At 50.1% G+C, this 57,671-nt stretch carries 50 protein-coding genes (1 of these 50 running past the window's edge); 20 read left to right on the forward strand and 30 right to left on the reverse strand.

What is annotated here, in order from left to right; genetic code table 11:
* The 6 genes from ACO0LK_RS18980 to ACO0LK_RS19005 form a co-directional block, all read left to right on the forward strand.
* On the forward strand, nt 1-191 hold a 191-nt coding region (locus ACO0LK_RS18980; protein WP_422977778.1), incomplete at its 5' end, for an integrase core domain-containing protein.
* Between the two features lie 45 nt (nt 192-236).
* A complete protein-coding gene (locus tag ACO0LK_RS18985) occupies nt 237-752 on the forward strand; it encodes a hypothetical protein (protein ID WP_422977780.1) in 516 nt (171 codons plus the stop codon).
* Between the two features lie 388 nt (nt 753-1,140).
* Nucleotides 1,141-1,584, forward strand: coding sequence for an SMI1/KNR4 family protein (locus tag ACO0LK_RS18990; RefSeq protein WP_422977782.1), 444 nt, complete (start codon nt 1,141-1,143; stop codon nt 1,582-1,584).
* A 72-nt stretch (nt 1,585-1,656) separates the two neighbouring features.
* Nucleotides 1,657-2,679 carry a Fic family protein gene (locus ACO0LK_RS18995; RefSeq protein WP_422977784.1) on the forward strand — a complete coding sequence of 341 codons (1,023 nt, stop codon included), beginning with the start codon at nt 1,657-1,659 and terminating at the stop codon, nt 2,677-2,679.
* Nucleotides 2,680-3,290: 611 nt separating this feature from the next.
* Complete coding sequence (gene fdxA, locus ACO0LK_RS19000) at nt 3,291-3,614, forward strand: ferredoxin FdxA (RefSeq protein ID WP_162041671.1); 324 nt, start codon at nt 3,291-3,293, stop codon at nt 3,612-3,614.
* 75 nt (nt 3,615-3,689) lie between these two features.
* A complete protein-coding gene (locus ACO0LK_RS19005; protein ID WP_422977786.1) occupies nt 3,690-4,760 on the forward strand; it encodes an NAD(P)/FAD-dependent oxidoreductase in 1,071 nt (356 codons plus the stop codon).
* Nucleotides 4,761-4,867: 107 nt separating this feature from the next.
* Here the strand turns inward: ACO0LK_RS19005 and ACO0LK_RS19010 are convergent, their stop codons facing one another.
* Both ACO0LK_RS19010 and ACO0LK_RS19015 read right to left on the reverse strand, forming a co-directional pair.
* Complete coding sequence (locus ACO0LK_RS19010) at nt 4,868-5,992, reverse strand: response regulator (protein ID WP_422977788.1); 1,125 nt, start codon at nt 5,990-5,992, stop codon at nt 4,868-4,870.
* A 63-nt stretch (nt 5,993-6,055) separates the two neighbouring features.
* Nucleotides 6,056-10,348 carry a response regulator gene (locus ACO0LK_RS19015; RefSeq protein ID WP_422977790.1) on the reverse strand — a complete coding sequence of 1,431 codons (4,293 nt, stop codon included), beginning with the start codon at nt 10,346-10,348 and terminating at the stop codon, nt 6,056-6,058.
* Between the two features lie 568 nt (nt 10,349-10,916).
* Here ACO0LK_RS19015 and ACO0LK_RS19020 point away from each other — a divergent pair.
* The 3 genes from ACO0LK_RS19020 (at nt 10,917) to nth (ending at nt 13,612) form a co-directional block, all read left to right on the forward strand.
* A complete protein-coding gene (locus ACO0LK_RS19020; protein WP_422977792.1) occupies nt 10,917-12,152 on the forward strand; it encodes a polyhydroxyalkanoate depolymerase in 1,236 nt (411 codons plus the stop codon).
* Between the two features lie 96 nt (nt 12,153-12,248).
* Nucleotides 12,249-12,968, forward strand: a complete 720-nt coding sequence (gene rsxB / locus ACO0LK_RS19025; RefSeq protein WP_422978038.1) for an electron transport complex subunit RsxB — start codon at nt 12,249-12,251, stop codon at nt 12,966-12,968.
* Nucleotides 12,965-13,612: an endonuclease III gene (gene nth, locus ACO0LK_RS19030; RefSeq protein ID WP_422977794.1), complete on the forward strand. Its 648-nt coding sequence runs from the start codon at nt 12,965-12,967 to the stop codon at nt 13,610-13,612. The genes rsxB and nth overlap by 4 nt, the downstream gene beginning before the upstream one ends.
* A gap of 131 nt (nt 13,613-13,743) precedes the next feature.
* Here the strand turns inward: nth and ACO0LK_RS19035 are convergent, their stop codons facing one another.
* The gene (locus ACO0LK_RS19035; protein WP_422977796.1) at nt 13,744-14,325 is read right to left on the reverse strand and encodes a malonic semialdehyde reductase; all 582 of its coding nucleotides are present in this window, start codon (nt 14,323-14,325) and stop codon (nt 13,744-13,746) included.
* Between the two features lie 112 nt (nt 14,326-14,437).
* Here ACO0LK_RS19035 and ACO0LK_RS19040 point away from each other — a divergent pair, with 112 nt between their 5' ends.
* Nucleotides 14,438-14,866, forward strand: coding sequence for a DUF1841 family protein (locus ACO0LK_RS19040; protein ID WP_422977798.1), 429 nt, complete (start codon nt 14,438-14,440; stop codon nt 14,864-14,866).
* Between the two features lie 106 nt (nt 14,867-14,972).
* Here the strand turns inward: ACO0LK_RS19040 and bamC are convergent, their stop codons facing one another.
* The 19 genes from bamC to ACO0LK_RS19135 all read right to left on the reverse strand — a co-directional run bounded on the left by bamC (nt 14,973) and on the right by ACO0LK_RS19135 (nt 36,105).
* The gene (gene bamC / locus ACO0LK_RS19045) at nt 14,973-16,148 is read right to left on the reverse strand and encodes an outer membrane protein assembly factor BamC (protein WP_422977800.1); all 1,176 of its coding nucleotides are present in this window, start codon (nt 16,146-16,148) and stop codon (nt 14,973-14,975) included.
* A gap of 77 nt (nt 16,149-16,225) precedes the next feature.
* Entirely contained in the window at nt 16,226-17,110 is an 885-nt protein-coding gene (dapA, locus tag ACO0LK_RS19050; RefSeq protein WP_422977802.1) for a 4-hydroxy-tetrahydrodipicolinate synthase, read from the reverse strand.
* 99 nt (nt 17,111-17,209) lie between these two features.
* Nucleotides 17,210-17,761, reverse strand: a complete 552-nt coding sequence (locus ACO0LK_RS19055; RefSeq protein ID WP_422977803.1) for a methyltransferase domain-containing protein — start codon at nt 17,759-17,761, stop codon at nt 17,210-17,212.
* Nucleotides 17,762-17,779: 18 nt separating this feature from the next.
* A complete protein-coding gene (locus ACO0LK_RS19060; protein ID WP_422977805.1) occupies nt 17,780-18,439 on the reverse strand; it encodes a site-2 protease family protein in 660 nt (219 codons plus the stop codon).
* A gap of 52 nt (nt 18,440-18,491) precedes the next feature.
* Nucleotides 18,492-19,115: an L-threonylcarbamoyladenylate synthase gene (locus tag ACO0LK_RS19065; RefSeq protein ID WP_422977807.1), complete on the reverse strand. Its 624-nt coding sequence runs from the start codon at nt 19,113-19,115 to the stop codon at nt 18,492-18,494.
* Between the two features lie 53 nt (nt 19,116-19,168).
* Nucleotides 19,169-20,044 carry a protease HtpX gene (gene htpX, locus ACO0LK_RS19070; RefSeq protein ID WP_422977809.1) on the reverse strand — a complete coding sequence of 292 codons (876 nt, stop codon included), beginning with the start codon at nt 20,042-20,044 and terminating at the stop codon, nt 19,169-19,171.
* 68 nt (nt 20,045-20,112) lie between these two features.
* Nucleotides 20,113-20,961: a 3',5'-nucleoside bisphosphate phosphatase gene (locus ACO0LK_RS19075; protein ID WP_422977811.1), complete on the reverse strand. Its 849-nt coding sequence runs from the start codon at nt 20,959-20,961 to the stop codon at nt 20,113-20,115.
* Between the two features lie 137 nt (nt 20,962-21,098).
* Nucleotides 21,099-23,417, reverse strand: a complete 2,319-nt coding sequence (locus tag ACO0LK_RS19080; RefSeq protein ID WP_422977813.1) for a TonB-dependent receptor plug domain-containing protein — start codon at nt 23,415-23,417, stop codon at nt 21,099-21,101.
* Between the two features lie 312 nt (nt 23,418-23,729).
* A complete protein-coding gene (locus ACO0LK_RS19085) occupies nt 23,730-25,049 on the reverse strand; it encodes an ABC transporter permease (protein ID WP_422977815.1) in 1,320 nt (439 codons plus the stop codon).
* A gap of 67 nt (nt 25,050-25,116) precedes the next feature.
* Entirely contained in the window at nt 25,117-26,064 is a 948-nt protein-coding gene (locus tag ACO0LK_RS19090) for an ABC transporter ATP-binding protein (RefSeq protein WP_422977817.1), read from the reverse strand.
* A 182-nt stretch (nt 26,065-26,246) separates the two neighbouring features.
* The gene (purF, locus tag ACO0LK_RS19095; protein WP_422977819.1) at nt 26,247-27,764 is read right to left on the reverse strand and encodes an amidophosphoribosyltransferase; all 1,518 of its coding nucleotides are present in this window, start codon (nt 27,762-27,764) and stop codon (nt 26,247-26,249) included.
* A gap of 22 nt (nt 27,765-27,786) precedes the next feature.
* Nucleotides 27,787-28,275 (reverse strand): CvpA family protein, encoded by a 489-nt coding sequence (locus ACO0LK_RS19100; RefSeq protein WP_186945588.1) that lies wholly within the window; start codon nt 28,273-28,275, stop codon nt 27,787-27,789.
* 12 nt (nt 28,276-28,287) lie between these two features.
* Entirely contained in the window at nt 28,288-29,310 is a 1,023-nt protein-coding gene (locus ACO0LK_RS19105; protein ID WP_422977821.1) for an SPOR domain-containing protein, read from the reverse strand.
* Between the two features lie 61 nt (nt 29,311-29,371).
* Nucleotides 29,372-30,661: a bifunctional tetrahydrofolate synthase/dihydrofolate synthase gene (gene folC, locus ACO0LK_RS19110; RefSeq protein WP_422977823.1), complete on the reverse strand. Its 1,290-nt coding sequence runs from the start codon at nt 30,659-30,661 to the stop codon at nt 29,372-29,374.
* A gap of 57 nt (nt 30,662-30,718) precedes the next feature.
* Nucleotides 30,719-31,594, reverse strand: a complete 876-nt coding sequence (accD, locus tag ACO0LK_RS19115) for an acetyl-CoA carboxylase, carboxyltransferase subunit beta (protein WP_186945591.1) — start codon at nt 31,592-31,594, stop codon at nt 30,719-30,721.
* Nucleotides 31,595-31,679: 85 nt separating this feature from the next.
* A complete protein-coding gene (gene trpA / locus ACO0LK_RS19120; protein WP_422977825.1) occupies nt 31,680-32,477 on the reverse strand; it encodes a tryptophan synthase subunit alpha in 798 nt (265 codons plus the stop codon).
* A 130-nt stretch (nt 32,478-32,607) separates the two neighbouring features.
* Entirely contained in the window at nt 32,608-33,876 is a 1,269-nt protein-coding gene (gene trpB / locus ACO0LK_RS19125; RefSeq protein WP_422977827.1) for a tryptophan synthase subunit beta, read from the reverse strand.
* A 59-nt stretch (nt 33,877-33,935) separates the two neighbouring features.
* Nucleotides 33,936-34,601 (reverse strand): phosphoribosylanthranilate isomerase, encoded by a 666-nt coding sequence (locus ACO0LK_RS19130; protein WP_422977829.1) that lies wholly within the window; start codon nt 34,599-34,601, stop codon nt 33,936-33,938.
* A gap of 196 nt (nt 34,602-34,797) precedes the next feature.
* Nucleotides 34,798-36,105, reverse strand: coding sequence for an MFS transporter (locus tag ACO0LK_RS19135; protein WP_422978039.1), 1,308 nt, complete (start codon nt 36,103-36,105; stop codon nt 34,798-34,800).
* 208 nt (nt 36,106-36,313) lie between these two features.
* Here ACO0LK_RS19135 and cyoA point away from each other — a divergent pair, with 208 nt between their 5' ends.
* The 7 genes from cyoA to ACO0LK_RS19170 all read left to right on the forward strand — a co-directional run bounded on the left by cyoA (nt 36,314) and on the right by ACO0LK_RS19170 (nt 43,565).
* Nucleotides 36,314-37,363 (forward strand): ubiquinol oxidase subunit II, encoded by a 1,050-nt coding sequence (gene cyoA / locus ACO0LK_RS19140; RefSeq protein ID WP_422977831.1) that lies wholly within the window; start codon nt 36,314-36,316, stop codon nt 37,361-37,363.
* Nucleotides 37,363-39,369 carry a cytochrome o ubiquinol oxidase subunit I gene (cyoB, locus tag ACO0LK_RS19145; RefSeq protein WP_422977833.1) on the forward strand — a complete coding sequence of 669 codons (2,007 nt, stop codon included), beginning with the start codon at nt 37,363-37,365 and terminating at the stop codon, nt 39,367-39,369. Before cyoA ends, cyoB begins: the two co-directional genes overlap by 1 nt.
* Nucleotides 39,362-40,027 carry a cytochrome o ubiquinol oxidase subunit III gene (cyoC, locus tag ACO0LK_RS19150; protein ID WP_422977835.1) on the forward strand — a complete coding sequence of 222 codons (666 nt, stop codon included), beginning with the start codon at nt 39,362-39,364 and terminating at the stop codon, nt 40,025-40,027. Before cyoB ends, cyoC begins: the two co-directional genes overlap by 8 nt.
* On the forward strand, nt 40,024-40,527 hold the full coding sequence (gene cyoD / locus ACO0LK_RS19155) for a cytochrome o ubiquinol oxidase subunit IV (RefSeq protein WP_422977837.1): 504 nt from the start codon (nt 40,024-40,026) through the stop codon (nt 40,525-40,527). The genes cyoC and cyoD overlap by 4 nt, the downstream gene beginning before the upstream one ends.
* A gap of 26 nt (nt 40,528-40,553) precedes the next feature.
* The gene (locus ACO0LK_RS19160; protein WP_422977839.1) at nt 40,554-41,402 is read left to right on the forward strand and encodes an SURF1 family protein; all 849 of its coding nucleotides are present in this window, start codon (nt 40,554-40,556) and stop codon (nt 41,400-41,402) included.
* 121 nt (nt 41,403-41,523) lie between these two features.
* Nucleotides 41,524-42,837, forward strand: coding sequence for an ATP-binding protein (locus tag ACO0LK_RS19165; RefSeq protein WP_422978041.1), 1,314 nt, complete (start codon nt 41,524-41,526; stop codon nt 42,835-42,837).
* Between the two features lie 191 nt (nt 42,838-43,028).
* Nucleotides 43,029-43,565, forward strand: coding sequence for a response regulator transcription factor (locus ACO0LK_RS19170; protein WP_422977841.1), 537 nt, complete (start codon nt 43,029-43,031; stop codon nt 43,563-43,565).
* Nucleotides 43,566-43,685: 120 nt separating this feature from the next.
* On the opposite strand, the gene ACO0LK_RS19175 is transcribed toward ACO0LK_RS19170, so the two are convergent.
* The 4 genes from ACO0LK_RS19175 to ACO0LK_RS19190 form a co-directional block, all read right to left on the reverse strand.
* Complete coding sequence (locus tag ACO0LK_RS19175; protein WP_422977843.1) at nt 43,686-44,807, reverse strand: lipocalin-like domain-containing protein; 1,122 nt, start codon at nt 44,805-44,807, stop codon at nt 43,686-43,688.
* A complete protein-coding gene (locus tag ACO0LK_RS19180) occupies nt 44,807-47,362 on the reverse strand; it encodes an ABC transporter permease (RefSeq protein ID WP_422977845.1) in 2,556 nt (851 codons plus the stop codon). The genes ACO0LK_RS19175 and ACO0LK_RS19180 overlap by 1 nt, the downstream gene beginning before the upstream one ends.
* Nucleotides 47,352-48,056, reverse strand: a complete 705-nt coding sequence (locus ACO0LK_RS19185; protein ID WP_422977847.1) for an ABC transporter ATP-binding protein — start codon at nt 48,054-48,056, stop codon at nt 47,352-47,354. Before ACO0LK_RS19185 ends, ACO0LK_RS19180 begins: the two co-directional genes overlap by 11 nt.
* 115 nt (nt 48,057-48,171) lie before the next feature.
* A complete protein-coding gene (locus tag ACO0LK_RS19190) occupies nt 48,172-48,582 on the reverse strand; it encodes a hypothetical protein (RefSeq protein WP_422977849.1) in 411 nt (136 codons plus the stop codon).
* A 330-nt stretch (nt 48,583-48,912) separates the two neighbouring features.
* Between ACO0LK_RS19190 and ACO0LK_RS19195 the strand changes: the two genes are divergently transcribed.
* Entirely contained in the window at nt 48,913-49,950 is a 1,038-nt protein-coding gene (locus ACO0LK_RS19195; RefSeq protein WP_422977851.1) for an acyltransferase family protein, read from the forward strand.
* A 12-nt stretch (nt 49,951-49,962) separates the two neighbouring features.
* Nucleotides 49,963-50,754, forward strand: a complete 792-nt coding sequence (locus ACO0LK_RS19200) for a WecB/TagA/CpsF family glycosyltransferase (RefSeq protein WP_422977853.1) — start codon at nt 49,963-49,965, stop codon at nt 50,752-50,754.
* Between the two features lie 174 nt (nt 50,755-50,928).
* Here the strand turns inward: ACO0LK_RS19200 and aceA are convergent, their stop codons facing one another.
* The gene (aceA, locus tag ACO0LK_RS19205; protein WP_186949398.1) at nt 50,929-52,227 is read right to left on the reverse strand and encodes an isocitrate lyase; all 1,299 of its coding nucleotides are present in this window, start codon (nt 52,225-52,227) and stop codon (nt 50,929-50,931) included.
* Nucleotides 52,228-52,565: 338 nt separating this feature from the next.
* Nucleotides 52,566-54,998, reverse strand: a complete 2,433-nt coding sequence (locus tag ACO0LK_RS19210) for a hypothetical protein (protein WP_422977855.1) — start codon at nt 54,996-54,998, stop codon at nt 52,566-52,568.
* Nucleotides 54,999-55,170: 172 nt separating this feature from the next.
* On the opposite strand from ACO0LK_RS19210, the gene ACO0LK_RS19215 reads away from it, so the two are divergent.
* On the forward strand, nt 55,171-56,481 hold the full coding sequence (locus ACO0LK_RS19215; RefSeq protein WP_422977857.1) for an O-antigen ligase family protein: 1,311 nt from the start codon (nt 55,171-55,173) through the stop codon (nt 56,479-56,481).
* On the opposite strand, the gene ACO0LK_RS19220 is transcribed toward ACO0LK_RS19215, so the two are convergent.
* Together ACO0LK_RS19220 and ACO0LK_RS19225 are read right to left on the reverse strand one after the other, a co-directional pair.
* Nucleotides 56,473-57,522, reverse strand: coding sequence for an acyltransferase family protein (locus ACO0LK_RS19220; protein WP_422977859.1), 1,050 nt, complete (start codon nt 57,520-57,522; stop codon nt 56,473-56,475). The two genes, ACO0LK_RS19215 and ACO0LK_RS19220, sit on opposite strands and share 9 nt — an antisense overlap.
* Nucleotides 57,519-57,671, reverse strand: the 3' end of a protein-coding gene (locus ACO0LK_RS19225; RefSeq protein ID WP_422977861.1) for a glycosyltransferase family 2 protein. The gene runs 804 nt beyond the window's last position; only the last 153 of its 957 coding nucleotides appear in the window; the start codon falls outside the window, past its right edge; it ends in the stop codon at nt 57,519-57,521. The genes ACO0LK_RS19220 and ACO0LK_RS19225 overlap by 4 nt, the downstream gene beginning before the upstream one ends.

Here is a 57,671-nt window from a genome sequence, read left to right on the forward strand (position 1 = left end):
CACAGCAAAACGCCTACGTCGAACGCTACAACCGGACCGTGCGTTACGATTGGTTAGCCCATCATCTGTTTGATACTGTGAATGAAGTGCAGGATTTCGCCACACGATGGCTTTGGACGTACAATCACGAACGGCCTAACATGGCCTTGGGAGGGGCTACTCCCAAACAAAAACTCGCCATTGCAGCATAGTGCTACTTTTAGCTGTGGTTAAAAATGGGGGGATTACCAATTGAAATGAAGACAATTGCTTTATTCGGCGGGGGTTCGCTATGTGAACTTGATTCAGTGGCGGACGTACAGCTTTTTTTCGATTGCATGAAAGAGTTCGTGGCTCATAAATTTCCTAAGCAGGATTGGAACATTCTGACAGACCGGCTCTATCGCAGGTATCTCCGTATGGAGGAATTAACCAGTGCAGAAACCATGATGGAGCAGGTCAAGGAAGTATTTGCGAATGTACCGAATTCCGCAATTGATTTGAGTGGGATAACTACACCTTCAGCAAAAACACAGTTAGATCCAAATAAAATAACGCTTGCAGAAATATTCTCGAAATATTTTGAGCACTTTGTGCATTGTAAAGAATCGGCAGAAATAAATTACAAGGCGTTTAAGTCGTATCCTGGATACGAATACGAGCCGGTAAAAATGGTAATTGCGGATATGCCAGAGTTCATGACGGACAAAAAGCGCCCTTTGGAAGAATATGATGCCTTGAACGGGGAGCCTTTTTGGATGCGGGGCAAATAATTGCTTGCCCTTGTTGCGCACCTCTTCCATTTTTGAACGGTATTTCTGTATCTAGTTATACACTGTCCCCAATGTTGCGCACGCCGCTTCCATCGTACTCCCTCCCGAATTGCCATCGCCCTATTTTTGCAAGATTGAGCCGGGACTATCCCATTGCCCTGTTCAACGTTGTGCGACACGAAGTCGCCAATAAAAGCTGTTCCGCTGCAGTACAAGGAACCACCCATGTCACTGGACGGCCACAGCATGATTAACGCCTAGTTTTGAAGGAGTGATGCACCTCTCCAATATGTGTTTCATGTGATAGCATAATTCAGCAATTTCAGCAAAAATTACCAAGCATTGGAATGAAAGTGATTGCAAGAAAATAAACAGTAAAGTTAAAGATGTGCTTGACGCTATCGTCACACAGGGAAAAATCAAACAAGAAAGTTTGATTGCATGTAGTCTTCAAGAAATTAAAGCTATTGAAAAGCATTTTTCTTCTCAGCTACCTCAAACCTACAAAGACTTTTTGGTTATTGCAGGCAAAGGTGCTGGCAAGCTATTTCGAGGAACAGACATTTTTTACCCACGAATTTTGCAACTACAAAGTGAAGCCAGAAATTTACTAGCGGAGCTTGATCTGACAAATCTATTGCCAACGGAGGCAAAGGTATTCTGTATGCATCAAGGATATGAAATAAATTATTTTTTACCCTTCTCTGCAGACCCACCTGTTTTTCAATTTTTTGAGGGAGGAAATGCGGTGACAATGCCATGGCAATCATTTTCGGAGTTTGTCGTTGACACTATAAATAGCCATTTGAAGCAATGGCCTGATTTGGACTAATACGCGCGTCCAGCGTCTCACCTTTATCTAGCCGACTCTTTTACGACTTTGCTCATACCTTGATTTGCAGCCATGCGCTATGAAGTAATTACAAAGCCTGAATACTGTAAGCTTTTCGGTAAAATCGAATGCCGAGAAACCGAAACCAGCCTTCTGTCGTGCCTTGCAGTTCTCCTGAACTCTTGGGGTGTCAAGGTAAGACTCACGCATTTGCTGAGCCTGGCTCCATTGGCTCATGGACAGGTATCAGGAAAATTATTGCTGGTACTAACCCGGCGGTTGGGCATGCAGACCATGCGAGTCGTCAAAGAAGATTTGGCGACAGCGCTGGCGTCCTGGCCTGTACTTGTATTATGTGAATCCGGTTTTTGTTTTCTGCTGCTTAAAATCGAGCATGATCATTTTGTGGCTGCCCTGCCTGGTTATGCAGAGCAGGTTTGTAAAGTTTTTTTTGATGCAGAACTGTTGCAGCAACCTTCTGTTGCCTATGCAGTACGTATGCCTCATTTGGGGCCGGCTATCCCCAAACAGGAACGACATCCCAAATTGTATCTACTGCCTTGGCAGGACAGCTATCGTAGTGCCTATGATAGAAGTGCATTTTCAGCTTTTGAAGCTCAGGCTGCAAAATTGCCCAGAGTATTTTTCTTCCCACCGCAACCGCTGACAGCACTGACTACATCTGCCTTAATGGCATCACACGCGAGTATTTGTCCGACACGTCCACAATATTATGGTTGCTATCGTGATTTCAATTTAAAGCGTGGCGATACCGTGTTTGTGCAACATACGGAGTTGTCAGCCTCTGTGGAGGCATTGCTTGCCGTCGCACGTGAACATCATCCAGATGACGCACAGACAGCAGTGCAGTTTGCTGCCAGATTGTTTTCTGACTTTTTAGCGATTCACCCGTTTGTCAACGCAAATCAAAGAATGGCGATGCTGATCGTCACGAACTATCTGTCCAAATGGAACCTGTCTATGCAATGGAAGCACATCACCAGTACACAATACTATTACTGGATGCGTCTAGCTACGCGGGGGCATATCTGTTTTCTGGAAAATGGATTGAAGGCGAACGTTGGCCAGTGTTAGGAGTTAACCGCTACCAGATATCAGACGTGTTACCGGGATAAATGGTCTGTTGTTATTCTTGGGCTCGCCTGCCCTAGTCTTCAGGATTGGGATTCAAGCTGAGTAACAAACCATGCTTGTTCTGGGCTGTATTACCGTTTTATATGATTTTAAATCAACAACGACATAGTGGCTTAAACAACCAACATGCGGATGAGTAAGCGTTTTTGTGTTTTCATTTTTATAAAAATAACCAAATTTCGACCTCGTAGGCAAAGACCAGTCGAGTTAGATGCACTTACCGCCCCCGGCTCTTCACCCGTTTAAACGCATTTGCACTACCCGTTTGATGACTAACAGACCATAAAAGACCTGAATATGCGCAGAAGAAACATGACGCACATCAAGGCAAATTATTCTGCTGTCTGGCAACATGGCACATCTGCCATGCCTGCTTGAGACCAGTACCGCCTGGAAAACCGCCACAGCAAGCCTGTATTTGCTTATGCGCAAACTATATAAGCCTGATTTGTGGGAACTGCTAAATTGCCTTAAAATACAAGGCTTTGCAGCCCTGTGCCTATTTTTGCGCTGTGGCTGTGCCTAAATATCGAATTTTAGATTGGACTGTTATGACCCACGTTGTGACCGAATCCTGCATCCGCTGCCGTTATACTGATTGTGTGGATGTGTGCCCGGTGGACTGCTTCCGTGCTGGCCCGAATTTCCTGATCATTGATCCGGATGAATGCATAGATTGCGCCGTTTGCGTCGCAGAATGTCCTGCCAACGCCATTTTTGCAGAAGAAGACGTGCCGGCAGATCAACAGCAATTCATCAAGATCAATGCCGATCTGACACGCAAATGGCCGTCAATTACCAAGACCGTTGCTCCATTGCCCGATGCTGACGACTGGAAAGATGTCAAAGACAAATTGCAATATCTGGAAAAATAAGTATCTGGAAAAGCAATACAGGGCTTTTGCTAATTGGCTCACACAAATCCGCAATATCAGGAATCATCTCGTCGTATGGAAAACAAACAAACTACCGCGGCCAGCGCCGCCATTGAAGCAGATGCAGTTATCATCGGTGCGGGCCCGGTTGGCCTGTTCCAGGTGTTCGAATTGGGCTTGCTCGAAATAAAAGCACACGTTATTGATTCGCTGGCAGTCGTCGGCGGTCAGTGCGTTGAGCTGTATCCAGACAAACCAATTTATGACATTCCTGCCGTACCAGTCTGTACCGGACAGGAATTGACCGACAATCTGTTAAAACAGATAGAACCGTTCGAACCGACCTTCCATCTGGGTCAGGAAGTAACGCTGGTCGAACGCCGTGAAGATGGTCGTTTTGATCTGGAAACATCGACAGGCACACGTTTCATCACCAAAACTATTTTCATTGCTGCCGGTGTTGGTTCCTTCCAGCCGCGCACCTTGAAAGTCGAAGGCATAGAAGCGTTTGAAAACAAACAGGTCTTCTACCGCGTCAAAGATCCTACCCAGTTCCATGGTAAAAACCTGGTGATCTGTGGTGGCGGTGACTCTGCCCTGGATTGGGCACTGAACCTGGTCGGCAAGGCTGAATCCGTGGTGGTATTGCACCGTCGCGAAGATTTCCGTGCTGCGCCAGCGTCTGTCGCCAAGATGAAAGAATTGTGCGACAACTATGAAATGCAATTGACCATAGGCCAGGTCACAGGTATCGAAACCAAGGACGATTTGCTGTCTGAAATCAAGGTCACTGGCGCCGATGGTGTCACCCGCCGCATGCCGCTGGACACTCTGCTGGTCTTCTTTGGTCTGTCACCAAAGCTCGGCCCTATCGCCGAATGGGGTCTGGACATAGAACGCAAGCAATTGAAGGTCGTGAACACTGAAAAGTTCGAGACTAATGTACCCGGCATTTTTGCTGTAGGTGACATCAATACTTACCCTGGCAAGAAAAAACTCATCCTGTCCGGCTTCCATGAAGCGGCCCTGGCTGCGTTTGGTGCTGCGCCGTATATTTTCCCTGACAAGAAAATCCACATGCAGTACACCACAACTTCACCTAAGCTGCACAAAATCCTGGGGGTGGAAACACCGGTTTTCGATTAATTCGACAATCATTACCCAAACAAAAAGCGCAAAGGATTTCTTTGCGCTTTTTTGTTTTTGATGACGGTGAATTGTTTAAAGATGCCCCATCGGGCTACCACATGCCATCAATTTATAGGCACATAGGATTCCGACTCCCTGAATTGATGGGCAATCTGGTTAAATTCATCGGTAATTTGCAGGAAGGCTTCCAGGATATCCGGGTCAAAATGACTGCCATTACCCTTGCGCATGATATCGATCGCTTCCTCATGGCTGAATGCCGGTTTATAGACGCGTTTGGAGATCAGGGCATCATACACATCTGCCACTGCCATTAAACGCGCAGACAGCGGTATGGCGTCGCCTGCCAGGTTTTCCGGATAACCTGATCCATCCCACTTTTCCTGATGCGAATAGGTAATCTCACGGGCAAACTGCAAGAATTCATTACTTTCACCCAGGTAGGTCTCTACCGATATGATGGTTTCGCGACCATAGACGGTATGCAATTTCATGACTTCAAACTCTTCAGACGTCAGCTTGTCGGGTTTCAACAAGATATTGTCTGGTATGCCGACCTTGCCGATATCATGCAAGGGCGCGGATTTATATAGCAGTTCTATATTTTCATCTGTCAATTCAGCTTGAAAACGTGGATGTTTCTGTAATTTTCGCGCCAGCGCAGCGACGTAATTCTGCGTGCGACGGATATGGTTACCGGTTTCATTGTCGCGGGTCTCTGCCAGCGAAGCCATGGCCATGATGATGGCGTCCTGCATCTTGCCTAGCTTGCGGGTGCGGTCTTGCACCAGGCTTTCCAAGTGCTTGTTCTGGTCTTGCAGCAAATGCCGGGCACGTACCAGATTGAGCTGGGTTGCCACGCGCGCCAGGACTATCGGCGGACTGATAGGTTTGCTGATGTAATCGACCGCTCCCAGCCGCAAGCCCATTTCTTCATCCTGCACCTGGCTTTTGGCGGTCAGGAAGATGATGGGTATATCCGCCGTAGTCGTATCGGCTTTAAGGCGGCGACAGGTTTCATAGCCATCCATTTCGGGCATCATGACATCCAGCAGTATCAGGTCTGGCCCTGGCAGGCTGGACGCAATCTGCAAGGCCTTAAGGCCATTGGTGGCAATCTTTATCTTGTACTGGTCTTTCAGCAAACCCGACAGCAGGGATATATTGTCCGGCGTATCGTCGACAATCAACACAACCTGCTTCGCATTATGGTCGAACATTTCACTCATGTTTTACCCCGATTGCTAGTATTGCTTCCTGTGAAGCCGATCACTCCGGATTGATTCAACAAATCAAAGAACTTCATAACCAAGATTTTTTGCACTGTTAGTCAATAAGTTCAGGGCTACGTCATAGTCAAACTGCCTGACAGCCCGCATGATCTGCTTGTGCACATCGACGCCAAATGCATTGGCGATCATCTCACCTGACTCTAGCAGCAAGTCCACCGCCTCGCCATCGTAATCTCGCAACAAATTGCAACATTTAACCAACAGTTGCTGCATGACGTCATGATCAACCGGGACCAATTCAGCGACTTTCACTTCCGCCTTGCTGAGCGATTTTTCTTGCGTCAAAAGCTGATCAATAGCTGCGATGGCAGCTTGCAAGCGGGCCTCGCAATCATCCAGCACTGGCCCCAGTACAGGCAGGTCGACCTTCTCATGCAACATCAGCTCTAGTTCGGCAGCCAGTGGCTGTATCTGCTTGGCACCGATCAGACCGGCGACACCCTTCAGCGTATGAGCCAGTCGCTCTGCAAGCAAATAGTCGCGACTGGCATAAGCTGAACGCATCTGCCCCACTACACTTCGCTGATCATCACAAAATCGTGACAGCAATTCCAGATAAAAAGCCCGGTTACCCAGCGTACGGCTCAAACCTTCTTCCGTGTCTATGCCATCGATATGCAGGGTATTGCCGGCATCCTGCGCAGGCACCTGAACGGTATCAAAATTACTGCCGAATACATGACCCTGGCACCAGTGCGATATGGCCTGGTACAACTCTTTGGGATTGATCGGCTTGGGCAGATGGGCATTCATGCCGGAGGCAAAACAAAGCTCGCGCTCTTCCACCATGGCGTGCGCCGTCATTGCGACGATGGGCAGCGCGTCAAAGCGTTGATCAGCACGGATTAATCTGGTCGCTTCATGCCCATCCATTTCAGGCATCTGCACATCCATGAAGACCACGCCGTAATAATCCGGCCCGGCCTCACGCAGAGTATTCACAGCGATCTTGCCATTGCTGGCGACATCGACGGCAATCCCGGCAGCCTCCATCAACTCGACAGCAATTTGCTGATTGATTTCATTATCTTCCACCAGCAACACCCGTAAATCCGTGTACTTGGGTATCAACACACCATGGGCACTGGGGATGGCATAACTGGTATTGGAAAACAGTTCTACCATGCAATCGACCAGAGTAGATGCATTGACTGGCTTGGTCAGGAAGCCATCCGGGATCGCAACGTCATCGCGGTAACTGACTTCTTCCATACCATGCGCACTGACCAACACCATCAGCGGTGCCGGTTGCAACGAACCATCGCGCTTCAGGTAAGTGATCAGTTCCAGTCCATCCATTTCCGGCATGCGCAGGTCGGTAAATACCATGCCATAAGGGCGTGTATAACTACATTCCCGCACAGTCTGCAAGGCGGCAGCACCACTGGTGACGACATCAATGTCCACCGGCAGTTCCGACAAGATCTCTTGCAAAATTTCTGCCGCAGCCAGATTATCATCCACGATCAAAATTCGCATGCCATTGATGGCTGCCGGTATGACCTGACGCTGTACGATGGGCTCGGCAATGCCAAACCAGCCTGTGAAATGCACACAGGTGCCAACACCGGCTTCGCTGGTGAGGGCAATTTCTCCTCCCATCAATTCAACCATGCCTTTGGAAATGGATAAACCCAAACCGGTACCGCCAAATTTGCGGGTGGTCGATTCATCTGCCTGGCTGAATGGCCGGAATAATTTATCCGACTGCTCTTCGGTCATGCCGATGCCGGTATCACGCACTTCAAATCTGAGTTTGACCTTGCCATTCAATGCTTCCAGCAATTGGCAGGTGACGAAAATTTCGCCCTGCTCGGTGAACTTGATGGCGTTATTGATGAGATTGATCAATACCTGCCCCAGACGCAAAGGATCGCCATTCAGATAGCGCGGGATATCCGGTGGCGCACGGAACAAGAACTCCAGGCCTTTTTCATCCGCCTTGTCAGTGGTCACTGCCGAGATATTATTGAGTACCTCATCCAGGTCAAAATCAACCTGCTCCATGCTTAATTTGCCAGCCTCGATTTTAGAAAAATCGAGAATGTCATTGATGATACCCAACAAGGAAATTCCGGCCTTGTGGATTTTATCGACATAGTCTTTTTGCTTGGCATTCAAATCTGTGCGCAACGCCAGATGGGCCATACCGATAATCGCATTCATGGGCGTGCGGATTTCGTGGCTCATATTGGCCAGGAACATGGACTTGGCTTCCGTCGTTTCTTCTGCATGGCGACGTGCCATCTCGGCTTCTTTCAGCTCATTTTGCATTTGCAGTGTTTGCAGACGCATCTGCTCTGCCATGCTTTCCTTGAGCTGCGATTCCAGCAACTTGCGCTGAGTGATATCGGATACAAACGACAGCGTGGCTGGCCGCCCTTCCCAATCAATCAGGACGGCGGACAGCTCGGCCCAGATAATCGATCTGGTAGTGTGATTCTGTATGCGGAAGTGGTAATACTGCTCAACATTTTCACCACGCAGACGTCTGGTATGGTGATCGATCACCATCGGTCTGTCATCTGGATAAATCGCCGATATAAAAGACAATTGCGCCAGTTCTTCGGCGCTATAACCTGTCAGGCTTTGCACGCGGGGGTTGGCAAATACGATGCGGCCATCCTGCACCACCAGGATACCTTCGGTCACATTATTGATCAGTTGGCGGTAGTGCTGCTCGGACTTGCTAAGATCGGCTTCCAGTTGACGGCGGGCAGAAATATCCATCACTACCCAGACCGTACCATGGGCCAGATTATCCTTGTCCACTGCGCGGCCAGAAAAATGCACCCAGAAGACACTGCCATCGCTGCGTCGCATTTTCAATTCGGTTTCGAAAGCTTCTCCACGCAATACCGACTGATTGACGGCCGCACCTGATTCCAGATAGGCCTCACGCGATTCGTAGAAGGGTTCAAGCGATGCGCCCAGCACCTTGTCACGCTCGACACCAAATATCTGACACAACGGCGTATTCACCCATTGAACGCGGCCCTGATTATTAAGAAAAACCATGCCGACGATGGAATTTTCCAGCACGGTTTCGCGCTCGGACAGCATGCGCTTGAGTTCATCTTCAAGCTGACGCCTTTCCACCATGGATCGTTCAGCCATGCGTCTGGCCAGTTCGGCTTCTTTTAGCTCATTGCGGATATGCAGGGTCTGCACGTGCACGCGGGTAGCCAGGCCCTGTGCCTTGGCGAACAAATCAAGATACCGCTTTTGTTCGTTGTAGGCTTCTTTCCAGTCTTCCATCTCGGTGAAGATTTCTGACAGTTCCTTGATGGCACGCAGCGGCATGTAGATATAACCATTGCCGCCGACCTCATTGACCGCATGCCGCAAATCACGAATGGCTTCAGGATAGCGTTTGTGACGCCTGTGCAAATGCCCGCTGACCCACCAGCTGTATGGCTTCAAATGCTTGTCTTCGAAACTGCCAAGCAGGGACATGGCCGTTTCACTGAGCTTGTCGGCCTCACTGAGTTGCCCACGCATGGCCAGCGTATAAGCAGCCACCGACAGGCAAAACGTGCGGCTGGCAGTGTCAGAGTTATGACCGGTCTGGATATCGCCTATGTAACTGGCGATGGTCTGGTAAGCATCTTCATACTTGTCCAGCGATACCTTGCATAGGGCCAGCATGGTGGACACAAAAGGTGCCAGCCAGCGCTCAGTGGAATGGATGGCGATATCCCTGGCTTCCTGTAGCAAGACTTCGGCATCTTCGGCATTACCGCTGACATAGAAAATTTCGCCCAGATTGGCAGTTACCTGCGCTACCCGATTGGGTATTTGCAGGCTGCGCGCATCATTCAGGGCGGTATAAAAATGACGAATAGCTTCTTCGGTATAGCCCAGTTCCTGTGAGAGTATGCCCAGCATGTTGTACACCACAATCGAAATGCGGCTGGCACGCATGCGCAAGGCAGGCACGATACGCGCATGACACAGGGCGTAGGCATCTTGCACATTGCCACGCCTGCGCCAGACAGCAATGGTGCCGAACAATGCAAACGCCATGCCTTCATGCTCATCAACCGATTCAAACAGAGTGGCGGCGCGTTCAAAAACGGGGGCAGCCAATTCCAGCTGATCGTCAAAATAGTCGGCAAAGGCATCAATCAGATCAGCTGCAATCAATGATGCGGGGTTGCTTCTCATGCTTTCGTGGTGACGCATCTCGGCAGCGACCTTGCGACCATCCGCAGGAACATCACGCATCAGATCCAGCGCATCAAGACAGCGCTCGCGCCAGTGAATTTCTGTTAGAGAACCATCTTTACTCATTCTGCTCAGCTCTTCAGAAAGAAATCATGCCATCCCAAAATGGGGTGACTGGTCATGTTGCCAGTCTTCATACTGTCCATTTGTCTTTACCTGTACGGCCTGCAAATACTGGGCGAAACGTACCAGGCGAAACATACAGAGAGATACCACATTGTATTTGCATATCTACAAGACAAACTCATTTATCTGCATCTTTTAACCACCATGTGTCTCTTCGTGGGCATTGTCACATGCAGGCAGCATTGGTGGCAGCAATGGTGGCAACAACGAAACCCGCACATGCAACACCAATCCCTTTACTGTCAACGCGACGCTAACCGGTTATTTTGAAAAAATAACTTGGATTTCAACTTTTCCACAAGAAATAATTGTACATAGATCAATAATTTAACACTAATTCACAACATCAAGATATGCAAATACTTTGGCGGGCCACAAATTTTTAAAACTGGTTTATGATGCAATGCAACAGTTTGACTTAAGTGTTTTTTCACAGTCACCCAGATTTCAGCGACAGCAATGCCTGTGGCAAGAAATAATCGATGGCACCTTATTCGAAAGATTCACTATGCTTTATCAACTTCATGAGCTCAATCGTGCATTTCTGAATCCACTTACGCAGTGGGCAGAAGCCTCATCCAAACTGTTTACCAATCCTGTGTCGCCACTGGCACACACGCCTTATTCGCAGAGAATCGCAGCTGGCTATGAATTGCTATTCCGCCTGGGCAAAGATTACGAAAAACCGGAATTCGGCATCACCTCCACCACCATAGCTGGTCAGGTTGTCGAAATTGCGCAAACCACGGCTACCATCAAGCCTTTCTGCAAGTTACTGCATTTCAAGAAAGTGCTGAGTGACAAGGAAAGCGCCAAGCTGAATCAACCCAAAGTATTGCTGGTGGCCCCCTTGTCCGGCCATCACTCAACACTACTGCGTGATACTGTACGTGGCCTGTTGCCCAAACATGATGTGTATATTACCGACTGGACTGATGCGCGCATGGTGCCATTGTCAGCCGGGCCTTTCCATCTGCATGACTACATTTATTACGTTCAGGATTTCATTCGCTTTCTGGGTGTGGGCACGCATGTCATTTCTGTCTGTCAGCCTACGGTTCCGGTACTGGCCGCCATTTCGCTGATGGCAACGGCAAAAGACCCAATGCTGCCAAAGACCATGACCATGATGGGTGGCCCGATTGATCCGCGCAAATCACCTACTCAGGTCAATAATCTGGCAACAGAGAAAAAATTCTCCTGGTTTGAAAATACCGTGATTTACAGCGTCCCGGCCAATTACCCTGGATATGGCCGCAAGGTGTATCCTGGCTTCCTGCAACATACAGGCTTCGTCGCCATGAATCCGGATCGCCACGCACAAAGCCACTGGGATTACTATCAGCATCTGGTTCAGGGTGATGATGAATCGGCAGAGCAGCATCGCAAATTTTACGATGAATACAATGCCGTCCTGGACATGCCTGCGGAATACTATCTGGATACCATCAAGACCGTGTTTCAGGAATTCCGCCTGCCAACCGGCACCTGGGAAGTCGAAGGCAAACTGGTCAGGCCGCAAGACATCAAGAATGTCGCCCTGTTCACTGTAGAGGGTGAACTGGATGATATTTCAGGTGCCGGCCAAACCCAGGCAGCCCATGATCTGTGCAGCAGCATTCCTGCCAGCATGAAACAAGACTATGTGGCCCCAGGCGCAGGTCACTATGGCATTTTCTCTGGCCGTCGTTGGCGCGATATCATCTGCCCGAAAATTGGTGAGTTCATCAAAGAACATTCCTGATCATGTCAACTGACATCAGTTAATCAATACAAGCAAAGCCACTGTCTGGAAAGCCAGTGGCTTTTTTGTTTGTCGGCACGCTGCTTTCGGCGGATAATCACGGCTCCCCGCCGCTTTTTTGTGATGCCTGTGCCACTTTCCCTTGCCGACCAGTTAGAAAACGCATTGCCGCAAACCCAGTGCACAAAATGCGGCTATCCAGCCTGCCGCCCTTATGCAGAAGCCATTGCCGACGGCAGCGCCAATTACAATCAATGCCCTCCTGGCGGACAGGAAGGTATACAACGTCTGGCTCACATCCTGGGCAAACCACTGATTGCACTCGACAGCAGCCATGGCCATGAGCGCGAACGCCCGGTCGCAGTGATAGAAGAAGCCTACTGCATAGGCTGTACACTGTGCATACAGGCCTGCCCGGTAGATGCCATCATCGGTGCACCCAAGCAAATGCACACCGTTATCACCGCGCTGTGCACTGGTTGCGACCTGTGCGTGGCCCCATGCCCGGTTGACTGCATCAGCATGCTGCCAGTCACATCAGGGCAAACCGGCTGGAATGCCTGGAGCGCCGATCAGGCCAGCCAGGCACGCCAGCAATTTCATCTCCGGCAGCAACGCTTATTGCGAGAGAAACAGGAAAATGATGAGCGTCTGTCAGCCAAGGCCGCCGCCAAACTGATCGCACTCGAAGCCGAACCGGCACTCAGCCCGGAAGAAATCACCAGCAAGGAGCGCAAGAAAGCGATTATCGCTGCTGCGATTGAAAGAGCACGCCTGAAAAAATTGCAAACCCAGCCCGAGGACAATAAAGAATGAATGCGGCCAAACGTCACGCCATTTTCACCCGCCTGCAACAACAGAATCCGCATCCAACCACTGAGCTGGAATACACGACACCATTTGAACTGCTGATCGCCGTCTTGCTGTCGGCACAGGCAACCGATGTCTCGGTCAACAAGGCCACCCGGCTGCTGTACCCGGTCGCCAATACCCCCGCCAAAATTCATGCGCTGGGCGTGGATGGCCTGATTCCCTATATACAAACGATAGGTCTGTTCCGCACCAAGGCCAGGAACGTGATCGAGACTTGCCGCATACTGATGACTGAGCATGGCAGCGAAGTCCCACGCGAACGTGAAGCACTCGAAGCCCTGCCCGGCGTGGGCAGAAAGACCGCCAATGTGGTCATGAATACCGCTTTCGGCGAGCCTACCATTGCTGTCGACACGCATATCTTCCGCGTGTCCAACCGCACCGGCATTGCACCCGGCAAGAATGTCGATATCGTCGAAGAAAAATTAATGAAGTTTGTGCCGGCAGAATTCAGGCAGGATGCACATCACTGGCTGATTTTGCATGGTCGCTATACCTGCATCGCCAGAAAACCAAAATGCTGGAATTGCATGATTGCCGATTTATGCGAATTCAAGCAAAAGACACCACTGCCTGAAACCGTATGAAATCACCTGAAACACAGGCCAGGTAAGTACATCAAAGAGCGTCAAAGAGTATCAAATAAGGGCATCAAAACAAAGAGCCTGCATCAACAACCATGCAGGCTCACTTCAATACAAGCCTTCCGGCAAGATCATCAGACGATCTTGCAAGCCTCATCAAAACTCAAACGTGGTGAACGCGGAAATAATTGCTGCGCATCGCCATAACCCAGATTGCAAATGAAGTTGACCTTGACGCTGGTACCCGCAAAAAAAGCGGCATTGAGCTTGTCTGCATCAAAACCCGACATCGGGCCACAATCCAGACCCACTGCGCGCGCTGCCAGCATAAAGTAAGCACCCTGCAAGGACGAGTTACGGAAAGCCGTTGCATCGATTGCAGCCTGGTTACCGGCGAACCAGGAACGGGCATCAGCGTGTGGGAACAACTGTGGCAGTTTTTCAAAAAATTCCATATCCATGCCTATGATGGCAGTCACTGGCGCAGTTTTGGTTTTTTCAAAATTACCCTGAGAAACACAAGCCAGCAATTTTTGCTTTTCAGCGTCAGACCTGACGAACACGATACGTGCAGGCGAACAATTGGCAGAGGTAGAACCCCACTTCATCAAATCATATACTTCCTGCAATTGCGCATCTGTTACCGGCTTGTCAAGCCAGGCATTATGTGTACGAGCAGTAGTAAACAATGTGTCGAGCGCTTCTTTGGATAACATGGGCTATTCCTTTCAAATAATCAAAGGATAATAACCGAAGTCGGTGAAAGCTTCAGGGCAACAAAATAAAATACCTTTTACAATAGCGGCACTTACTATTTTGGACCCGTTCATGTTCACCCCCAGCCAGCACGATGTACGCCGTTTTTTTTGTGAAACCTTCCGCAAAAGCCGTGAAAGCCTGGTGCTGACACCGCTGGAAATGATAGCTGCCGACTGGATCAGCCAACACCCGGAATATGCAGAAGCCCTGAGCGATGTCGAAGCCGCCCTGGAAACCGATTACAGCGTTGACCAGGGACAGACCAATCCCTTCCTGCATCTGTCCATGCACCTGTCGATTGCCGAACAGATTTCTGTGGATCAGCCACCCGGTGTCAGACAGGCATTCCAGATTCTGGCAAGGAGAAACAATTCCGAACACGAAGCCCATCATGAAATCATGGAATGCCTGGGTGAAATGATATGGAATTCACAAAGGACAGGCTTGCCACCAGATGGGCAAGCGTATATCGACGCGTTGAAAAAACGCTGTAGTTAAGTATCCCGCCAAGAAGGAAAACAAGCATGCAGGCTCAGGCAAAAACCGGAAGCCAATAAAAAAAGCGAAGCATCAGCTTCGCTTTTTTCATGTCCAGACAGCAGAATTACTTCAACTGATCATTCAGCAATTGCAGGATTTTTTCTGCAACAGGAGAGGTATCAACCTTGCCATCATTGCCATGTACCGATACGTGGCTGACTTCACCATTCGGCGCATTCTTCACAAGAATACGGTATTTCTGTGCATTCTTGGCTGCATCGCTGGAAGAACCAAACGAGAACAGTTTAGAGAAGAAGCCATCGCTGGCGCCCTTGGTTTTGGCATCAATGTCCTGGTCAATATAACGGACAAAATACAGACCTTGCGAGCGATCCCTGTCTTCCACTGTAAAGCCGATGCGATCCAGTGCCAGGCCAACCCTGCGCCAGGCGCGATCAAAGGCTTCATCCACTTCTACATAGGTAGAGCCATCTGCCTTCAGCAATTTGGCATGTGCGACGGCTGGCGTGCCTGGTGCTGCTGCCGCTACCGCGACTTTGGCTTTTTCACCATCGGAACCCAGACGTACCATCAAACGCGACAGGAATTCAGCTTCCAGACCCGGATCAACCGGGCGTGGCGTCCATACCGTACTGTCTTTTTGGGTACCAACCAACACCTCTTGCGCACCACGATGGCTGATGTAGATTTCTACTTCGCCATTCGCACCACGTTCAATACGGGTACGGAATTTATCACGTTCACCTGTCGAATACAGCGAATCCAATACCTTGCCCAGGGTGTTACGGATAATATCCTGAGGGATTTTTGCGCGATTTTCAGCCCAGTCGGTTTCCATCACACCGGCTTCCTGATTTTCCACATTGATGAGGAAACCCAGCTCTTGCCAGAAATCCTTCAATTGTGGCCACAGGGCTTCAGGTGTGTCTTTGACCACCAGCCAGCGCGTTGTACCATTGCGCTCTATGCGCATGTTTTGCACCTGCTTGACAGCAATTGCGCCACTACCTGTACCGACAGCGGCCTTGTTGCCTTTTTCCAGGTTGTAGCTGGATGCTGTTGCACTACTCTTGTTGGCTTCAGGGATAGAGAAACGGTTATCACGACGAATCTGGGTCAAATCTGGCGGCACCTCCAGGGATGCAGCCGTTGCCTTACTGGCACTTCTGTAATCAATGCGATTCGGTTCAAGGATGTTGCTGATTGAACTACAGCCAGTCAAACCTACCAACGCGACAGCGCCGATGATCCCGTTTTTAGCAACAAAGCTTTTTGCCATGTGAAAGTCCCTACGAATTATTATCAATTAAAACTGCATGAAGCAAACTGACAGGATTCCTGCCTGTTCAGGGGAGATCATTGTAATACACCTGACTCGCGCAAAGCAGCACGAACGGTTTCATGATATTGCGCAGCCATGGGAACCAGCGGCAAACGGATCCCGGTTGGGATCAATCCCATTTCAATCATCGCCCATTTCACTGGAAGAGGATTAGGTTCTACAAACAATTTATTATGCAGGGGCAACATGCGGTTATTGATCGCAATCGCCTCCTTGATGTTACCGCCCATGGCAGCGACGCACAGCTCATGCATGGCACGTGGTGCAACATTGGCAGTCACCGAAATATTACCCTTGCCACCGCACAGCATCAACGCCATCGCAGTCGCATCATCGCCAGAGAATACAGCAAAAGATTCAGGAGCCAGACGGATCAGGTCTGTGCCTCTGGCGATATTGCCGGTCGCATCCTTGACACCGATAATGCCAGGAACCTGGGCCAGACGCAGTATGGTTTCATTCGACATGTCGGCAACGGTTCTGCCAGGCACGTTGTACAGAATCACGGGAATATCGACCGATTCAGCAATTTTCTTGAAATGCTGATACATGCCTTCCTGGGTAGGACGATTGTAGTAAGGCACAACCTGCAAGGATGCATCCGCACCGGCCTGCTTGGCAAATTTGGTCAGGGCAATGGCTTCTTCAGTCGAATTGCCGCCGGAGCCGGCGATGATGGGAATACGCTTGTTCGTATGTTCAACCGCCACACGTATCAATTCGCAATGTTCCTCTACAGAAACCGTAGGCGATTCACCCGTTGTCCCGACAATGACAATGCCATCCGTACCTTCGGCGATATGCCAGTCTATCAATTTGCGCAAACAAGGCAAATCGAGACTGCCATCTGCATGCATGGGGGTTACGATCGCAACCAGACTTCCCTGAATCTTTGTCATGTTAATGCAAGAAAAAAGTAAAACCCTGATTGTAGCGGATACGCTGATAATCTGGGCGCAAATAGCTGGAATAAGCCTTTAAACTTGTAGGAGAATGTTTCAAAGTCTGTCCAAACCCCTGGTTTTTCCAGTTTTTCTGGCACAAATACGCTGGATCATTGCCGGTTTTGGCTGTTCAACATAGCCTTCTTCATAGGCAATCACATGCATTGCCACCTGGGGATTAGACCGGATTTGCGCAAGAAGTTCGCCTTGCTGTAACAAAAAGGCAGGATTTGACGGCTTGCCAAACTGTTCGTTACCGGCAGCAAAGGTTTCATAGATCAATATGCCGCCCGGAGCAAGGCTGCCCAGCATGGCAGGAAACAGGGGCCTGTGCAGGTAATTACAGACCACAATAGCCTCAAAAGCGTTTTCTACAAATGGCCAGTTATCGTGTTCAGCGTCCGCTTCCAGATCATGCAGCATGGTGCGGGCACCAGCAGCCTCAAGCATGACGAAACTTTGGCCATCCCTGTCGAGCGCCAGTACCTCATAGTTTTTTTCGAGCAAGTACAAGCTATTTCTGCCGCCGCCGCAAGCCAGGTCTAGCACCAGCCCGGCAGGCAACAAGCCGATATGTATTTGCAACCAGGCAGAAGCTTGATTCATGATGCGATCCCGGCCTGATTAGCCCAGCAACAGAAGGAATGGGGTAATCAATACCTGCAAGATCATATTGCCCGCTACCATCAGGGGCAACATCCAGTATTGCAGCAAATGCAGCAAGGCCAGACCCATCACGATGAAGAAGCAATATGGTTCCACTTTGGCGAACTTATATGCCATCTGATGCGGCAGCAGGCTCAGCAAAATCTGCCCACCAGCCAGTGGCGGAATAGGGATCAGGTGGAAAGCAAACATCGCCAGATTGGTCAGTACACCTGCCTGTGCCATTTGCAAAAAGAAAGCTTCTTCCACTTGCATGGTCCGCAAAATCACCGACAACAACAACCATGCAAAACCCATGACAAAGTTGGCCGCAGGGCCAGACAGAGCGATCCATTTCAGGTTTTTCTTGGGGTCCCGCAATTGCCCGTAATTGATGGGCATGGGCTTGGCATAACCGAACAGGAAGGCGCCGCCGGTCGCCAGATACAGCACCACAGGAATAACAATGGTGCCCAGCGGGTCAATATGTACGATGGGATTGAAGCTCAGACGGCCTTGCGCCTGTGCCGTGGTATCGCCAAAGTGACGCGCCGTATATCCACGCGCTGCCTCATACAGGGTAATGGCAAAAACCACCGGCAAGGCGTAAATCAATACGGTTTGTATAAGTTCATTCATGAATAAGCTCTAAGATGGCACTGGCAAACAAAAAAAAGGGAAAAGCAGGACATTACAGACCAAACAGGGCCACATCTCCCCTGCCCTGGCGCACCAGTTCGGGAGAATCCGCCGTCATATCGATCACTGTGGTTGGCACCAGACTACAGGCACCACCATCTATCACCAGATCAATCAACTTCTCCAGGCGCTCGCGTATCAATTCAGGATCGGTCAAGGGTTCTGCTTCATCCGGCAAAATCAGGGTCGTACCCAGCAGAGGCTGTTTTAATTCTTCCAGCAATGCATGAGTAATACTATTTTCCGGCACCCGCAAACCTATGGTCTTGCGTGAAGGATGACTAAGGCGACGCGGCACCTCCCTGGTCGCCTCTAGAATAAAAGTATACGGTCCTGGCGTAGCGGCTTTCAGCAGGCGGTACTGGCGATTATCAACTTTGGCATATTGCGCAATCTCGGAAAGATCACGGCACAGCAGGGTCAGATGATGTTTTTCATCGACATTGCGAATCTTGCGCAGCCGCATTACCGCGTCCTTGTCATCCAGGTGGCACACCAGCGCATAGCAGGAATCCGTAGGCAGGGCCACGATGCCGCCATTGTCGATAATCTGCGCTGCCTGCTTGATCAGCCTCAGTTGGGGATTGTCCGGATGAATTTGAAAAAATTGGCTCATAAAAATAAGAAAGGCGGTAGCTGTGCTACCGCCACTAACAGTCGTTCAATCAATCAGCGCATGTTCTGTAATGCAGCAATACGCTCTTCCATTGGCGGATGCGTGGAAAACAAAGCACCCCAGCCCGGTTTATCACTGATGCCAGACGCCGCCATTGACTTCGGCAACTCACCAGGCGCCATGCCACCCAGCCTGGCCAATGCATGTATCATAGGCTGGCGATTACCCAGCAACTGGGCTGAACCCGCATCTGCACGAAATTCGCGCTGACGCGAAAACCATGCAACAATCATCGATGCCACGATACCGAACAAGATTTCACACACAAAGACGGTGATCATATAGCCGATGCCAGGGCGGTCATTATCGCCATTGCGAAATACCGCCTTGTCGATTGCATAGCCTACCACCCTGGCCAGGAACACCACAAAGGTATTCACGACACCCTGTATCAGCGTCATGGTCACCATATCACCATTGGCAATATGCGCAACCTCATGACCCAGAACGGCTTCGACTTCTTCCTTGGTCATACCTTCCAGCAAACCGGTAGAAACCGCAACCAGGGCAGAATTCTTGAAGGCACCTGTGGCAAAGGCATTCGGCTCGCCATTGTATACCGCAACTTCCGGCATACCGATACCAGCCCGCTCAGACAAGGCTTTGACCGTATTCACCAGCCATAGTTCGGTTGAATTTGATGGTGTATCTATTACCCGTGCACCCGTTGACCATTTTGCCATGGGTTTACTGATCAGCAAGGAAAAAATGGCGCCTGTGAACCCAACCACCAGGGAAAACACCATCAGCGTGCCCAGTTGCAGACCGTTCGCCGTTAAAAACCGGTTAACGCCCAGCAGGGACAACACAATAGACATGACGGCCATCACGGCCAGATTAGTCAGTAAAAACAGTACGATACGCTTCATGACTCACCTCACTCAGGAAACTACATAATTCATGTCCTGCAAATAAGGCCAATCCGGGGAAATTCAAGTCATACCCATGTTTCCCAGACCGGTTTCGCCATGGATGGCAAGACAGGCAGGCATCCAATATCAATTTCCGCATCTTGCGGGGAATGAAAATCCGACCCGCGCGACGATAAAAACCCGTATTGCGCAGCAATTTTGGTGTATTCATCGTACTGGTCAACGGTATGACTGCCAGTTATCGTTTCTATTGCCAAGCCACCAAGATTTTTGAATTCTGTAAAGAAGGCATCAAATGCCAGCGGGGTCAGGTCATAACGGCCAGGATGGGCGACAACCGCCACGCCACCGGCATTGCGTATCCAGCCTACTGCATCACTCAGCGTGGCCCAGCGATGTGGCACGTACCCTGGCTTGCCTTCAGCCAGATAATGTTTAAATACATCCGACACAGTGGCACTGGCCCCTATTTCAACCAGGTAACGGGCAAAATGGGACCGGGAAATCAGGTCCGGGTTACCCACGTATTTCAGTGCGCCTTCATAGGCATTCAAAATGCCGGAACGGCTGGCCAGTTCTGCGGCCATATCACGCGCCCGGCTTTCACGGCCAGAACGGGTTTTTGCCAGACCATCCACCAGGCCCTGATTGGTTTCATCAATATTCAGGCCGACGATGTGTATGGTCTTGCCAGCCCAGGTAACGGAAATCTCGACGCCGGGAATGTAACGCATACCCAGATCAAGGGCAGCTGCACGCGCCTCCGGGATACCCCTGACTTCATCGTGATCTGTCAAGGCCCACAACTCCACTCCATTGGATTTGGCACGGGCAGCAAGTTGTGCAGGTGCCAGCACGCCGTCAGAAATGATGGAATGACTATGAAGATCGGCGTTGAGTTCTGAAGATAACATGGTGAGCAAAAAGAAAACAATACGGGCCAGCCAGCGAAATGGGCAACCAGGCAAGACTCCAGCCTGTGAAGCTATTGTACTCCCGCAATCGTGATCGTGCTGCACTGCACGATCACCTGCCCTTCCTGCTCGTTTCTTTACAGCTTCATCTCTACACGCAAGGTCCAGGTGGTGTAGGTTTTAGATGTATTGTAATCGATACGATTCACGGTCTCTGAATTGACGATGCTGCCACTCTGGTAATCATTTGCCCGCAAATTATTGGCAGACAGACGCATTTGCAGGTTAGGATTAAATTTCCACAAGCCATACAAATCTAACTGGCGCTTGATACCTGTGGTGGTAATCTGGCTATTGCTGTTTTGTATATCGTAGGCTGGCGTCCAGTTAATACTGCCACCGACAGTCAGCGGAATGCCCGTTGGGCGATAATCCAGACCAAAATTTGCAGTCTGCTTTGGTTGCTGATCAAGGCGATTATTTGGCCCCACAATACCGTCCACACTGGACCAGAAACGACTATAGTTGCTGCGCACGTCAAGAGCCGGGCCATCAGGGAAAAATTCCTGCAACTGGAATTTCGCTTCTAGCTCTATGCCTTTGGTATTTGCGTGGCCGATATTTACAGGAGAAGACACCCATTTCTTGGTTAAACCATCGGGTTGCAGCACTTCCTCAGTCTTTCTGCGTATCAGATTATTGATATCACGAACAAAGAAATTGGCACTGATGATGCCAGCACGCGTCAGATAATGCTCAAAGGCGAGATCAATGCCTTTGGATAATTCCGGCTTCAAGAATGGATTACCTGTACGGTCAGGGCGATAGTAGCTGTTCTGGTTGGAAGTGCTCGGCAAAGCAATCAAATCGTTCAACGCGGGTGCTCGATAGCTTTGAGTCAGACTGGCCCTGATCTGATCTTTGCCGGCACCGGGAATACGCCAAACACCGTGCAGCAACGGGCTCCAGACACTGCTGGTATTGTCGATTGCCCGTCCGGCTGAAGTGCTGCTAATCTTAATCCCCTCCCAACGCAAACCTGCATATGCGGAGAACTGTGGACTTATATCAAATTCATCCTGCGCAAACACTGCCAGACGGCGGGTACTGGCATCCAAATTATCACCAGATTCAGCAAACTGTGCCTTTCCATTGTCCAGCGAAATGCGGGTCTGGCTACGCTTGCCTGCCTCCATATCCCAACCGGCCGCCAAAGTATGCCCTTCACCATAAGGCATGGTGAATTTACCTCCGGTATTGAGACTACTGTCCTTGGTATTATTGACATCGCTGATCAGGTCAAGCTGCTTGCCGTCCTTATCAAACTGATAGCGCAAGGAATTGCTATCCATCTTGCCCAGACCACCGCCAAATTTGATATTCAGCTTGGCATTGCCTTCAAACTTATGCTGCCAGTTACCAAAGCCGCGCAAGAATGTTGTTTCTGCATGTGCGGATGAAGTTGCCAACGCAAAATCCCCGTTTGTGGCCGTGCGCTTCGTACCTGATGGATCGGCTGGGTCGACTGTATAGTGATCGATCAAATTAACATTACTTTGCGTACTGGAATCACTACGCGAATTCATCAGAAATGGCTGCACCATCAAGGTGTCGCCATTTTCAAACTTATAATTAAAACGCGGCGTCAAATGGATGCCTGTAGTTTTTCGGTTGGTTTGGTCATATTGATTCTGTATCAAAGTCTCCAAACCGTCTTTACTTTGCCCAACGGAATTGGTGTACGTACTACCATCGTCGTGCTGGCGATTCTGAAAAACGGAACCACTCAAGGCATACGATAAACTACCAATTTCGCCAGGCACAGTCAGCGACACATTGGGTGCCAACCTGCCCTGTTCGTAGCCCATCGATAATTTCAGATCGATATCTTTTTGCTTGTACTCTTCACGCAAAACAATATTGATGGTGCCAGCGATCGCCTGTGTACTGAATTCAGCAACGGCACCACGGATAATTTCTATACGCTCCACCTGATCCGGTGTCAGGCTATCCATGGAGAAACCACGCGGCGCCCTTTCGCCATTGATCAGTATCTGGGTATACCCATTACCCATGCCGCGCATACGGATATCACCGCCACGACCCGGGCGGCCACCGATGGTTACACCAGGCAATCTTTTCAATACTTCACCCAGGTTACTGTCGCCGTTGCGATCGAGTTCTTCGCGGCCAAAAATCATCTTGGCGGCAGTGGACTGACGGCGTTCTTCCAGGTCGGTACGACCACCACTGATGGTTACTTTTTGAACATTGTCCTTGCTGGCAGCATCTGTCTTTTTGACGGGCGCCTTATCTTTGGCGTTCGCGTTTGGATTTGTTTCTTCTGTATTCTTTTGTGGTTCTGGCGGCGTGGATTGCGAATAGGCAAAAGGCGCGATAGAGAAAACACCTGCAATCGCCAGCGTCAAACTACTTAATTTAAATTTAGGATACATAAGTTTCAAACATATAAAAATAAGCTACTGCCATGGCACAAGGAATTTTGCACTCTGGGCAGATTGTATTTTTATGCAAGGTCGAATGCCAGTAACGGCCACGCCTTTATTGTATTGAAATGAAACAGGTCAGCGATTCCAGTTACTTTGCGATACCTGGGGCAAGCGACCATGACGTAGTGCGTCTATCAGACGCATGACGCCAGAACCGCAAAACAGAGGAAATACGGGGCTACGTCCAAGTCGCCAAAGGCCAGAATACAAAGAGAATATAGCGACTGCAAATACGATCAAATATTTGATCGTATTGATTCAGACTTTGCGAAAACGCCACAAAGCCAGTGATCCAAACAAAAGCGCAAACACCAATTGCACGCCAATCGCGGGCAAGGCGGCATCCAGGCCCAAACCGCGCCAGGTCATGGCATCGAGGCCATCAACTGCCCAGCGAGTTGGTATGATCAGGGTCAGGCTTTGCAACCATTGCGGAAACAGGAAAGATGGCATCCAGGCACCACTTAACATCACCATGATCAGCGTCGCAAAGACTGAAATGCCACGCGCGGCTTCTGGCGTTTTGCCAAAGGCCGCGATCAGCAAACCAAAGCTGGCCGTCATCAAAGAAAACGAAATCGCAACGCCAATAAAGCCCGGCAAACTGCCAGCAATATGCACTTTGAACACCACAACTGCCACCGCAAAAATAAAACTGATGAGAAAAAAAGCAATCAATGCGCAAGACAATGCACGTGCGATCAGCAGCGTATTCAAGCCTACCGGGGCAGCCAGCAGGCGGCTCCACAAACCCAGACGCCTTGCCAGCAAAACCCCAATGCCCGCATCTATCGCCATGAACAAAATAAATTGCACGCTCATGCCGGCAAAAGAATGTGCATAGCCATTGTATTTGCTGGTGACGGCATCGCCTGCGATCATGGCTTCATCTTTGGTCGTAAAAGGCATGCTCAAGCCCCCTGCCGCCGCCCCATTCTCATTGGCAGCCTTGGGCTCATTGCCGGCAGAGTCGCCCTGGATTTGCTGATGTGATTGAAATTTTTTAAGGCTACCGAGAAAATCGCGTAGCTCTGCTCTTTCCGGATTTTGCTGGCTGCTTTTTTCCAGATCCTGCAAGCTTTGATCAACGAAACTTGTACCGCTTTTTCCTGCAAACATTTCTGCACTGACACTTTGCATAACTTGCTGTGTTAGCATGCCTTTGACCATGGCAAGCACGGCACTCTGCGAAGGGTCATAAAACACTGGCAGTTCCGGTTTGGCTTTGGCACCAAACAAGACACTACCGGCATGCTCACCAAATTTTTCTGGCAGCACGATGGCAACATTGATTTTGCCTTTGAGCACCATCGCCTTGGCCTCTTCCAGCGGCATTTCCTTGACTGACAGAGAGGCTTCGTCCTTGAGCCCTTTGGCTATCTTCTGACTGATGGGATGACTGTCCTGCACGACCAGTGCCACCTCTATCTTGGCAGCGTCTTTTGAGCCACTGCCGCCGCTAATGAAACCAAAGAAAGCGCCCAGCAGAATGGGCATCAGCAAATTCAGCATCAAGGCGCGGCGATCTGCCATAAACAGTATCAGATCTTTCCTGATCAGTGCGAGCAAGGCGGTCATATGCATTCCTTAGAAAATCGCTTGAAAATTGAAACCGGGACAGGCTATTCAGAAATCAGGGCACGCATCAATCACGCAGACTACGCCCAGTCAGAGTTAAAAATACGTCTTCCAGATTGGTTTTGGCTGTCGCAAAATGGGTGGTTTTATATGCGTGCCTGGCCAGCCAGTCCAGCAAACCCAGTGCCACATCATGTTCCACCAGAGTCACGTCTAGGCGCTTGCCCTGATCTGCCAACTGTACGCTATTCACACCATCCAGCACACTCAGTGCAGCCACATCGGCTTCGCTTATTTCCCTGACCAGATCCACGGACAGGGCCGCCTTGGCAGGCAGACGCCGGTACAGGTCTGCCGGGGTTTCATTGGCAATGACTTTGCCATGATCAATGATGACGATATGGTCGGCCAGTCTTTCGACTTCTTCCATGTAATGGCTGGTATAGATCAGGGTACGGCCCTGGCTTTTCAGCACTTCCAGACTGTCGAAAATGGCATTCCGGCTTTGCGGGTCAACACCAACCGTCGGCTCGTCAAGGATCAGCAGTTCTGGATCATGCAATAAGGCAGCGGCGATATTCAAACGCCGCTTCATACCACCAGAAAAAGTGGATGGCTTGTCAGCGGCGCGGTCAGCCAGATTGACCAGTTCCAGTACAGCATCACAGCGTTGCTGCAACTTGCTACCCGACATGCCATACAGGGCACCAAAAAGTTTCAGGTTTTCTCTGGCAGGCAGATCGTCATACAGGGCCAGATCCTGTGGCACCAGGCCAATCTTGAATTTGACGGCATTCTTGCCCAAACCCATGGGCAGTCCATCGAGCTGCACACTGCCCTGCTCTGGCTGCAACAAACCACAGATCATGCTGACGGTGGTCGATTTACCCGCGCCGTTTGGTCCCAGCAGGCCCAGAGTCTGCCCGCGTGTAATAGAGAAGGAAATATCATCAACAACCTTGCGCGCACCAAAGGTCTTACTCAGGTTGCGCACATCCAGCAGAGGTGTGGTCATGGCAGACATCCTAGAAGTAGTGATAAGGGATGCTGGCAATGGTAATTCATTCAATGCTTTTTCGGCAAGCACGACGCAAAACTGTGGCTTACTGACACAATACTCTTAGGCATCTGTCGAAAATCAGACGTAAAAAAACCTGCCCGTTTAAAGACGGGCAGGTTTTTTTGGCTGAATCACACTCAATCTGTAGTGGCCAGGTTCAGGTTCAATTGCGAACGCAACAGGTCTTCTGGTTCTGTACGCGGGTTATTGCGTGCAGCTTCCAACTTGTCCAGATATCCAGCTGTTACATCACCGGTGATGTAAAAACCATCAAAGCAGGACGCTTCTATGTTTTTCAGTGCCGGGTTCACATCAGAGATAGAACGCTTCATGGCAGCAACGTCCTGATATACCAGGGCATCTGCCGTGATTTCACGGCAGACTTCTTCTTCGCTACGGCCATAGGCGATCAATTCGCTGCGGGTAGGCATATCGATACCATACACGTTAGGGAATTGCACTGGTGGCGCAGCAGAAGCAAAAATCACTCGCTTGGCGCCGGATTCACGCGCCATCTGTACGATTTCGCGGCTGGTTGTGCCACGGACGATGGAATCATCAACCAGCAACACGCTCTTGCCCTTGAATTCGGAACCGATGGCATTGAGTTTCTGACGCACAGATTTACGGCGTACAGCCTGGCCAGGCATCATGAAAGTACGACCGATGTAACGGTTCTTGATAAAGCCTTCGCGATAATCAAGATTCAATTTCAACGCCAACTCCATCGCTGAAGGACGGGAAGAATCAGGGATAGGCATGACGACATCAATTTCGCCATCGCGGAACTGGTTACGTACTTTTTCTGCCAGGTATTCACCCATTTTCAGGCGTGTCAGATAGACCGAAGCGCCATCGATGATGGAGTCAGGGCGAGCCAGATACACGTATTCAAATGCACAAGGATTCAGACTGGGGTTATCAGCACATTGCTGGGTATGCAGCTTGCCATCCATGTCGACGAACAAGGCTTCACCAGGTTCAACGTCACGCAAAAACTTGAAGCCCAGACCTTCGAGGGCAACAGATTCGCTGGCGATCATGTATTCAGCTCCGCTGTCTGTTTGCGAAACACCAATACACAAAGGGCGGATACCAAAAGGATCACGGAAAGCCAGCAAGCCATAACCAGAGATTTGTGCGACTACGGCATAAGAACCACGCACACGCCTGTGCAGCATGGAAACCGCACGGAACAGACCTTCCGGGTCCAGCGAATAACCACTGGTGACTTCCTGAATCTGATGCGCGAGGATGTTCAGCAAGACTTCAGAGTCAGAATCGGTATTCAAATGACGGCGGTCATTCTTGAACAATTCTATCTTCAACTCTACTGCATTGGTCAGATTACCATTGTGCGCCAGCACGATACCAAATGGCGCATTCACATAAAACGGTTGCGCCTCTTCTTCACTGGTGGAGCCAGCAGTTGGATAGCGCACCTGGCCGATACCGACATTGCCCGGCAGCGAACGCATATTGCGCGTACGAAAAACGTCACGCACCAGCCCATTCGCTTTATGCATGGCGAATTTATTGCCATGATTGGTCGCTATACCAGCAGCATCCTGGCCGCGATGCTGCAGCAACAGCAAGGCGTCATAAATCAATTGGTTGACGGGATTATTTGAGAATACGCCTACGATGCCACACATGGTGGACTCCTAAAAAAAACAATTAAAACTTTACGTGCCCGGATATGGATTCGGGCAATAGCGGCAGGATGGCAAGTGCAGCAGCTTCTGCTATCGGACTGAGCACTGCCCCGGTCCAGAATGCCTGCTTGGGAATGGATGTCATTCCGCATACCAGTACTGCCGCCAACACCAGCACACAGCCGCGTGCCAGTCCAAACAGTCCACCCAGGCCACGATCTGCCAGCGTCAAACCGCTAGCCTTGATCACGGCATCAAACGCCATGATGATCAGCGCCATAATCAGGCGCACACCGATGAACAAGGCAATGAAAGCCACGATCAGGCGCAATATCTGCCCGGGCACTGCCTCTGGCAACCAGCCAGCCAGCGTTTCACTGAAGGCATTCGCCACCACAAAGGCGACCACCCAGCTCACCAGCGATAAAATTTCCTTGATCAATCCGCGCAAGGTGCTAATGACGATAGAACAAACCAGCACCAGTATGACGAGATAATCAAACAGGGTCATTACAGATCCGGCCTAGTTCGTTGGTATGCTGGCATTGATGCCCAGTTTGCCCAGTTTGGCGCGCATTTTATCTGCTTCTTCTTTCGAGGCAAAAGGCCCGACCCGTATCCTTGTCACTTCGCCATTGGTCGTCACTATCTTTTGCGTATAGGATTTGATATCAGCGGCTTTCAGCCTGCTTTGCAATTCATCCACTTTAGCTTGCGTAGAAAAAGCACCAGCCTGCACCGTAAAGGATGACTTGGCTACAGCGTCCGCCGGTTTGCTGACTGGCGGTTTGGGCGGTGTTTTTCCTTCCAGTATGGCGAGTGCACGTGCGGCTTCGTCATCAGCATTACCTGGCTTGGCAACGACTGGTTTGGTCTCGGTTTTCACTTCAGCTTTTGCAGTTGCCTGATCTTTTTCCGCAGGTTTTGCCGTAGCGGTGACAGGTTTGACCTCAGTTTTTGGCTCAGGTTTGGCTTCTGCTTTGGCGACAGGTTTAGTGTCAGCCTTAGGTTCGGGTTTGACTTCCGGTTTTAATTCTGGCTTGGCCGGCTTTGCGGCAGTCAACTGCGCCACAGCAGGTGGATTGGTAACAGTTGCAACGGTGGTACTAGTTGAATTGTTTGCCGTTTTATTTTTTGGCAGAGGTGCCGGCTCAATAATTTCTTCTACCGGTTCATTGGCAGCAAGATTCTTCGCTCTTGGCGTTACCACTTCGGCAGAGGCAGCTGCATTGCCGTCAAAAGCTTTGTCTTTTGATGGAATACGGATATTCACATCATCAGCCAAAGGCTTGGGGTCAGAATCAAGAATCATCGGCAAGCCTATGATGGCTGCCAACGCCAGCGCAACCGCACCGATCAGACGCCGCCTGGCCCGCTTTTTCTCAGGCAGGATGGGGTCATCAGTCTTGGCCTTGCGCCTGGATTCGGTCTTTTTAGTGCGCGAACGCGTCTGAATACTCTCTTCTTCGGCGCGAGAGCGGAATTCGCCACTTTCCGGAGCTTCGGAAGTTTCCTGCTTCTGTGTAAAACGCGAGAGCAAACCCATGTGCAAATTTCTGGTTAGTTAGCCAACTGGTCGATCATTAACAAACCAGTTCGCAAAAACATCAATGGAGTGCCGAACGACGGGCGCGCATGACACCGGCTACCGTCAGAAAGGATCCAAAGACCACTATTCTATCATTTTCACCCGCTTTGCTGATGGCCTCTGCATAGGCCTGCTCTGGCGACTCGAAACTGGTGACCGTTTTTTCAGGATCAGCCAGTACACCGGCAGCAATCAATTTATCTTTCAGTACATCAACTGGGGCCGCTCGCGGCAAAGGCAAGGCCGTAACACACCAGTGATCCACTTTATCTTTCAATTGAGCAATCACACCATCGATATCCTTGTCCAGCATGGAACCGAATACCGCATAGGTATAGGCATGAAAACCCATATTGTCCATATTTTGCGCCAGGGTCGCCGCCGCATGCGGGTTATGCGCCACATCCAGCACCACAGTCGGCCGACCCGGCATGACCTGGAAACGGCCCGGCAAATCCACCATGACCAGGCCGGTACGGACTTCCTGGGCACCGACTGGCAATTCAAGCTTCAGGGCTTCCAGCGCGGCCAGCACGGCAGATGCATTCAGCAACTGGTTGGCACCACGCAAACTGGGATAAGCAAGCGAATTGCGGCGCTGGCTGCGACCTGCAAAATTCCATTGCTGCTTGTCGCCGTTGTAATTGAAATCACGGCCAAACAGCCACAGGTCGGCACCTATGGCTTGCGCATGGTCAATCAGCGATTGCGGTGGCAAAGGGTCACCGCAAATGGCTGCCTTGCCCGGACGGAAGATACCGGCCTTTTCAAAACCTATCTTTTCGCGGGTATCACCCAGATAATCGACATGATCGATATCAATGCTGGTAACGATGGAGACATCGGCATCAATGACATTCACGGCATCCAGGCGGCCACCCAGCCCTACTTCCAGTATCACCACATCCAATTTGGCATCAGCCAGCAATTTGCAGATTGCGAGCGTCGTAAATTCAAAGTAGGTCAGCGAAATATCGCCACGTGCTTCTTCAACGGCATTGAAGGTAGAGATGAAAACATCGTCCCCGACCATTTCACCATTGATACGGGCACGCTCATTGAAATCAAGAAAATGTGGCTTGCTGTACAGGCCAACACGGTAGCCAGCCTGCATTAACACTGCTTCCAGCATGGCGCAGGTAGAACCCTTGCCATTGGTGCCAGCGACCATGACAACGGGGCAATCATAGTGAATTGCCAGCTTGTTTTTGACCACAGCAACGCGGTCCAGGCCCATATCGATTTCTTTGGAATGGCGGGTTTCAAGTACGGCCAACCAGGCAGCCAGAGTGACGGGTAAATTTGTCATAAGATAAAAAAAGCCCGAACAAAAAATGCTTCGGGCTTATTGGATATTCACTATAAATCAGGAGGATACTGCTTCAGCTGGCTGGTTTTGCAACAAAGCCAGCAAACGCGCAATCTCTTCACGCATTTTGCGACGATCAACAATCATGTCTATCGCACCTTTTTGCAGCAGGAATTCCGAACGCTGGAAGCCTTCAGGCAATTTTTCACGCACGGTATTTTCAATCACGCGCGGGCCGGCAAAACCGATCAGGGCCTTGGGTTCGGCAATCACAACATCACCCAGGAAAGCGAAAGAAGCAGATACACCACCCATGGTAGGGTCAGTCAGCACCGATATGAAAGGTAATTTCTTTTCTGACAATTTAGTCAGCATGGCAGTGGTCTTGGCCATTTGCATCAGGGACAGCAAGCCCTCCTGCATACGTGCACCACCAGTCGCGGTGAAGCACAGGAAAGGCACTTTTTGTTCCAGCGCTGCCTGCACACCACGCACGAACCGCTCACCAACCACAGAACCCATGGAACCACCCATGAATTCAAATTCAAAACAGGCAGCAACGACAGGCACCGCCATGATGGAACCACCCATGACAACCATGGCATCCGTTTCCCCCGTGGTTTCCAGCGCATCTTTCAGACGATCCGGGTATTTTTTGCTGTCTTTGAATTTCAGTGTATCGACAGGCAAGACTTCCTGACCGATTTCATAACGGCCACCTGCATCGAGCAAGGCATCCAGACGTTCACGTGCGCCTATGCGCAAATGGTGGCTGCACTTGGGACAAACATGGATATTGGCTTCCAGATCAGAACGGTAAAGCACCGCTTCGCAAGACGGGCACTTGACCCACAAACCTTCGGGAATCGATTTACGATTTGCAGATTCCGAGCGTTGTATACGCGGTGGTAACAGTTTTTCTAACCAACTCATGTTTTCTCCTTATGGCCGCCAGGCTGTCTTTTTAACAACCTGGCATCAGGTTCATTCTGGTAAAAGAACCAGTCAGGCGCGTATTTTACTCGTCCAAAGCCTGTCTGACACCAGAAATAAAGCTTTTCACTGCAGCAACAGCATTTTCACGCGGGGTATTTTCCAGTTCCTGGATGATGCGCGAGCCTATCACCACCGCATCTGACACCGTGGAAATGGCTCTGGCAGTGGCACCATCGCGTATCCCAAAACCCACGCCCACCGGCACAGTGACATGCTTTTTGATACGTGGAATCATGGCAGCCACCGCATCCAGATCCAGTGCGCCAGACCCGGTAACCCCTTTCAGCGATACATAATACACATAACCACTGGCAATTTTGCCAACTTGCGCAATACGCTCATCGGTCGAGGTGGGTGCCAGCAAGAATATGGTATCCATACCCTGTTGTTGCATTTTACTTGCAAATTCTTCACATTCTTCCGGCGGATAATCCACTACCAGAACCCCATCCACGCCAGCCTCGGCTGCACTGGCGATGAATGTATCCTGCCCCATGCGCTCTATGGGATTGGCGTAGCCCATCAGCACAACCGGTGTCTTTTGATTACTTTGCCGGAATTCGCGGACGAATTGTAATACATCCCGCAAACCAACTCCAAATTGCAGGGCCCTTTCAGAAGCACGCTGAATAACAGGCCCATCTGCCATAGGGTCAGAAAACGGCACGCCCAGCTCAATAATATCGGCCCCACCCTCGACCAGGGCATGCATCAGCGGCACGGTTAATTCCGGCGCAGGGTCACCTGCGGTGATAAATGGGATCAAACCTTTTTTATTGCTGGCCGCCAAAGCAGCCATGGTATTTTGAATTCTTGACATCTTGTCGGTCCTTATTCGATGCACTATCGATGCGCTATCGGCACAGCGATGGCATCAGTCTCAATTTTTGACAGGGAAGACATGCAGGCCACATCTCAACATGTAGCCTGCATGTTAGCTAAAAGGCTAATCAGAACTTCAAGCCCGCCCGCTCGGCTACTGTATGCATGTCCTTGTCACCCCGACCAGACAAATTCGCCAGCACTATTTGATCCTTGGGCAAAGTCGCTGCCAGCTTGGCTGCATAGGCCAGAGCATGACTGGATTCCAGTGCAGGAATAATGCCTTCGATGCGACAACAGTCATGAAACGCCTTGAGCGCTTCATCATCGGTAATGGTCACGTATTGCGCACGACCACTTTCTTTCAACCATGCATGCTCTGGCCCTACACCTGGGTAATCCAGCCCTGCCGAAACAGAATGGGTTTCGATGACCTGGCCATTGTCGTCCTGCAGCAAATAGGTGCGGTTGCCATGCAAGACGCCGGGTGAACCTGCTGTCAGTGAAGCAGAATGCTTGCCACTTTCCAGCCCCTCACCCGCTGCTTCCACACCAATAAGTTTCACTTGTTTGTGATCAATATACGGGTAGAAAATACCCATGGCATTCGAGCCACCGCCAACGCAAGCCACCACATGATCTGGCTGACGCCCGGTTTGCTCAGGCATCTGCCACAAACATTCTTCACCGATGACGGACTGAAAATCCCGGACCATCATAGGGTAAGGATGCGGACCAGCCACCGTACCTATGATGTAAAAAGTATTATCCACATTCGCCACCCAGTCACGCATGGCTTCATTCAGCGCATCTTTCAGGGTTTTGGAACCAGATTCCACCGGCACCACGGTCGCACCCAGCAACTTCATGCGGTACACGTTTTGCGCCTGACGCTTGACGTCTTCCGAACCCATGTAGACGACGCATTCCAGACCAAAACGGGCACAGATCGTCGCCGTGGCCACGCCATGCTGGCCGGCGCCGGTTTCAGCGATGACACGTGGCTTACCCATGCGCTTGGCCAGCAATGCCTGGCCGATGACATTATTGATCTTGTGCGCGCCGGTATGATTCAAGTCTTCGCGCTTGAAATAAATTTGCGCACCCCCCATCAGATCAGACCAGCGTTTGGCGTGATACACAGGTGACGGGCGACCAACGAAATACTTTAATTCATTGCGAAACTCAGCCAAAAACTCAGGATCATTCTGGTATTTGGCATAGGCTTCTTTGAGTTCTGTCAGCGCATGAGTCAGAGTTTCGGACACAAAAGTACCGCCGAACTGACCAAAATGACCACGCGCATCGGGCAAATGGTATCCGGCTGACTGGTAAATTGCCTGACTGGCGATAGGCTGATGCCCGAACTGAGCATCCAGAGACTGGAGTTCTTTCATTTTCATTCCTTCAAACTGGTTTGAAAGCGATGCACTGGGTTTTACCCAAAGTGCCATCACTATTCCTGATTGTCTGCCAGGCGTACTGCCGCTATAAAAGCACGCACGCTGGCTTCATCCTTGATACCCTTTGCTGCTTCCACACCACTGCTGATGTCGACCGCAAACGGGCGAACCTGACTAACTGCGCCAGTCGCGTTCTGTACGCTCAAGCCACCACTTAAAACGACCCGAGGCGCGAGCTCTTTTGCGATGAGAGACCAATCAAAAACCTTTCCACTACCGCCATACCCATCAACATGGGTATCAAGCAATAAACCACTGAATAAAGGACTAGCCTTACGATAAGACTGCTCACATTCTAGCAAATCCTCCGCACTTGTGTCAGGTTTGACGCGATAGGCACGAATAAAAGGACGATTCACACTGGCCGCCAGGCTGGCACATTGCTCAGGCGTCTCATCGCCATGAAATTGCAATAACTGCACTGGAGCTTGCCTTATGACCGCTTGCAGGCTTGCCTCATCGATATTCACAAACAGCCCAACCGACATCACGAAGGGAGGAATTTCCCGCAGCAGCGCCCCAGCAGCTTCAGCCGTGACATAGCGTGGGCTGGGCGGATAGAACACAAACCCCAGCGCATCAGCACCAGCCGCGACGACAAATCGCACATCTTCTACCCGGGTTAAACCGCAAATTTTGATTCTGGTTCTGGAATACATTGACCTACCTTTGAACTTTGAGAGAGCTTACACCGTTTCAATAACTTTACCTTGATCCCTGGCGGGCGGACATAAATTTTTGGCAAAGCCTGAAAATAAAAATCGGCGGGATCAAGAAAAAACACTTCTTGATCCCGCCGATTTAGCAGTATGACTGGCGTCGGATGAACATCCAACGCGGTCCCAATTTCGTCGCCTAGTTCCTGATCTCCAAAGCACGATTCAGGCTGAGCGCCGCTATAGAACACGCTGCGCCGGACAGCAGATAAAGACTGACATATTCCAGCCCGAAATGGGAAGACAGGCCAAGTGCTACCAGGGGTGCAAAGCCGGCCCCAACCAGCCATGCCAAATCAGATGTCAGGGCAGCGCCGGTATAACGGTATTTGGGAGAAAAATTGGAGGTCACAGCACCCGATGCCTGTCCATAAGACAGGCCCAATATACTGAAGCCCAACAGAATAAAGACATCCTGCCCAAGTTCACTGCCACCCAGCAAGGCTGGTACGAAACCACTCAGCACAGCGATCATCGACGCCAGCACAAATAACATTTTGCGACGACCAATACGATCAGCAACCAGACCAGAAATAACAATGCCCAGTATCATGAACACGGCACCCATCATCTGTATTTCCAGGAACTCGCTCAGCGAACGTTTGGAATAAATGGTAATCCACGACAATGGGAATACGGTAACCAGATGAAACAGTGCATAGCTTGCCAACGCCGCCAAAGCACCGATGAGCAAGTTACGACCTTGAGAACGGGTCATTTCGACAATATTGGTTGGTTCCAGTTCACGCTCATCCAGCAAATGCTTATATTCGTTGGTAGATACCAGACGCAAGCGGGCAAACAATGCCACCACGTTGATTGCAAACGCGACATAGAAGGGATAGCGCCAGCCCCATTCAAGGAAGTCTTCCGTCGACAGGTTGGCTAACATATAGGCGAATAAGCCCGCCGCGATCATAAAACCCACTGGTGCACCCAATTGCCCCAGCATTGCATACCAGCCACGCTTATTTTCTGGCGCATTCAGCGCCAGCAGGGAAGGCAAACCATCCCAGGAGCCGCCCAGCGCTACGCCCTGCCCGATACGCAACACGGAAAGCAAGACGATGGACGTTGCGCCAAGATGTGAGTATGTCGGCAGAAAAGCGATGCCAGCGGTAGATACGCCAAGCAACACGAGGGCAATGGTGAGTTTGGCTTCACGCCCCAGTCGCCGCTGGATTTCCATAAACGTCACCGTGCCGAACGGACGGGCCAAAAACGCAAATGAAAAAATCACGAAGGCATACAGAGTGCCTTCCAGTCTTTGCTCAAATGGAAAGAAAACCTGGGGAAAAACCAGCACCGAGGCCAGTGCATAGACAAAGAAGTCAAAATATTCCGAGGCTCGCCCGATGACGACACCGATGGCGATTTCGCCGGGTGCAATTGAGGAATGATCAGATTTGGTGTTTCTGGTGTTCCTGCTTTCAGTAGCTGCTGTCATATAGCTCGCGCTGGAGGTCAGTTCATTTTCATTAGTGCTGATGCTGGCCATGATGGTCCCTCACATTGTCTCAAAAATTATAGTCTGGCTCCTGTGCGATCTTCATTTTTGATGCTTATTTGAAAACTAGGACAAAACGTCCAATCGCCAAGGCCTTTTTGTAAAGGTACATTAGCACAAATTTCTATAATCATTGACCTATCTCAATATGATTCCCTTATTTGTACGACGCGGATTTGCTGTTCTTTCTGCAATTTTGTTGGCAGGTTGCAACACAGTGGTCATGAATCCATCAGGTGATATTGCTTCTCAACAAAGCCATCTGATCTGGGTATCCACACTGCTGATGCTGCTGATCATCGTACCTGTGATCTTTCTTACCATCCTCTTTGCCTGGCGTTACCGGAAAAACAATACTTCTGCAAAGTATGAACCCGACTGGGATCATTCAACCCAGCTTGAACTCGTGATATGGGGGGCACCGCTGCTGATCATTATCGCCCTGGGCCTGATCACCTGGATCAGCACGCATACGCTTGACCCCTATCGCAAGCTGTCCCGCCTGGATGAAAACCGTCCTATTCCCGCCGATACCAAGGTCCTGAACGTAGAAGTTGTAGCGCTGGACTGGAAATGGCTGTTTATCTATCCCGACCTTGGCATCGCCACAGTCAACGAGCTGGCAGCACCTGTGGACGTGCCTGTACGTTTCAAGATCACTGCATCTACCGTCATGAATTCCTTCTTTATCCCTGCACTGGCCGGTCAGATTTACGCCATGCCTGGAATGGAAACGACACTCAATGCCGTTATTAACAAACCGGGCGAATTTGATGGTTTTTCAGCAAACTATAGCGGCGCGGGATTCTCTGACATGCGCTTCAAGTTTCATGGAATGAGTGCGCAAAATTTTGATGCCTGGGTACAAGCCGCAAAAACCAAGACTCAGACGCTGAACCGTGCAACATATCAGGCACTGGAAAAGCCCAGCGAGCGCGAGCCGGTACGTCATTACGCCAGTGTGGATGCAGATTTATATCATGCCATCCTGAATCGTTGTGTCGGCGCGGGTGAAGTGTGCATGGACAAAATGATGATGAGTGATGCAAAAGCAAATGCCTACGCTGCATCGAATACGAAAACAGCGTTCACCAATATTTTCACTCAACGTCAGAAACAAGATAACGCATTACGTTTGTCCTTCGATACCGAAGCCGACATCTGTAAGGCATCTCCTCTTATCATTGGAACCAAATGATGCAAGACCATATTGATTTGACGAAGCTCATCTTCGGCCGGCTCTCCTGGGATGCGATCCCTTTTCATGAACCTATCCTGCTGGCGACGTTTATTGTCGTCGGCATTGGTGGTGTCGCAGTTCTTGCGGCGCTGACCTATTTCCGTGTATGGGGCATGTTGTGGCGTGACTGGTTTACCAGTATCGATCACAAACGGATCGGCATCATGTATGTGATTTTTGCCCTGGTCATGTTGCTGCGCGGCTTTGCCGATGCCATCATGATGCGCCTGCAACAGGCTTTGGCGTTTGGTGATGCTACTGGTTTCTTGCCGCCCCACCACTACGACCAGATCTTTACAGCGCATGGCGTGATCATGATCTTTTTCGTGGCAATGCCGCTGGTGACTGGTTTGATGAACTACGTGGTACCGCTGCAAATCGGTGCGCGCGATGTGGCATTTCCTTTCCTGAACAACTTCAGTTTCTGGATGACTGCATTTGGTGGTGGTCTGGTGATGGTATCGCTGTTCGTCGGCGAATTCGCCCGTACCGGCTGGCTGGCCTATCCACCGCTGTCTGGCATTATGTCCAGTCCGGATGTGGGCGTGGACTACTATATCTGGTCACTACAGATTGCCGGGGTCGGCACTTTGCTGTCCGGGATTAATCTGATTGCTACCATCATCAAAATGCGCGCACCTGGCATGACCATGATGAAGATGCCCGTATTTACCTGGACTGCGCTGTGCACCAACGTATTGATCGTAGCTGCCTTCCCGGTTCTGACTGCGGTATTGGGCATGTTGTCGCTGGATCGTATGGTAGGCACCAATTTCTTCACCAACGATCTGGGCGGCAACGCCATGATGTATGTCAACCTGATCTGGATCTGGGGCCACCCAGAAGTCTATATTCTGGTGTTGCCTGCGTTTGGTATTTTTTCTGAAATCGTATCGACATTCTGTAGCAAGCGTTTGTTTGGCTATACATCCATGGTGTATGCGACCGTGGTCATCACGATCTTGTCCTACCTGGTATGGTTGCATCACTTCTTCACCATGGGCTCTGGCGCGAGTGTCAATTCGTTCTTCGGCATCACGACCATGATTATTTCCATTCCAACTGGTGCGAAGATATTTAACTGGCTGTTCACCATGTACCGTGGCCGCATCCGCTTTGAATTGCCCATGCTGTGGACCATAGGCTTCATGATCACTTTCGTCATCGGCGGAATGACAGGTGTGTTGCTGGCGGTACCACCTGCCGATTTCGTTCTGCACAATAGCCTGTTCCTGATTGCCCACTTCCATAACGTCATTATCGGTGGCGTGCTGTTTGGTATGTTTGCTGGCATTAACTACTGGTTCCCAAAAGCGTTTGGCTACAAACTGGATGATTTTTGGGGTAAATGCTGCTTCTGGTTCTGGACTATTGGTTTCTACTTTGCTTTCATGCCTTTGTATGTACTGGGCCTGATGGGCGTAACAAGACGCTTGAGTCATTTCGAAGATCCGTCCCTGCAAATCTGGTTCCAGGTCGCGGCCTTCGGCGCGTTCCTGATTGCTTTGGGTATCGCATCCTTCATCATCCAGTTATTTGTCAGCTATAAACGTCGTGATTCGCTGCGTGATGTTACCGGCGATCCATGGGGCGGTCGCACACTGGAATGGTCTACGTCTTCACCACCAGCGGCGTACAACTTTGCCTTCACACCCAAAGTCTACGACAACGATGCGTGGGCTGATATGAAGAGCAATCAATACGCCAGACCAAAAGACGGCTTCGTCGCGATACATATGCCCAAGAATACTGGCGCCGGCTTCATCATTGCCTTGCTGAGTGCAGTGTGTGGTTTTGCCCTGATCTGGCAAATGTGGTTGCTGGCGGGCCTGGGCTTTGTTGCCATGATGGCCGCGATCATCGTCCATACCTTTAATTACAAGCGCGACTACTACATCCCAGCTGCTGAAGTCATCCGTACTGAAGATGAACGTACTCGCCTGCTAGGTGCCAGCTATGTCTGATACTGCAACTTTCCCAACTGAGGGCACGAACTTGAATACCAGTGCACATTCACATGCAGGCAAGCTTGCCAGCAGCGATTTTTATGTCAAAGAACATCATCCAGAAAACGGCACTTTGCTTGGTTTCTGGCTCTACCTGATGAGCGATTGCCTGATCTTCGCCTGCCTGTTTGCGACCTATGCCGTACTTGGCCGCAACTACGCAGGGGGGCCAACAGGTGCTGAATTGTTTGACCTGCCGCTGGTTGCCGTCAATACATCCCTGCTGCTGTTATCGTCGATCACTTACGGCTTTGCCATGCTGGAAATGCAAGGCAAGCGCGTCAAAACGACCTTGATCTGGCTTGCTGTTACCGGCTTGCTGGGTGCCGGCTTTATCAGCCTGGAACTGTATGAATTTGTACACTTGATACACGAAGGCGCAGGACCACAACGCAGCGGCTTTCTGACATCGTTCTTTGCCCTGGTCGGCACTCACGGTCTGCACGTGACTTTCGGTATTGTCTGGCTCGTTACCCTGATGTTCCAGATCGTACGTCATGGTCTTACTCCTGAAAATGGCCGCAGACTGATGTGTCTGTCCATGTTTTGGCACTTTCTTGATGTGATCTGGATCGGTGTATTTACCTTTGTTTATTTGATGGGAGTCTTGCCATGAGCGCACACCAAGAACACAGCCCCCACGGCCATGGCGATCATCATGATGACCATCATGGACATATTCACGCTGACCATGGCAGTCTGAAAAGCTATACCAAGGGATTTCTTTTGGCTGTGATTTTGACAGCCATCCCATTCTGGCTTGTCATGGGAAAAGTTTTTGACAAATCGAGCACGACAGGATTGGTGCTGCTGGCGTTTGCAGCAGTGCAGATTGTGGTGCATATGGTGTATTTCCTGCACATGAATACCAAATCAGAGGGCGGCTGGTCAATGTTGGCTTTACTGTTCACCGGCATGCTGGTATTTATCATGATGAGTGGATCTCTGTGGGTGATGTACCACCTTAATCACAATATGATGCCCGGCATGATGCATGAAACCGAAACAAAACCGGAATCGATCAATACCACCTCCGTACTCACGCCCATGCCCAAGCCAGCATCGCAACTGAGTCCGGCGGTGGACAACATGAAGCCTATGCAATCAATGCAATGAATGCAACGAATGAGCCAGGCCCAGGAATGACAGGCAAGGAAGCTGATCTGACGTCAAATGCAGGTCAGCCCAAGCATCTTTCCGGCCGCTCCAGTCTATTCAGATTAGGTTTCACAGCCTGCATGGCTGCTGTTTTTGCAGGCTTCATTTCACTTGGTACCTGGCAGATTTTTCGGCTTCAATGGAAGCTCGATCTGATAGCACGTGTTGAACAACGTGTACACGCAGCGCCTCTGCCAGTTCCCGAATCTTCACTATGGCCACACATCAATGCAAGCGCTGATGAATACCGTCATGTGGAGATTAGCGGCGTTTTTTTGCATGAGAAAACCATACTGGTGCAAGCTTCCACCGAATTGGGTGGTGGCTTTTGGGTCATGACACCACTAGCAACAGCAGACCAGGCTACGATCCTGGTCAATCGTGGTTTTATACCGGAAAAAATGGCAGCATCTTATCGAATATCACCAAAAAAAGATCAGCCGAATCCTGCTGATGCCAGCATCATTCATATCACCGGCCTGTTGCGCATAACAGAACCGGATGGCGGTTTTTTGAGAAAGAATGATCCTGTCGGCAATCGCTGGTATTCGCGCGATGTGAATGCCATTGCGGCTGCAACTGGCGTGACCAGGCCTGCCCCCTTCTTTATCGATGCGGACGCAAGACCGGCAAAAGATGAATCCAACTCGCAACAAAATGATGGGGCAGTCAAGGAACCCATTGCAGGCTTAACGGTTATTCATTTCCACAACAGCCATTTAATCTATGCCGTAGTCTGGTTCCTGCTTGCCGCCATGACAGCAGCAGCCTGGGTATATGTCATCAGGGATAGAAGAAATATCAGCGGCACCAGCACAGGGAACACAGCATAAGCCAGGCTGAAATTGTAAATTTAATATTTAGCCCATGATCTGTTAGCATGCACTTAAAAGCACAATAACGGGACATGGCAAGCATGACAAAAAAGTACTTTCTCATCGTATCGGGCAAGGGATAGTGGCCAAAACTGCAAGCAAAGCACCAGAAAAACAGTCCGCTATTGCGATAGCGTACGAAAACTCGGCAGGTCACAAAAACATGTTGCAGCTTATTCAGTTGCGCTGGATTGCTGTGTTTGGTCAGTTATCAACCATTTTGATCGTCATATTTGGCTTTGGCATACAGTTGCCCCTGGTCAAAATGCTGGTTGTACTGATCTGCCTGATAGGCTTTAACATTGCCAGCCATTTACGCTGGCACGAGCGCGTATACGTGACCAATGGTGAACTTGTTTTTGCCTTACTGATCGATGTATTCAGCCTGACGGCACAGTTGTACTTCGGTGGGGGTACCTCAAACCCATTTGCTTTTCTGTATCTCCTGCAAGTGATTTTAAGTGCAGTCTTGCTGGAAGCCTGGTCTACCTGGATCATCGTGGTCATCACCAGTGCCTGCCTGGCCGGACTATCATTATTTTCTGAGCCCTTACGTCTACCACCAAGTGAAACCGGCGGGCTATCCCACTTGTACGTAACGGGCTTCATTATTTGCTTCGTGCTCAATGCTGCCCTGCTGGTTTTTTTTATTACCCGCATAGGCCGCAATCTGTATGCGCGAGATGTTCAATTGGCCGATCTGCGCCAACGGGCCGTTGAAGAAGATCATATCGTGCGCATGGGCCTGCTTGCATCTGGCGCAGCACATGAACTGGGCACGCCACTGGCTACGCTTTCGGTCATCCTGGGTGACTGGCGACGGATGCCACAGTTCAAAAACGACGCCGGACTGCTGGAAGAAATCAGCGAGATGGAAACACAGCTACAACGCTGCAAGAGCATCGTCAGCGGCATCCTGCTATCTGCCGGAGAAGCGCGTGGTGAATCTGCCGTCAAAACCACGATCAATAATTTCTTAAATGACCTCACCAAAGAATTTATATCGACGCGGCCAATTATCTCGTTTGGTTTCGATAATCAGATCAAGGAAGATATCCCTGTCGTCTTTGATACCGCTCTCAAGCAGATGGTTTGCAATGTGCTCGATAATGCCCTGGAAGCCTCTCCTGAATGGCTGCGCATGGAAGTCAGGCGCGAAGATGACGCCTTGCTGTTCACAGTCGTCGATAATGGCCACGGTTTCGACCCCGTCATTTTGTCGCGCTTAGGCGAACCTTATCAGTCAACCAAAGGCCGGCCCGGTAGTGGGCTGGGATTATTTTTTGTCGTCAACGTGGCACGCAAACTAGGTGGTCATGTCACAGCATCCAACCGCGAAGAAGGCGGCGCCATCGTACAATTGAGCCTGCCACTTTCAGCCATCAAACTGTAAACGAGATTTTCCGTTAAGATTACTAGAGACGGCAGGTGCAGTTTCGCCGCATTTTGCGGCCCACCTTGTACGCATCGCTAGCAAGGTGCAAGAATGGATGCCAAAAAATGCAGGAACCATACGCAGGTATTGAAATAGCACCCATCGTGCACCTCAACAAAAACTCCGTTTAACTTCAGGATTTGTTCACTATGTCAGAGAATCGTCTGCTACTCATTATCGAGGACGATACTGCTTTTGCCCGCACACTGGGCCGTTCGTTTGAACGGCGCGGCTATACCGTCTTGCACGCAACAAACCGGGAAGATGCCGAAAAACTGTTATCAGATCATTCCCCTGCTTACGCCGTCGTCGATCTGAAGCTGAATGGACATTCATCCGGCCTGGCATGCGTGCAACTTTTAAATCAACACAATCCTGACATGCTGATAGTCGTACTCACCGGCTTTGCCAGCATTGCGACTGCGGTGGAAGCAGTCAAACTGGGGGCTTGCCAATATCTTTCCAAGCCCTCCAACACAGACGATATTGAAGCCGCCTTTGGACATGTCGCCGGCACAGCCGATGTCGAAATCACGAATCGATCCACCTCCATCAAAAATCTGGAGTGGGAAAGAATACATGAGGTGCTGGCCGAAACCGACTTTAATATTTCAGAAACAGCCCGCAGGCTAGGCATGCATAGACGTACACTGGCGCGCAAGCTGGAGAAACAAAGAATTAAATAGGATCACACACTTTGAGCAAATGCACTGGCGATTCGCAAGCAGGTAACTTACACATTGCACGTGCAGCTATAAGCTTCCCCAAACACAGACTTCATTTGGAATGCAAATAATCACCAGCCATTACAGCTTCATCGGCTTAACGTAGCCAGTCATTTCCAAATACCCCTGCCCTGCCCGCTTGCCATTTTTCTGTATGGTGACAGCACCTTCCCAATACACCGCACCGGTTGAGCGACGCGAATCCAGTTCCTGATCGTCTTGAACCGGATTGATTTGCCATTGCATATCGCCTGTAGAAATCACGGTAGCAACGGGATATGCTGCATTAGTGCGAGGTGATTTCCATGTGCGGACGGCTTGAAAGCGAATTTGCTCTGACGGAAACTGCGTGATCTCGCCAGATTTATCGCGCAGCGTTGCATGCGACCAGATTGCCTCGCCGCGTTGATTACGGATCTGAAACGCCATCAGTACATCGCCATTATCCAGATTGGCACCCAGCCAATCCCAGCCAGTGGCTTGTGCATCCAACACGCTGGTGGACCATTCGTGATCCAGCCACGCCTTACCGCTGATTTCTACCTCAGTCAATGCGGTCTTGGCCGTTTTGCCTGTTGCATCCAAGCGCAACAGCTTGCCCGTGACTTGCAGTTGGGGTTCGCTGTAATAGTAGCTGGCCTGCTCTTGTTTTGGCCCTTTGCGGGAATAACCTGACGCCCCCTGCAACAGCATGGGCTGCGTCGGCTTAAGCTGTACCTTAAGCGCGAAATCACGTGCCTGTACTTGCGCCTGATAACTGCCATCGGCATTTCTTAGCAAATGCCAGTCACGCAATTTCACATCCGTGTTGCCTTCTTTGGCATACGCCAAGCCAAAACCGGATCGTGCACTTTTTTGATCATGTAATAACTGTCCCACCTTGGGATCGGACAGCGCAGCATGCGCTATTACCAGTTGCGTCGGTGCAAATGCACTCGGATTGCCACGATCATGGTCGGTAGCAGAACGGAAGAAGGTAATCTGAAAACCAATGGTTTGATGATCCGGCGTCTCTACCATTCCTGTGACGTACCACCATTCATTACGAAATGCGGGATGCGCACCAAAATCGGCTGGAAATTTCAACGCCACATCTGGCCGCACCAAGCTGAAATCTGGCGGTTCTGCAAGACAGGCAGTGCTGAATATCGCCAGCAATGAACAGCAGATAACTGAAAAAAACCAAGCCTTGATCTGGCGCATTACCAATCCTCCCTGACAGCCCGCACCGAATCACCTGCGACAGCGCGCATGCCAGATAACACCGCCGTTGCGGCGGAAGATAACAATAACAAGACAGCGACTGACGCCAGCATTAACCAGGGAATATGCATTTGCATACTCCAATGAAATGACTGCGGATTGACAATAAAAATCAGTACCAGACTAATGACGCAGCCAAGCACAAAGCCAACGGCAATCCCTAGTCCGGTCAACAAACTTCCTTCCATGCCCAGTATTTGCAATATCTGTTTGCGTGTCACGCCTACATGACGCAACATGCCAAATTCTTTGCCGCGCGCCAGTGTCTGTGCAGAAAATGTCGCGGCCACGCCGAACAGGCCTATCAGCATCGCAACGATTTCCAATAAATATGTCACCGCAAAACTGCGGTCAAAAATTTTTAGACTGATCGCCCGGATTTCTCCGGGATCGGCAAACTCGACCATATTGCCAAATGGCAGCGCCCTCACCTGTTGAATGACAGACAAACTGCTGATACCCGGCTGAAAAAATAAGGCGGCGTCAGTTACCGTCAAATCCCCCGTCAGACGCTGGTAATCGGACAAACGAATTTGTACGGAACCCGATTGCCGCGCATAATCACGCCACACCCCGGCTACCGTAAATGAATGCATACGATCACCGACAGGTAAATTAACGCGCTGACCTACACGATAGTCATATAAATCCAACATCGCTTCTGACACCCAGAGCGGCATGGTCTCTGCCGCGATTTTGTTGGCATCAATCACATCTTCGGTCAATGGCAAGGTACGCCCGGGGTCTGCGGCATCAATCGTGCGGGCAATCATGATGACTGGTGGCCGCGTTACTTCAAGGCTTAAGGGTATGGTACGTAAAAACTCCGTACGCCTTACACCCGCCAGCGTACTGAACATCTTTTGTTGTGCCGGACTAAACGCGGCAGTGTCACCATTGGAGGCCGTGCGTACGTATAAATTGGCAGACAAAATCTGCGCCAGCCAATCATCTACCGATATCCGGAAGCTGGACACCATAATCGCCATTGCCACCATCAGGCTGAAACTGGACAAGACACCACCCAGCGCAACCGAAGCTTGATTCGGCGTGTTGCTTAAACGCGCCAGCACCAGTAACATGACCTGATTCTTTCGCAGTAAAGCAGCACGACTTTGCAAAAAATTCAAAAGAAAGCCGAATACCAGCGCAGAACAGCGCGGCATCAGCCCAATACCACCGACCAGCAACAAGGCTATTGCCAGATAACCAAAGACAGGTAATTCAAACAGCGGCGGCAATTGCGTCAACACAGCCCCTGTGGCCAGACAGATCAATGCTGGCCAGGGTGACGCAAAGCGTGTCATAGCGACATCTTCACTACCCGACTTTAAGGCTGGGCCGGGTTGTGTACGCACCGCTTCCAATGCAGGTGCCAAACTCCCTAACAAGGCAATACCTGTTCCAAGTCCAAAAAAGATGCAGACGGATATGAGATCAAGCTTCACATCGGGTCTGATTCCGGGGAAATACCCACCACCAAGATCGCCACCAAAAAACCGCAGCGCCAATGCTGCCATACCATATCCTGCGGCAAGGCCAAGCAATGATCCAAGCGCCCCGAGCACCGCCCCCTCCAGCAAGATTTGTCGCAACAACAAACCACGCGTCATCCCGATGACACGCAGCAAAGCGAGCTGAGAACGTCTGCGCAGCACCGACAAGGCCTGTGTTGAAAAAATCAAGAATGCACCAGTGAACAAAGCCACCAGCGCCAGCACATTTAAATTGACACGATAAGCACGCGACATATTGGCACTGCGCGCTTCCTGATCTGCACTTTCTGTAACCAACAGGCGATTGGCAAATTCTTTAGACAGACTGTTGCGAAAAGCCTCACGCGAAACGCCGCTATCCAACTTCAAATCGATACGCGATAACTTGCCAAGCCGACCAAAGCGCCACTGGGCCGCAGCGATATCCATGACGGCGATACGTTGCCCGGGACGGGCCCTGACAATGCCACCAGCAACCCGCAGCGAAATGAGTTCAGTGCCACTTTGCAGGCGCAGTTGATCGCCCGGCTTTACCGCCAGCCATTCTTGCGCTGCTGGCGACAAGAAGATGGCGTCATCAGACAAGGTATCAAATGGACGCTCGCTTTGCGGTACACCCAGCAAATCCGGCGCCAATTCCATCGCATGGAACACATCAATCCCTAGCAGCTTCAAGGCACTGCGCTGGCCCGGCACTGTTGCGTCAATTTCCAGCACTGGATTTGCCAGCGATACACCCTGACGTTCTGCGAGCAGCGGATACACCGATTCATCAAACAAGCTTTGGGTACCGCGCACCTGCAAATCAGATTGCCCAGTCAAACTCTTGGCTGCGGCAGAAAATTCGTTCAATGCCGCAGTATTGATCAGGTCAATCGCAAAACCCAATGCAACACCAAGTGCGATGGCGGCAATCGCAGCGATAGCCCGCACTGGATGGGCCCGCAACTCACCAAAGACCAGCCATTTCGTCAGTTGGGTGTGCAGATTATTCAGCATGGAACAAAGTAGCAGCTTGGTCTGCCCGGGGCACAATAGGGTGCAACCCGTCGCTGGTCAATATCAAAATCCGGTCTGCAGTCGATGCAGCTGCCATTGAATGCGTCACCATGATGGCGGATGCGCCGTTGGCCTTGATTTCATCCCGTAACAATTTCAAGATGCCTTGTGCCGTCGTCGGGTCCAGATTGCCTGTTGGCTCATCGGCAAGTACCAGGGTAGGTTGATGCACCAGAGCACGGGCAATGGCAACACGCTGCAACTCACCACCCGACAATTGCCGAGGGAAACTGCTACCCCGCCCATCCAGTCCAACCGCCTTCAGCATCTGCGTTGCCCGCGCCGGTGACTCGCCATTGAGCAATAAGGGCAAACTGACGTTCTGCATCAACGTCAAATGAGGTAAGACATGAAAAGCCTGAAAAATGAAGCCCAGTTTTTGACGACGCAAGCGTGTAGCTTCGTCATCCGTCAACTGCGACATGACAACACCATCGATCAACACAGTGCCAGAATCTGGCGTATCCAGCCCTGCAATCATATTCAGCAAGGTGGATTTACCTACGCCGGACTCTCCCATGATCGCGACATACTCACCCGCCTGTAGCACGAAATCCAGGCCAGACAATACAATACTCCCATCCGCATAGCTTTTCTTCAGGGCGCGACATTCTAAAGCTGGGGTCACAGTCATTTATCAGACCATTCTTTCATGTGTAAATCGCTTCCATTGCAAGACGGTATGGTTATAACATTAATCGGGAAAATTTTTTGATCCCGTTCAAAATCCCGCCTTTCGGCATTCATTTTTAAAATGAAATAAACCTCAATGAAAAAATCGAGAAGGCACCACCTTTTTCCTGTGATTGTTCAACAGGGGCAAAATATTGATCGCCAATAGCAAGAATATGGCGCTCGATTTCATCACCAGTCAACACGCTTTCGGTTTCTGCCAGCCGCACGGCCAAGCCTCCGCCAGCACATGGAACTGTTTGAAGCAGAGGCACCTGTGTCATGACCTTAGGACCCATTACTGAGCTAATTGCAGGCCCAAAGTAATTTGCCCAGAATAGGCCAGGCAGACCACCAGCAATCCCCCAATACCGCAGCACTCTTCTCTTGTACTGATTGCCATATCCACGCACATAAGCATATTCAGCCTGGATCAGAGCAGATATGAGGCAAAGCAATTCAAAGTAGCGTGAAGCTGCTACGGACATCGAATTACAGAGCATACCGCTAGGTCACATCAAAATCCCGGTCAGGTTCGTATTCATGCCATTTGGGCAAATGAAGTTTAGCTTCTTCAATTTAAACAATGGAGAGAAATCCTGAATTACCAATTGACTAACTGGTAAGAATACAAGATCCATCCAGATTAGGGATTGAAAACGTTTTGACAACTCAGTCACGCACATCCTCTATAATGGTGGCTTAGATTCGATAAGCTCCCCCTCACGTCTTTCAAATCGACTTCTCTACACCATCCAAACTACACTTGCCAACCATGAATGTCACTATCATTAGCTGTCAATATTCGAGAGGTGGGAATGAGTAATGAGCATGGCGCGTACCTATCCACAAAAAAATTTGGGTCCCTGGACGGATTGCGTGCCATCAGCATCTTCGCGGTCATCTGGCATCATACTGCTCCTGCCAGCGTTAATCATGTTATGGCTAGCATTGGCGCGCAAGGTGTGCAACTGTTCTTTGCCATTAGTGGTTTCCTTATCACTACGCTATTACTCCGGGAACGCGAGCGGAACGGCAAAATAGATATCAAAGCATTTTACCTACGCCGCGCACTGCGGATTTTCCCTTTGTACTATGGCACCTTGGCACTCTATATCGTTGTCGTAGCCATGCTTGAACGTCATTCACAGTATGGTCAGGCTTTTTTTAGTAATCTGATTTACTTCGCCACTTATACCTCGAACCTATTTGTCCCACTTGATGGGCGTGTGATTTTTTATTTTTCCTGGTCACTTGCTGCTGAAGAACAATTTTATCTAATCTGGCCGCCTCTCCTTATATTGACGGGCTCAATAAAGAATGCCAGTTTGGCATTGATATCGGTATTGTTTCTTTGTATCGCAGGGCAACTCATGGAGAATGCATTTCTTAGCGCCGTGCCGTTACCCATTGTAATTGGCGCTTTGTTAGCCATAGCTCTGAATGATGAAACGTTCTTCAATTCGCTATTAAAGATACTTGGTCAACCCTGGTCTGGTTCGGTTATTGCAGTTTGCTTGCTGGCAAATCTAGCTTCAAATGCCTTGCCAAGTTTCATATCCTCTCTACTATTTTCTGCCTTGGTTGGTTCCTGTGTCGTCAAGGAAGATCATCTATTTGGCAAGCTGCTACGCGCAAGCCCAATTGCGTATATCGGCTCCATCAGTTACGGCATGTATATGCTACACATGCTATGTAAAAACCTTGTCGTCAAAGTTTTCAAGCTAATAGGCGTAGTAGATACTGGTATCACTACTTTCATATTGACTAGCCTGCTGGCAATCATTTTGGCAAGAATCAGTTTTATCTATTATGAAAGCTGGTTTTTGAGAAAAAAAGTACCCTTTGAACGCTGAAATTACGCTGACATGAATTCACCTACAACTAAACTGATCACCACGAAATTATTTGGTTTGAACATTTGCAATATGCGATTTGCGGAAGCCAATCAGCATTTGCTGGAAGTTGCCGGTCTTCGTGACCATGCCAGCCGTGTGGTGGTGACGCCGAATGTGGACCATATGACCAAGCTGGAATATGAGCCAGCATTTAAGACCCTATACGCAACGTCTGACTATATTTTTGCTGATGGCATGCCGATTATCTGGGCCAGCAAGATGTGCACCCTGCCCCTGCCAGAACGTGTGACTGGGGCTGATTTGTTTGTGTCACTTTGCCGTGGCTGTATAGAAAAAGACATGTCGATTTTTGTTTTGGGTGGCATGCCAGGGCAAGAAAGCCTGTTACTGGAATCATTTGCCAAAACTTATCCTGGGTTGAAGGTTGATATTTTTTGCCCATCGATGCAATTTACTGCTGATGGCGCGGAAAGTGATCTTGCATTGCAGCGCATACAGGCTGCAAAACCAAATATCCTCTTCATTTGCCTGGGCATGCCCAAGCAAGAACGTCTGGCGTTTCGCTATCGCGAGCAATTCACGACCGACAATGTGCCGCTGATACTGTGTGTGGGTGCTGCCATGGAATTTGCACTGGGGCAGAAAAAACGTGCTCCACTGTGGATGCAAAAGATAGGCATGGAATGGTTTTGGCGCCTTGCCAGTGAGCCGCGTCGGCTATGGCAACGTTACACGACACAAGCCTGGCGTTTTGTCGGCTTGTTGCTGCGTGAGCGAAAAATACAAAAGCAAATGCGCTGAGTTTTAAACGAAGCTCAACTTCAATACTTGCAAGGTCGCACAAGAGAATAAAAAAACCGCACAGATTAATCTGCGCGGTTTTTTCTTGGGAGATTACTTAGTACTAATTACTTAGTACCAATTACTTGGTACTCGTTTTATTACTGATTTTACTGCTAGTTTTACGGCTTATTTTTATGCTACTTTTTTTGCATCGAAGAATTGTTCATCTTCTGTCGAACCATGCAAGGCTGTCGTGGAAGACTTGCCTTGCTGGATGGTTTGTGTGACTGCATCAAAGTAACCAGTACCAACTTCACGCTGATGTTTAACGGCGGTAAAGCCTTTTTCTGCCGCTGCGAATTCAGCTTCCTGCAATTCAACGAAGGCAGACATCTGACGACGGGCGTAGCCGTGTGCCAGGTTGAACATGCCGTAGTTCAATGCATGGAAACCAGCCAGTGTGATGAACTGGAATTTGTAGCCCATTGCGCCCAGTTCTTTCTGGAATTTGGCGATGGTGGCATCGTCCAGGTTTTTCTTCCAGTTGAAAGATGGCGAGCAGTTATAGGACAGCAATTTGCCTGGGAACTTGGCATGGATGGCATCAGCAAATGCCTTGGCGAATTCCAGGTCAGGTTTGCCGGTTTCACACCAGATCAGATCAGCATATTCTGCATACGCCAGACCACGGGAAATGGCTTGCTCCAGACCTGGTTTGGTTTTGTAGAAGCCTTCAACCGTACGTTCGCCTGTGCAGAAAGGTTGGTCGTTGGGGTCCACATCAGAAGTCAGCAAATCAGCTGCTTCAGCATCGGTACGGGCCAGTATCACGGTGGATGTGCCCATGATGTCGGCTGCCAAACGTGCGGCGTTCAGTTTTTCAATCGCTTCACGGGTTGGTACCAATACCTTGCCGCCCATGTGGCCGCATTTTTTGACGGAAGCCAGTTGATCTTCAAAGTGAACGCCAGATGCGCCCGCTTCGATCATGGCTTTCATCAATTCAAAGGCATTCAATACGCCACCAAAACCGGCTTCAGCATCTGCCACGATAGGGGCGAAGAAGTCGATGTCGTCTTTACCTTCGGACCATTGAATCTGGTCAGCACGTGTCAGCGTGTTGTTGATGCGCTTGACAACCAGTGGTACGGAATTGGCTGGGTACAGGGATTGGTCAGGATACATTTCACCAGCAACGTTGGCGTCGCCTGCAACTTGCCAGCCGGACAGGTAGATGGCTTTCAAGCCAGCTTTCACCTGTTGCATGGCCTGATTGCCAGTCAAAGCGCCCAGGGCATTGATGAAAGGCTCGTTATTAACCAGATCCCACAGTTTGATCGCGCCGTTTTTGGCGATGGTATGTTCAACACTGATGGAGCCACGCAGACGAACCACGTCTTCTGCCGTGTAGTTACGCTTGATACCGTTCCAGCGTGGATTGGTATCCCAGTCTTTTTGCAATTCTGCTACTTGTTGTGCGCGAGTTGTCATGTTTCTCTCCTGTGGGCAAATCAAATAAAAAAGTAAATCCGTTGAGAGAAATAATAGGGTATTTTTTGCGTAGCAACAAGGTCTTATATAAGACATATAACAAATTTTTAATCGTTTAAAATCAAATACTTAAAATATGATTTTTGCGATGTGAAATAACATTCCTTAGAATGAGAAAAATATTTTGTGCAAGTACATAGTTTCATTTCACAATACGGAATGCGCAGTTCACATTATAAAATTCGGAAATTCAACTCCACACATAAAGAAAATTAAGTTTCAAATTGCACTTTCCCACTGCAAATTTTCGACTCAAATTAAGATGCATTGACCTGATTTCATTCCAGTACGATTTCATACCAGGGCGACGGATAATCGAAATCCAGTTCGAATCCACCGTTTTTTTGCCGTATTGCGGTGTGCGGTAGTGCTTTCATGTGGACACCACTTCCATCCAGTGGAAACACTGTGATTTTTTTGCTGCTGGTGGCATGGAACAGCTTGACGGGAATACGCTCCAGCCAGACTGGGGCATTGCCATCCAGTGCGCCGGAAGGTTTATTTGAGGTCGTGGCATCTGGCTCCAGCGTCCACCAGGCTTTTTGGCTATCGTAATTGACCAGTTGTTTGGGGCGCTGCGGTATAACACCAGGCTGGCTTGCAGCTGTGGCACCAGACAACACCAGTAGCAGGCGGCGAGAATTTTTCAACGGCTGTGCGTCACGGCTGGTCAATAGCATGACGCCATACTGCCGACCTTTTTCAGAAAACATGGGCAAGGTCTTATCAACATCCAGGTTCACCGATAAACCCGACCGTGTGCCGGCAAACATGCGTGTATAAGCTGTATCAGCAAATAGCCAGGGGCCGGACTGGTTATAACGCAACTGCCCGCCCGGCGCTGTCCAGAGTGTGTCTTCTTCCATGCCGGGTTTTGCATAATGTGCACCGGGCTTGGGTGTCACCGTCGATTTTGCCTGCATATCATGCAGCATGCCCAGGCGCGAAAAAAAAGCATGCTTGTATTCCAGCCCGTATTGCGACTGCAAATAACCGGGGAATCCGGTACCACTAACACCATCACGCATGGCGCCCAATAATTGTCGTGTCTCTACCGGCAGATTAATGGCAACCTTTTCCGGCAGCGGGCGTATCTGATACTGGCGGAATAATGCTGACGCTATTCCTGTTGTAACCAGTTGCCCGGAATGGCCGCTCAGGCCGAAACTGTCAGGTACCGACGACCAATGATCGCCGTCAATATAGTGAAAGAGGAACAGCCCATCCCAGTCTTGCGCGGCAGCAAAGGCACTCATCACTGGCAAAATTTCTGCCGATTGCCGGTTCGGGTAGGCCTGGTTAAATTCGCTGATGACAAAAGGCTTGCGCAGGTCACGTACATAGGCGCGCTGCAATAGTGCCTGCCAGCCATCACGCAATACCGATTCATCACGGATGCGCCAGTCGTTCCTGTCCCATGGCTTATTAGGAAAGTCATAGTGATCAACATAGAAATGCTCATCCACGTAATCCATCTGTTGCTGCGCATCTGCCATGGCGATGCCACCAAAATACATTTGCGTGCCCGTCAGCGGCACCAGATCCCCCAGTTCCTGCCGTATGGTCTTGCGCATCACCGTCAGGTATTGCATATCCATGTCTGACAGATAACGGACATAATCCAGTACCCGACGGCCATTGCCTTCTTTATGCGGCCGGTATTGCTGTTGCAGTGCTGACGGTGTAGCGTAACCCAGCCTGGTCATTACCCTGCTGGCCAGGCGCTGCATGCGGGCAAACCAGCCTTCGCCGTATTCCAGTACATTGGCCTCGGATGATTTGACGTTGATAATGCCTTTTCTGGGTAAAGAACAGCTATCCCAGATTGCGCATGCCTGTTCGGCACCACCATATTGGCGCAATACCCATTTTTGCCAGTTCTGCTGCAACTGGCGTTCATATTCACCGGTCAGGCTATCGAGTTGAGTGCGCTGCCATGCGCCCAGCAGTGAAGATTCATTATTGATTTCTATCATTGCCAGGGCTGGGTCGTCCTTCAATTCCAGCCGTCGCAGCAATTGCTGCACATATTCTGCCTGCAGGCTGATCATGCGAGGTTCAAACAAATGCAGAGGATGGCTGGCAAAAGGCATCTGTTCGCCTGGTGTCATGGGTGTCACCTGATCCACCGCAGGCCGGAACTGGTAACCCACATGCAAGTTCAGATTCACATACAGGCCTTCCGCCTTGAGGGCGTTGATGAAGACACGCAGGCGCAGCAAAGCTGCCTCATTGAAACTGGGGAAGGCTGCTGTCGTCAAAATGCCACGTGGCTGTTCCTGGCTGTCGCTGAGTACGGTATCAAGATGATGCAGACGCACGGCATTGAATCCCAGCCGACGCAGGCGCTGGGCTATTTTGACGGCATCCTTTTCTTCGGGGAAATTGGCAGCATTGGCCAGACTAACACCAAACAGGCGCACGCGGCTATCATCACGGGTACCTGGTTTAACGTCGTGACCAAGACGGAAAAAATGATTACCCTTGACGTACAGACGGTCTCCTGCTTCGAGTGCGTGGTTCATGCCCCCAAAATCGACGACACCAGACAAAGCGTCTTCATTCACTTCAAAAGGATACCAGGCCGATTCCCCCGCCCTGGCAGAAACCGCAACGGCACACCATGCCAGCAAAGAGACCAGCAAACGCAGCAGCATGGCATGAACACGTGAATGGGCAGGAGAGCGGGGAGAAAATTGAAAATACTTCATAGTTTGGGTCGCAACTGACATGGTAACCATTAGAATTAGGACTTACGGAAATTATTCCGGCAAGGGCAATGAAGACCTTACTTTACAGCCACAACACAGCTGGGGCGATTTTGCATGAGCCTTAAATAAGTTCCAAGAATATCGCACAAACACACGACATCAGTATTGAGAAATGCAAAATTTGCCTGTACTGCCCTCCAGCCTGAACCAGTTGGAAACAAATATCGTCAAACTGATGATCGTTCTGTTCGTCATTTTTTCTCTGCTGCCCTATGGTCTGTCATGGGACTATACCGGCTCATCTGCGGTCACCATGGAAGGCTCGCTCACCACCAAATTGCAATGGGGCAGCTTGTTCATTCTGGCAACATTCATACTTTACCGTCACTTGCCAGAAGCCTTGAAAGACATCCGGGCCATGAATCCCTTCCTGGCGCTGGTTCTGATCTGGTGCCTGGCTTCCAGCTTGTGGTCACCACTATCAGCGACCACCTTCAAGCGTGCCATACAGCTATATGGACTGGTAATGATAGGTTTCAGCGTGCAACTGGCCGCCCGCCCGTTGCAACTGATGGTCAATTACGTGCTCTACACCTTGTCGGGCCTGCTGATACTGTCGTTTTTCATGGCAATTGCTGTTCCCAGCATAGGCATTGATTACGAACTGGGCGGCGCATGGCGCGGTGCCCTGTCGCAAAAGAATGAGCTGGGCCAGGTTGCTGCGCTTAGTATCTTGCTGTGGCAAATCAAGTCATGTATAGAAAAAGTCGGGGTACGCAATCTGGCATTGGGCCTGTTATTTTCTTTTTTCATACTGGTCATGAGCAAAAGCTCCACCAGCATGATTATTACCCTGCTGACGACAGGCATGTTCCATCTGTTGCGCAAACGTCATATTTCATCGTCCTATTCATTGACGCGCGCTACCTTGGTCATCACTTGTCTACTGACCATCGCTGTCTACATTTTCTTCATGCAAGAGTCACGCATGCCAACCTGGCAAGAAGCTGCGTCACCCGTTGCCAGCCTGTTTGGTAAAGGTACGGACCTGACTGGTCGCACCGATGTCTGGCAACTGGTCTGGCTGGAAATCAATAAACATTACCTGATTGGACTGGGCTACGGCGCATTCTGGCTCGGGCCAGACAGCCTGTCGCAATTTGTGATTGATGCACTGCACTGGATACCCTTGCAGTCACACAATGGCTATCTGGATATTCTGAATGAACAAGGCCTGATCGGTTTGATACTGGTGATACTGACGCTGCTGACACAGGCTGGTTTTCTGGTCACACTGGCCCGCCTTGATCGCCAGCAGGCCGCATTCTGGTCCGCCATGCTGACGGTGGTGGTGATTACCAATTTTACGGAAAGCAGCCTGTTCCGTGGTTTTGTATTCCAGAATGTGTTTTTTATCTTCAGCCTGATTGCCGTCAGTTCTGCCACCAGAAGGTTAAAGCAGGCCAAAGCGCAATCAGCTTAACAGTTTGCGCCCCATTGCCTGGAAGCGCTGTTCGATATAACGATAAGACAGGTGCGATAGCAACCACGAAAACACAGTCACCGCCAGCAAGCGGATCAGGGCAGAAGCCCCAGGCATATACCAGGCGACGACACCTATCACTAGCCAGTGATACAGATACAGGGAATAGCTGATCCTTCCCACATACACTACCGGTGGCCATTGCAGGAAACTGTTGAAATAATTGCGTGAAAACATCAATGTCGCAAACATTAGAAACAAGGCCATGCCCTGTAACGAATAGCGCAATGATTCCCGGAAATTTTCGTCACGGATGGCAAGGCTGATCAACATGATAACGGCTCCTGCTGCAAAGCCACGCCAGGTATTCAGGCGAGCAAACAGCTGGGGGTAACGAACCATCACCAATGACAGGCAGACGCCATACAGAATCGAATCAGCACGTGTATCTGTCGCCGTATAGATGCGGTAATGCGGTAGATGATCGAGACCTATGCCATACACCAGGTAGCTGCGCCAAGTCAGCATCACCAGCAAGATGGTAACAATGACACCCAGAAAACGCCTGGGCGCACCAGCAAAGATCATAAAAAGAAAAGGAAACACAAAATAGAAATGCTCTTCCACCGCCAGCGACCAGGTAATGGCAAGGGGTTGCTTGATCAACTCACCACTGAAGGTGGAATAAATACCGTAATAATTGGCAAAATACAGAAATACCGCTGCCGGTTCAGTCCATGTCCAGACATCACCAACCAGTGACATCAACGTCACCGAAATACCCACAAACAGCAACAGGGCCGGTGTCAGGCGGAACAGTCTGCGCACATAAAAGTGACGTACATTGATGCCACCCTTTGCATCCCATTCAGACAACATGAGTTTGGTGATGATAAAGCCGCTGATAAAAAAGAAAATGGTAACACCCAGACCACCAGGCACAACATGCCCAAAGCCTGCATGCGAAAAAAACACCATGGCAATGGAAACAGCGCGCAAACCATCGAGCGCCTGTAGGCGATGCTGGGAATGGCTACTCATGACTTGCCTGCCCCAGCCTGACTGCCATAGGCATGCGACGCCTTGCCCCAGAAATAACTGAGCTTACCCAGTTGGGACGCTGCAATTCGCAACCAGGCAAATGTCTTGAGGGGTTTGACAGGCAGGCATAGCAAGGCGAATAACAGTGC

This window comes from Undibacterium sp. Ji49W (assembly GCF_049340205.1).
In the GTDB taxonomy this organism is placed as follows: domain Bacteria; phylum Pseudomonadota; class Gammaproteobacteria; order Burkholderiales; family Burkholderiaceae_D; genus Undibacterium.

Coding starts and splice junctions, on each gene's coding strand:
- ACO0LK_RS18985 (WP_422977780.1), top strand. CDS start 237: ATGAAGACAATTGCTTTATTCGGCGGGGGTTCGCTATGTGAACTTGAT.
- ACO0LK_RS18995 (WP_422977784.1), top strand. CDS start 1,657: ATGCGCTATGAAGTAATTACAAAGCCTGAATACTGTAAGCTTTTCGGT.
- fdxA (WP_162041671.1), top strand. CDS start 3,291: ATGACCCACGTTGTGACCGAATCCTGCATCCGCTGCCGTTATACTGAT.
- ACO0LK_RS19005 (WP_422977786.1), top strand. CDS start 3,690: ATGGAAAACAAACAAACTACCGCGGCCAGCGCCGCCATTGAAGCAGAT.
- ACO0LK_RS19010 (WP_422977788.1), bottom strand. CDS start 5,992: ATGAGTGAAATGTTCGACCATAATGCGAAGCAGGTTGTGTTGATTGTC.
- ACO0LK_RS19015 (WP_422977790.1), bottom strand. CDS start 10,348: ATGAGTAAAGATGGTTCTCTAACAGAAATTCACTGGCGCGAGCGCTGT.
- ACO0LK_RS19020 (WP_422977792.1), top strand. CDS start 10,917: ATGCTTTATCAACTTCATGAGCTCAATCGTGCATTTCTGAATCCACTT.
- nth (WP_422977794.1), top strand. CDS start 12,965: ATGAATGCGGCCAAACGTCACGCCATTTTCACCCGCCTGCAACAACAG.
- ACO0LK_RS19035 (WP_422977796.1), bottom strand. CDS start 14,325: ATGTTATCCAAAGAAGCGCTCGACACATTGTTTACTACTGCTCGTACA.
- ACO0LK_RS19040 (WP_422977798.1), top strand. CDS start 14,438: ATGTTCACCCCCAGCCAGCACGATGTACGCCGTTTTTTTTGTGAAACC.
- bamC (WP_422977800.1), bottom strand. CDS start 16,148: ATGGCAAAAAGCTTTGTTGCTAAAAACGGGATCATCGGCGCTGTCGCG.
- dapA (WP_422977802.1), bottom strand. CDS start 17,110: ATGACAAAGATTCAGGGAAGTCTGGTTGCGATCGTAACCCCCATGCAT.
- ACO0LK_RS19055 (WP_422977803.1), bottom strand. CDS start 17,761: ATGAATCAAGCTTCTGCCTGGTTGCAAATACATATCGGCTTGTTGCCT.
- ACO0LK_RS19060 (WP_422977805.1), bottom strand. CDS start 18,439: ATGAATGAACTTATACAAACCGTATTGATTTACGCCTTGCCGGTGGTT.
- ACO0LK_RS19065 (WP_422977807.1), bottom strand. CDS start 19,115: ATGAGCCAATTTTTTCAAATTCATCCGGACAATCCCCAACTGAGGCTG.
- htpX (WP_422977809.1), bottom strand. CDS start 20,044: ATGAAGCGTATCGTACTGTTTTTACTGACTAATCTGGCCGTGATGGCC.
- ACO0LK_RS19075 (WP_422977811.1), bottom strand. CDS start 20,961: ATGTTATCTTCAGAACTCAACGCCGATCTTCATAGTCATTCCATCATT.
- ACO0LK_RS19080 (WP_422977813.1), bottom strand. CDS start 23,417: ATGTATCCTAAATTTAAATTAAGTAGTTTGACGCTGGCGATTGCAGGT.
- ACO0LK_RS19085 (WP_422977815.1), bottom strand. CDS start 25,049: ATGACCGCCTTGCTCGCACTGATCAGGAAAGATCTGATACTGTTTATG.
- ACO0LK_RS19090 (WP_422977817.1), bottom strand. CDS start 26,064: ATGACCACACCTCTGCTGGATGTGCGCAACCTGAGTAAGACCTTTGGT.
- purF (WP_422977819.1), bottom strand. CDS start 27,764: ATGTGTGGCATCGTAGGCGTATTCTCAAATAATCCCGTCAACCAATTG.
- ACO0LK_RS19100 (WP_186945588.1), bottom strand. CDS start 28,275: ATGACCCTGTTTGATTATCTCGTCATACTGGTGCTGGTTTGTTCTATC.
- ACO0LK_RS19105 (WP_422977821.1), bottom strand. CDS start 29,310: ATGGGTTTGCTCTCGCGTTTTACACAGAAGCAGGAAACTTCCGAAGCT.
- folC (WP_422977823.1), bottom strand. CDS start 30,661: ATGACAAATTTACCCGTCACTCTGGCTGCCTGGTTGGCCGTACTTGAA.
- accD (WP_186945591.1), bottom strand. CDS start 31,594: ATGAGTTGGTTAGAAAAACTGTTACCACCGCGTATACAACGCTCGGAA.
- trpA (WP_422977825.1), bottom strand. CDS start 32,477: ATGTCAAGAATTCAAAATACCATGGCTGCTTTGGCGGCCAGCAATAAA.
- trpB (WP_422977827.1), bottom strand. CDS start 33,876: ATGAAAGAACTCCAGTCTCTGGATGCTCAGTTCGGGCATCAGCCTATC.
- ACO0LK_RS19130 (WP_422977829.1), bottom strand. CDS start 34,601: ATGTATTCCAGAACCAGAATCAAAATTTGCGGTTTAACCCGGGTAGAA.
- ACO0LK_RS19135 (WP_422978039.1), bottom strand. CDS start 36,105: ATGACAGCAGCTACTGAAAGCAGGAACACCAGAAACACCAAATCTGAT.
- cyoA (WP_422977831.1), top strand. CDS start 36,314: ATGATTCCCTTATTTGTACGACGCGGATTTGCTGTTCTTTCTGCAATT.
- cyoB (WP_422977833.1), top strand. CDS start 37,363: ATGCAAGACCATATTGATTTGACGAAGCTCATCTTCGGCCGGCTCTCC.
- cyoC (WP_422977835.1), top strand. CDS start 39,362: ATGTCTGATACTGCAACTTTCCCAACTGAGGGCACGAACTTGAATACC.
- cyoD (WP_422977837.1), top strand. CDS start 40,024: ATGAGCGCACACCAAGAACACAGCCCCCACGGCCATGGCGATCATCAT.
- ACO0LK_RS19160 (WP_422977839.1), top strand. CDS start 40,554: ATGACAGGCAAGGAAGCTGATCTGACGTCAAATGCAGGTCAGCCCAAG.
- ACO0LK_RS19170 (WP_422977841.1), top strand. CDS start 43,029: ATGTCAGAGAATCGTCTGCTACTCATTATCGAGGACGATACTGCTTTT.
- ACO0LK_RS19175 (WP_422977843.1), bottom strand. CDS start 44,807: ATGCGCCAGATCAAGGCTTGGTTTTTTTCAGTTATCTGCTGTTCATTG.
- ACO0LK_RS19180 (WP_422977845.1), bottom strand. CDS start 47,362: ATGCTGAATAATCTGCACACCCAACTGACGAAATGGCTGGTCTTTGGT.
- ACO0LK_RS19185 (WP_422977847.1), bottom strand. CDS start 48,056: ATGACTGTGACCCCAGCTTTAGAATGTCGCGCCCTGAAGAAAAGCTAT.
- ACO0LK_RS19190 (WP_422977849.1), bottom strand. CDS start 48,582: ATGTCCGTAGCAGCTTCACGCTACTTTGAATTGCTTTGCCTCATATCT.
- ACO0LK_RS19195 (WP_422977851.1), top strand. CDS start 48,913: ATGAGTAATGAGCATGGCGCGTACCTATCCACAAAAAAATTTGGGTCC.
- ACO0LK_RS19200 (WP_422977853.1), top strand. CDS start 49,963: ATGAATTCACCTACAACTAAACTGATCACCACGAAATTATTTGGTTTG.
- aceA (WP_186949398.1), bottom strand. CDS start 52,227: ATGACAACTCGCGCACAACAAGTAGCAGAATTGCAAAAAGACTGGGAT.
- ACO0LK_RS19210 (WP_422977855.1), bottom strand. CDS start 54,998: ATGAAGTATTTTCAATTTTCTCCCCGCTCTCCTGCCCATTCACGTGTT.
- ACO0LK_RS19215 (WP_422977857.1), top strand. CDS start 55,171: ATGCAAAATTTGCCTGTACTGCCCTCCAGCCTGAACCAGTTGGAAACA.
- ACO0LK_RS19220 (WP_422977859.1), bottom strand. CDS start 57,522: ATGAGTAGCCATTCCCAGCATCGCCTACAGGCGCTCGATGGTTTGCGC.